This is a genomic window from Gordonia hankookensis (assembly GCF_014673215.1).
GTDB lineage: Bacteria > Actinomycetota > Actinomycetes > Mycobacteriales > Mycobacteriaceae > Gordonia > Gordonia hankookensis.
The window spans coordinates 229,885-287,362 of sequence record NZ_JACWMS010000001.1; the positions used below are offsets into that span (position 1 = coordinate 229,885).

A 57,478-nucleotide genomic window follows, 5' to 3' on the forward strand; every position below is an offset into this window, starting at 1 on the left:
GCCCGATGGCCTTCAGTCCGTGGAGCCTGCGGACCGGGCCTGCGGCCTTCTCCGCGATGAGCGACTCCCGGCCGAAGAACTCGGGCTTCTTCCAGCCGACCGCCCAGCCCGAGCGGGCCTGCACGGGCGTGATGTCGGTGCTCAGTTCGTGCCCGTGCAGCGCGTATCCCATCTCCGTCCGCAGGGTGTCGCGGGCGCCCAGCCCCGCGGGCTGACCACCGAGTTCGGTGACCGCAGCCAGCAACACGTCGAACACCGGCCCGGCGTCGTCCCAGCGCGGCAGGAGTTCGTACCCGCGCTCCCCGGTGTACCCGGTCCGGCACACGCGCACCGGCAGCGTCCCGCCCTCGGTGGCCAGCTCGGCGTCGGTGAACGCCATGTACTCCATCTCGGTGGGCAGGCCGACGCGCACCAGGGCCTCGGGGGCCTTCGGCCCCTGCACAGCGAACACCGCGTGATCACGATGGCGGTCCGTCACGGTGACGCCGTCTGGTGCCGCCGAGACCAGTCGCTCGACCACGCTCGCGGTGTTCGCCGCATTCGGGATCAGGAACACCTCGTCGTCGCTCACCAGATAGGTGATGAGGTCGTCGACGACACCGCCGGATTCGTTGCAGCACAGCGTGTATTGCGCCTTGCCCGGTGCGATCTTGGCGAGGTCGTTGGTCAAGGTGCGATTCACGAGGTCCGCAGCCCCCGGACCCGCGACGACGGCCTTCCCGAGATGGCTCACGTCGAAGATGCCGACGCTCTCGCGGACGGCGGTGTGCTCGGCGACGGTTCCGGCATAGGAGACGGGCATGTCCCAGCCACCGAAGGCGGCGAAGGTGGCGCCGAGAGCGCGATGGCGGTCAGCGATCGGGCCCGCAAGGAGTTCACTCATGGACACCTACGGTACTGGGCCGAAGCGTCATGACCGCGAAGCCGCATGCCCTGTCGCCCTCCGTCGCACCCGCATGCCTGTGGCAGAGTTGTGCCGTGAGCAAGAACGAGACGACTGACCGCGTACGCGGCCCGGAACTGGAGTTGGCGACCACCCTCGGCAAGGCCGACAAGGCCCTGGTGATCGGCCTGATCAAACCCGAGAACAGTGACAAGGAGGGCGGCGGCACCGATGCCGAGCCCACCCTGGTGATCGGCGACGGGATCTTCGACGACGCGCAAGCCGAGTTCGTCGGTGCGGCCGCACGCCACCTGGGCGCGAGCGGCTCGCACGGCGAGATCACCCGGCTACCGGCACCCGCGGGCCTCGATGTCGACATCATCGTCGCGGTCGGGCTCGGCACCACCGACAACCTCGACGACCCGGAACAGATCCGGCAGGCCGCCGGGATAGCGGCGCGTGAACTCGACGGCCATCCACAGGCGGCCACCACCTTGTCGGCGGTGAACCTGGGCGCCGCGGCCGAGGGATTCTTCCTGGGCGCGTACCGCTTCGACACATTCCGGTCGGAGAAGACGCGTCCCAAGAAGTCGCTCCCCACCACGATCACGCTGCTCGTCGACGACAAGAGCCGGACGGCCAAGGCCGAGTTGGCCCACGCGGCCGCGGTGGCCGATTCGGTGGCCATCGCCCGCGACTTCGTGAACACCCCGCCGAGTCACCTCTATCCCGAGGAGTTCGCCGAGCGCGCCCGTGTGCTCGGCAGCGCCGTCGGCCTCAAGGTCGAGGTGCTCGACGACACCGCGCTGGAGAAGGCCGGATACGGCGGCATCATCGGCGTCGGCAAGGGCTCGTCGCGTCTGCCGCGGCTGGTGCGTCTCGTCCACACCGGCAAGAAGGACGCCAAGAAGGTGGCGCTCGTCGGCAAGGGCATCACCTTCGACACCGGCGGCATCTCCATCAAGCCGGCGGCGAACATGGACCACATGACCTCGGACATGGGTGGCGCGGCCGCGGTCATCGCGGCCACCATCCTGGCCGCGCGACTCGACCTCGACGTCTCGGTGACCGCGACCGTGCCGATGGCCGAGAACATGCCCTCGGCAACCGCGCAGCGACCGGGCGACGTCCTCACCCAGTACGGGGGCACCACGGTCGAGGTGCTCAACACCGACGCCGAGGGCCGACTGATCCTGGCCGACGCGATCGTGCGGGCCTGCGAGGACGAACCCGACTACCTCATCGACACCGCCACGCTGACCGGTGCGCAGATGGTCGCCCTGGGGGCACGCACCCCGGGCGTGATGGGCACCGACGAGTTCCGTGATCGCGTCGCGGCGTTGTCACGCGAGGTCGGCGAGAACGGTTGGGCCATGCCCCTGCCCGCCGAATTGCGCGGTGACCTCAAGTCGCGGGTGGCCGACCTGGCGAACGTGACCAATCACCGCAACGGCGGCATGCTGTCGGCCGGACTGTTCCTCAAGGAGTTCGTCGCCGAATCCGTCGGATGGGCCCACATCGACATCGCGGGTCCGGCGTTCAACACGTCCGGCCCGTGGGGCTACACGACCAAGGGCGGCACCGGCGTGCCGGTCCGCACCATCGCCCGGGTACTCGAGGACATCGCCGACCACGGCTGAGCACACCGCGGCTGAGCACACCACGGTCACTCGAGTCGATCAGGGTTGCAGACCCTCGACCATGCGCTGGGTGCCGAGGACGATCGCGAGCGCAAGCCGCTCGGCGTCCTCGGTGCCGGGCTCCGCGGTGTAGATCATGATCCGGATGTCGTCGGCGGCGACGATCATGGTGTCGCAGTCGAGTGTGATCAAGCCGACGTCCGGGTGATCGATCGTCTTGCGCCTGCCCGGATCCGCGTGCCGCCCGACCTCGCCGGATCCCCAGAGGTCGACGAAACGGGGACTCTGTGCCGACAGTTCGGCGACGAGCTCGCGCAACCGGTGATCGGCCGGATAGCGGGCAGCGCTCAGACGTAGGTCGCCGACCAGACCGGCCTCGAACTCGGCCTGCTCGTCTGGCGAGTGGACCGCTCGGGTCCCCGGCCCGACGAGGTTACGCCAGACACTGTTGCGTTCGATGCCCCGCCAGCCCGTCGTGGCACCCATCAATGCGTCGTACGGCGCATTGGCGACGATGAGTGTCCAGGTCGCGTCGTAGACGGCGACGGGGGTGTTGGCCAGCCGGTCGAGCAGGCGTTGGACACTCGGGGTGATGCGCGCGGACACCACGTCACGACCCGGCGTGGCATGCCCGGCCAGGCGGAACAAGAGATCGCGTTCGGCATCGCCGAGTCGCAGTGAGCGGGCGAGACTCTCCACCACCTGCACCGACGGCGAGGTCGATCGACCTTGCTCGAGTCGCGTGAGGTAGTCGACGGAGATGCCGGCCAGCCAGGCGAGTTCCTCTCGCCGCAGACCGGACGCACGTCGGCGACCGGCGACCGGAACGCCAACGGTGGACGGCTCGAGCCGATCACGCCACTGACGCACCATCCGGCCGAACTCCCACGTTTCCACGCATTCGAGTGTGCACACCCCGACGGTCGTTGTCCTGGCCCTGGCAGTCCTACGAAAAGCCGACGACTGCCTGTCCCCTGCCGCGTGGACGAGTCTCGGTCCCGGGACTCACCCACGACGAACGGAGACGATGATGACCACCACCACAACACCGGGAACCGTGTTGATCACCGGCCCGACCGGCGGTCTCGGGAAAGCCACCACGATGGCCATCGCGAACCGCCCGGCCGACGGCCGCCCGGATCTGCTGCTGGTCGGGAGGCCTGGTCGGGCACTCGACGAGATCACCGATGCCGCCCGCGCGACCGGGACGACTGTCCATGCGATCGGCGCCGACCTCGCACGCCTGTCGCAGGTGCGGGATGCGGCGCGGGTGGCTCGGCAACTGATCGGCGGCGGCTCGGTACGCCCACTGCACGCGCTGGTGGCCAATGCCGGGATATCGGTGGCGGACACCCGCGGAGCCTCCGCCGACGGGTTCGAGAGGACCTTCGCGGTGAATCATCTCGCGCACGCACAACTGATCGGCGATCTCCTCGAGACCTTCACGCCGCCTGCCCGCATCGTGTTGCTGGGATCGAACACCTACCACCAGAACATCTTCCGCCGGATTCTGCACGTTCCGGCCGCAACATGGCGTGATCCGGTCGAGCTGGCCCGTGCCGCGGACCCCGCGGCGTCGGCGTCGCTCGAGGCGGCGGGCGTCGCGTACTCCGACTCCAAACTCGCGATCCTCTACTACGCACACGAACTGCAGCGGCGTGTGCGGCCCGGAATCTCGGTCGCGGTGTTCGAGCCCGGCTTCATGCCCGGTACCGGTTTGTCGCGGGAGCACGGTCCGCGCATGCAGCAGATCGGCCGCGTGATCGAACGGATTCCGGGGGTCTCGTCGCCCACGAAGTCCGGTCCCGCACTCGCGTCGATCGTCCTCGACGACCGCTGGGCACACCTCAAGGACGGCGCGTTCGTGGTCGTCGATGCCGAACGCGACGTGAAACCCTTCGCGAGCGATCGGGCCCGCGAGGCGAGGTTGTGGGAGGCCACAACAGAACTCCTGAACGCCGCCGAGCGGGCCGGCGCATGACGCGCCGCAAATCTCCGGGCACACCCGGTCCCTGTGACGCGTGCCGGGTAGGGTAGCTCAGGGACGGACGGCTCACCCGCCACAGCCCGTCTCCGTGCACCGACGGCGCACACACCGCGGCGCGCAGACCTAGTGACCACACGTCGAGTTCAGGAGTCAACAACGATGGCCTTCTCCGTCCAGATGCCCGCCCTGGGTGAAAGCGTCACCGAAGGGACAGTCACGCGGTGGCTGAAGGAGGAGGGCGACACCGTCGAGGCCGACGAGCCATTGCTCGAGGTGTCCACCGACAAAGTCGACACCGAGATCCCCGCCCCCACTTCGGGTGTGCTGACGAAGATCGTCGCCCAGGAAGACGACGTCGTCGAGGTCGGCGGCGAACTCGCGCTCATCGGTGAGGCCGGCGAGCAGTCCGGTGGCGACGGTGGCGCCGACTCGAGCGGTGGCGACGAGCCGACCGACGCGGGCGAGCCGGAGCAGGCCGACGAGGCGCCGTCGACGGACGCAGAAGCACCGGCAGCAAAGCCCTCGGGCGAATCGACGAAGGGCGGCGGCTCCGCCGAGGGCACCGATGTGGTGATGCCCGAACTCGGCGAGTCGGTGACCGAAGGAACCGTGACCAACTGGCTCAAGGCCGTCGGCGACGAGGTCGCCGCCGACGAGCCGCTGCTCGAGGTGTCGACGGACAAGGTCGACACCGAGATCCCGTCGCCGGTCGCCGGTACATTGCTCGAGATCGTCGCCGAGGAGGACGACGTCATCGAGGTCGGTGGCAAACTCGCCGTGATCGGGGACGCATCTGCTGCGCCGAGCCAGAAATCTGCCCCGGCACCAGAGGCCGAGAAGGCACCCGAGCCGGCGCCCGAACCCGAGCCGGAGCCGGAGCCGGAGCCGGCATCCGCGCCGGAGCCCGCACCCGCCGCGCAGTCCGAGAAGCCGGCCGCAGCCGAGCCGAAGACGGTCGAGTCGACCCCGTACGTGACACCGCTGGTCCGAAAGCTGGCTGCGGAGAACGACATCGACCTGAACAGCATCAAGGGCACCGGTGTCGGCGGCCGAATCCGCAAGCAGGACGTGCTGGCCGCGGCCGACGCCGCGAAGGCTCCCGCCGAGACGGCTGCGCCCGCCGCGTCGGCCCCGGCTGCCGCGCAGGCACCCGCAGGCTCGGCGGCGCCGGAGGTCAAGCCCGAGCTGGCCGCACTGCGCGGGACCACCCAGAAGATCAACCGGATCCGGCAGATCACCGCGAAGAAGACCCGGGAATCGCTGCAGACCAGCGCACAGCTCACCCAGGTCTTCGAGGTCGACATGACCAAGATCGTGTCCCTGCGCAAGCAGGCCAAGGAGTCCTTCAAGGCTTCCGAGGGTGTGAACCTGACCTTCCTGCCGTTCATCGCGAAGGCCGTCGTCGAGGCGCTCAAGGCGCACCCCAATGTGAACGCGTCGATCGACGAGGACAAGAAAGAGATCACCTACTACGACAAGGTGCATCTCGGCATCGCGGTCGACACCGAGCAGGGTCTGTTGTCGCCGGTGATCCACAACGCCGATGACCTGTCGATCGCCGGATTGGCCCGTGCGATCGCCGACATCGCGGCGCGCGCACGCAAGGGCGCCGGCGGCCTCAAGCCCGACGAGCTGGCAGGCGGCACGTTCACCATCACCAACATCGGTAGCCAGGGCGCCTTGTTCGACACCCCGATCCTGGTGCCGCCGCAGGCGGCGATGCTCGGTACGGGCGCCATCGTGAAGCGCCCGGTCGTCATCTCCGGTGACGACGGTTCGGAGTCGATCGCCGTGCGGTCGATGTCGTATCTGCCGCTCACCTACGATCACCGCCTGATCGACGGTGCGGATGCGGGCCGCTTCCTCACCACGGTCAAGAAGCGCCTCGAACAAGCCGCGTTCGCCGCAGATCTCGGCCTCTAGGACGCGATGCGAGTAGCCGTCGCCGGCTCGCAGGGGTTGATCGGCTCCGCGGTGGTCTCCGCGTTGCGCAACGCCGGCCACACCGTGGTCCGGCTGGTCCGTCGCGAGGCCCTGTCCGATGACGAGTTCTCCTGGGACCCCGAGACGTTCGGGGTCCCAGAGGAGAGCCTGCGGGATGTGGACGCGGTGATCGGCCTCGGCGGCGTCGGCGTCGGCGACCACCGCTGGACCGGGCGTTTCAAGCAGGAACTCCGGGATTCCCGCATCACCCCGACCGAGGTGCTCGCCGAAGCGGTCGCGCGGGCCGGCGTGCCGACCTTCATCAGCGCCTCGGCGAGCGGCTTCTACGGTGACACCGGAGATCGGGCGGCCGACGAATCCGCTTCCGCCGGAGAAGGATTCCTCGCCGGCCTGGTCACCGACTGGGAACAGGCGGCGACCGCGAACGCCGGTGACGATGCCCGCGTGGTGTTGTTGCGCACTGCGCCGGTGCTCTCCCGCAGGGGCGGATTGTTGTCCCGCCTGCAGCCGGTCTTCTGGCTCGGTCTGGGTGGGGCCATCGGTGACGGCACACAGTACTTCTCGTGGATCAGCCTGCCGGACGAGGTCCGCGCCATCGCGTTCCTGCTGGAGTCGACGATCAGCGGGCCGGTCAATCTGTCCGCGCCCGGGGCCGTGCCGTTCAGCGAGTTCGCATCGGCCCTCGGCCGTGCAATGCACCGGCCGGCCGTGCTCAAGGTGCCGGCGTTCGCGGCCAGACGGGTCGGCGGAGAGATGGCCGAGGAAATGATTCTGTTCAGTCAGCGCGTTGTACCCGGTGTGCTGACCGACAACGGCTTCTCGTTCACCCATCCACAGATCGACGACGCCCTGGAGTACACCCGTGCGTGACCGATCCATCCGCAGCTCCACGGCTCCGATCGAGGTGCGTCGTCTGGGCACGCTCGACTACCGGGCGGCCTACGATCTGCAGCACCGGCTCGCTGCCGACCGCGCCGACGGCACGCTCGACCACGACGTCCTGCTGCTGCTCGAACATCCGTCCACGTACACGGCGGGCAAACGCACCGAGGACTCCGACCGGCCCACCGACGGCTCGCCGGTGATCGACGTGGACCGCGGTGGCCGCATCACCTGGCACGGGCCGGGACAGCTGGTGGGGTACCCGATCGTCCGTCTCGCCGAACCACTGGACGTGGTCGAGTACGTCCGCCGACTCGAGGAGGCACTGATCACGGTGTGCGCCGACCTCGGCGTGACCACGGGACGGGTCGACGGCAGGTCCGGTGTGTGGGTGACCGATCAGAGCGGCGCCGGGAACGGGCCGAACCGAGGCGGCGGAGAGCGCAAACTCGGGCAGATCGGCATCCGGGTGGCGCGTGGCGTCGCACTGCACGGATTCGCGCTGAACATCGACCCGGATATGTCGGCGTTCGAGTCGATCGTGCCGTGCGGTATCGCCGATGCCGGCGTGACGTCGCTGAGCCGCGAACTCGAACGACCGATCACCGTCGGTGACACACTCGCACCGGTCGCCGCGGCCGTGCAGTCGGCACTCGACGACCAGAACCGCGCACTCGGTGCACCCACAACCGCAAGCGTAGGATCTGTGCAGTGACCGCGTCTCCCATCACTCCCTCAGACCCCGCCCCCAACGGCCGCAAGCTACTGCGCCTCGAGGTGCGGAACGCGCAGACCCCCATCGAGCGCAAGCCGAAGTGGATCAAGACGCGCGCGACGATGGGCCCCGAGTACACCGAACTCAAGGGCCTCGTGAAGCGTGAGGGTCTGCACACGGTGTGCGAGGAAGCGGGCTGCCCCAACATCTACGAATGCTGGGAGGATCGCGAGGCGACGTTCTTGATCGGTGGCGAACAGTGCACGCGCCGTTGCGATTTCTGCCAGATCGATACCGGCAAGCCTGCCGAACTCGACCGCGACGAGCCGCGCCGGGTCGCCGAGAGCGTGCAGGCGATGGGCTTGCGCTACTCGACCATCACGGGCGTCGCCCGCGACGACCTGCCGGACGAGGGCGCCTGGCTCTACGCCGAGACCGTGCGCGCCATCCACCGGCTCAACCCGGGCACCGGGGTGGAGAATCTCATCCCTGATTTCCACGCCAAGCCGGATCTGTTGGCCGAGGTGTTCGAGGCCCGGCCCGAAGTGCTGGCCCACAACCTGGAGACGGTGCCGCGGATTTTCAAGCGCATCCGCCCGGCGTTCCGCTACGAGCGATCACTCGACGTCATCACCCAGGCCCGCGACTTCGGCCTCGTGACAAAGTCGAACCTCATCCTCGGTATGGGTGAGACACCCGAAGAAGTGCAGAGCGCCATCGTCGATCTGCACGAGGCCGGCTGCGACATCCTGACCATCACGCAGTACCTGCGCCCCTCGCCGCGTCACCACCCGGTGGAACGGTGGGTGAAGCCCGAAGAGTTCGTCGACCACTCCGAGTTCGCGACGGAGGTCGGGTTCGCGGGCGTCATGGCGGGCCCGCTGGTGCGCTCCTCGTATCGTGCCGGACGTCTGTACGCCCAGGCCATGGCTCGTCACGGTCGAGAACTCGCCCCGGCGATGGCCCACCTGGCCGACGGCGGCTCGGCCAGCCAGGAGGCCACGAGCCTGCTGGAACGACTCGCGCGATAGAGATCGACCGCCGGGTCCGACGCGCGAAACCTGCGACGTAAACTGGTCAGCATGGCAAAGGCGCAAGACAAAGAGGCGAAGGCCGAAGCGAAGAAGGCCCGCAGGCAGGCGTCCCGGGAACGCTACAAGCAGCTGTGGCAGGCCTTCCAGATGCAGCGCAAGGAAGACAAACGGCTGATCCCGTACATGGCCGGGCTGTTCGTCCTGATCGTCGCGGTCTTCGTGGTCCTCGGCCTGATCTTCGGTTCGGTCTGGCTGCTGCTTCCGCTGGGCATCGTCCTCGGTCTGCTCGCCGCCTTCATCCTGTTCGGACGGCGCGTACAGCGCACCGTCTACACCAAGGCGGAGGGGCAGGCAGGTGCCGCCGGCTGGGCGCTGGGCAACATGCGCGGCCAATGGCGGGTCAAGCAGGCGGTGTCGGGCAACGCCCACCTCGACGCTGTCCACCGGGTGATCGGCAAACCTGGTGTGATCCTCGTCGGCGAAGGGTCACCGACCCGCGTCAAAACTCTGCTCGCGCAAGAGAAGAAGAAGGTCGCCCGAGTCGTCGGCGACACACCGATCTACGAGATCGTGGTGGGCAACGACGACGGGCTGGTCCCGCTGAGCAAGCTGGAAAAGCACATCAACAAGCTGCCGCGCAACATCGACAGCAAGCGGATCGATGCCCTGGAGGGTCGCCTCGCCGCGCTGGGCGGCCGCAATCAGCAGGGCCCGGGTATGCCGAAGGGACCGGTACCCGGCAACGCCAAGGTCCGCGGGATGCAGCGTACGGCTCGACGTCGCGGCTGAACCCACCGCGCGCAGTCAGTCCAGAAATCCGTGCAGCAGGGTCGCCGTGCCCTCGATGTGAGCACGCATCGCATCGGCTGCGCCGGCCGGATCGCCCGTCAGGATGGCGATCACGATCGCCTCGTGTTGCTCATCGGAATGCGTGATGTTCGGTTCGAGTTGCGGGATGCGGTCGAGTAGCCGATTGATCCGCATCCGGTTGTCGGCAACCAGGCCCACCAGCGACGGCGCCCCCGCGGCCTCCGCGATCGCGAGGTGCAGTCGTGAGTCGAGCCTGCGGTAGTCGTCGTCGGTGGCGTCCCGGATGTCGGTCAGGCGCGTCCACAGCGCCTCGCGTTCGGTGGCCGAGAACGTGCGTCCCGCGGCCATCCGGGCCGCGCCCGCCTCCAGGATCTCGCGGAGCCGGAGTACATCGTCGAGGTCGGCGCGGGTGACCGGCTCGTCGTCGTCCCCCGCAGGCCCGCCGGTGTGATCGACCGCACCGGGCGCCGGAAGTACGTCGGTGAGAAACGTGCCGCCGTACCGCCCCCTCTTGGAGACCAGGAATCCCGCGTCGGCCAGCGCCTTGATCGCCTCCCGGACGGTGTCCCGGCTGACCCCGAGACGCACGGCGAGTTCCCGCTCGGGCGGAATCGACTCCCCCGGCTCGAACACTCCGAGTCGGATCAGCTGTAGCAGGCGACCCACGGTCTCTTCGAACGCGTTCGCCGGCCGCACCGGCGCCAGCAGTGCGTCCGCGAGTTGTTCGGAACGGGCCCGGATGGTCATCGCATCCCTACAGGGGTGTCACGTACGCCGAGCTGATGCCGCCGTCGACCAGGAACGTCGACGCCGTGATGAACGACGCGTCGTCGCTGGCGAGGAACGCGACCGCGGCGGCGAGCTCCTCTGGTTCGGCGAACCGCCCGACCGGTACGTGGATCAATCGTCGCGCCGCGCGTTCGGGATCCTTCGCGAACAGTTCCTTGAGCAGCGGGGTGTTCACCGGCCCGGGACACAGTGCATTGACCCTGATGCCCTGCCTCGCGTACTGCACACCGAGCTCGCGTGACATCGCCAGCACACCACCCTTGGAGGCGGTGTAGGAGATCTGTGAGGTGGCCGATCCCATCACGGCGACGAACGATGCGGTGTTGATGATCGATCCCCGACCGGCCGGACCCATGTGACGCAACGCCGCGCGGCAGGAGAAGTAGACCGACGTCAGGTTCACCTGCTGGACCCGATCCCAGGCATCGAGTTCGGTCGTCTCGATGAGATCGTCGTCGGGTGGCGAGATACCCGCGTTGTTGAACGCGATGTCGACCGAGCCGTAACGCTGTGCCGCCGTGTCGAACAGCGCGTCCACCTGGCCCTGGTCTGCGACGTCGACGTCGACGAACAGACCGTCGACCTCGTCGGCCGCCCGCCGGCCGGCGTCGCGGTCCAGATCACCGATGACGATCGTCGCGCCCTCCGCCCGCATCCGGCGGGCCGAGGCCAGACCGATCCCGCCGGCACCGCCGGTGACCACGGCGACCTTGCCGGACAGACGCTGGGTCAGATCGACTGTGCTGCTCATGATGTCCCTTCTGCCTGCGGGTCGGGTCCGACCGCGATGAAGACGTTCTTGGTCTCGGTGAAGGCCGACGGCGCGTCTGGCCCGAGTTCTCGCCCGATACCCGACTGCTTGTAGCCGCCGAACGGTGTCGAATACCGCACCGCCGAATGCGAATTCACGGACAGATTCCCCGACGCCACCGCTCGCGAGACCCGCATCGCCCGCGACAGGTTCTCGGTCCAGATCGACCCGGACAGTCCGTACGCGGAATCGTTCGCCATCGCGACGGCCTGGGCCTCGTCGTCGAACGCCTGGACCGTGACCACCGGCCCGAAGATCTCCTCACGCACACTGCGATCATCCGGTTGCGGCGTCAGCACCGTCGGCGGAAACCAGAATCCGGGCCCGTCCGGAGCGCTGCCCCGGAAGGCGACCGGCGCCCCGTCCGGCACGTAGGACGCGACCTTCTCCCAATGCGGCCGCGACACGAGCGGACCCATCTCGGTGCCGTCGTCGCGTGGATCCCCCACCCGCACCCCGGCCACAGCCGGTTCGAGCCGTTCCATGAACTCGTCGTAGATACTGCGCTGCACCAGGATTCGACTTCTGGCACAGCAGTCCTGGCCGGCGTTGTCGAAGACGCCATACGGTGCGGTCGCGGCGGCACGCGCCACGTCGGAGTCGGCGAACACGATGTTCGCACTCTTGCCACCGAGCTCGAGGGTGACCTGTTTGACCGATTGCGCAGCCTGTTCCATCACGCGCCTGCCGGTGCGTGTGGACCCGGTGAAGACGACCTTGCCGATGCCCGGATGGCCGATGATCGCCTCTCCGACCACATCACCGCGGCCGGGCAACACCTGCAACAGGCCTTCCGGCAGACCGGATTCGACCGCGAGTTCGGCGAGACGGATCGACGTGAGCGGCGTCCATTCGGCCGGTTTCACGATCACCGCGTTCCCGGCCGCCAGCGCCGGCCCGAAGCCCCAGGAGGCGATCGTCATCGGAAAGTTCCAGGGCGTGATCACACCGACCACGCCGATGGGCTCGGCAAAGGTGATGTCGACCCCACCCGACACCGGTATCTGCCTGCCGGCCAATCGTTCTGGTGTGGCCGAGTAAAAGGTCAGAACGTCGCGCACATGGTCGGCCTCCCACATCGCCTGTCCGAGCGGGTGACCGGAGTTCGTGACCTCGAGGTCGGCGAGTTCCCGGCGGTGCGCCTCGACAGCAGCTGCGAACGCGCGCAGCGCCATCCCACGCGAAGCCGGGGTCGACCCGGCCCAGGACCGCTGCGCCCGCTGGGCATCTGTCACCGCCCGGTCGACCGCGGCCGCGTCGAGCATCTCGACGTCGGCGAAAACCTCGGCCGTCGCCGGGTTGACGAGTTCCATCACGGTCATGCATCGACCTCCGATCGTCGCGTCATCCACACACGCCCCGCATCGACGATCGCCGCGAACAGACGCAGATCGTCCAGGCGTTCCTCCGGATGCCACTGCACCGCGAGGACAAACGGTTCTCCCGGGCGTTCCACCGCCTCGATCACCCCCTCGTCGTCTCGCGCACACACCACGAGACCGTCGCCCACGCGGTCGATCGCCTGGTGGTGATAGCACTCCGCCGACGTCTGTTCGCCCATCAGCGAGGCGAGCCGGGTTCCCGGCGTCACCGAGATCCTGGTCGTGGTGAACACCGCGTTGCCCGCCTGGTGCCGAGAATGTCCGAGGACATCCGGCAGGTGTTGATGCAACGTCCCGCCGAAGGCCACGTTGATCACCTGAGCGCCGCGACAGATGCCGAGCATCGGCACACCGGCCCGCAGTGCGGCATCGAACAGGGCGAACTCCCACGCATCCCGGTCCACCCGGGGTTCGTCGGTCGCCGGATGCGGTTGCCGGCCATAGGAACCCGGATCGAGGTCCTTTCCCCCGGTCAGCACCAGCGCGTCCAGACCGTCCACGACCCGGTCGGCCACCGTCGCGTCCACGGGTTGCGGGGGCAACAACGTGGCGATACCGCCACACCGCGTCACACCGTCGAAGTAGACGCGGGGCAGAAAGCTCGCGTGCACGTCCCAGACCCCGGTCCGCGACGGTTCGAGGTACGTCGTCATCCCGACGATCGGCCCGGCCGCCGGACCTCCACGATCGGTGGTCTCACAGTCGCTCAAAGCCACGCACCCTCTCCCAATCGGTCACGGCCGCACCGTACGCCGCCAGCTCCACCCGGGCGTTGTTGAGGTAGTGCTCGACGACGTCCACGCCGAACGCACGCGCGGCCAGCGCGGAGCCCGCGAACAGTTCGGCGGCCTCCGACAACGATGTCGGAAGCCGCTGCGCCGACCCCAGATAGGCGTTACCCGTGGCGATCTCGGGCAACGTCAGCTCTCGGTCGATGCCATCGAGACCACCCGCGATGAGGGCGGATACCGCCAGATACTGATTGACGTCGCCGCCCGGCGCCCGGCATTCGACCCGCATACCCGGGCCCCGCCCGACCACCCGCAGGGCGCAGGTGCGATTGTCCAGTCCCCACGCGATCGCCGTCGGCGCGAAACTCCCGTCGACAAAACGCTTGTAGGAGTTGATGTTCGGCGCATAGAGCAGCGTCAGCTCCCGCAACGAGGCGATGACACCCGCGATGAAGTTGCCGAACATCGGCGACATCCCGTGCTCAGCGTCGTCGTCGGCGAAGACCGGGGTGCCGTCCGGCTCCCGCAGTGAGATGTGGATGTGACAGCTGTTGCCCTCACGCTCGTCGAACTTGGCCATGAACGTCAGGCTCTTGCCGTGCCGGTCCGCGATCTCCTTTGCTCCGTTGCGATAGATCGTGTGGTTGTCGCAGGTCACCAGCGCATGGTCGTAGCGGAACGCGATCTCCTGCTGGCCCAGATTGCATTCCCCCTTGACCCCCTCGCAATACATCCCCGCGCCACTCATCCCCCGCCGGATGTCACGCAGGAGCGGCTCCATCCGGGTCGATGCGAGCATGGCGTAGTCGACGTTGTAATCGGTCGCCGGCGTCAACTCGTGATATCGCCTGGCCCACGCCTCGCGATAGGTGTCGTCGAACACCATGAACTCCAGCTCGGTTCCGACGAAAGGAACCAACCCACGCTCGTCGAGCCGATCGAGCTGTCGGCGGAGGATGTTGCGCGGCGCCACCGTCACCGGCGAACCGGTCGTCGTGTTCAGATCCGCCAGGACCAGCGCGGTTCCCGGCAACCAGGGCACCCGACGCAGCGTCGAGACGTCCGGGGTCATCACCATGTCGCCGTACCCGGTGTCCCAACTCGACATGGCGTACCCATCGACGGTGTTCATCTCCACGTCCACGGCCAGCAGATAGTCACAGCATTCCGACCCGTGTGCGGCCACGTCGTCGAGAAACAGGCGCGCGGAGATCCGCTTGCCGGTGAGGCGCCCCTGCATGTCCGGGAACGCCACGATCACCGTGTCGATCTCGTCGGCCGCGACGAGCTCCTGCAGATCGGTCAGGTCCAGCATGCCGTCGGTCATCCCGTACTCCTCTGTGCGCGCTCGTGACCGAACTCTCCTGCGCCGGTCAGCCACAGTCAACCATTGGACGAACGCCCAACTCCTCGTCACCGCCCGATTTAACCCGATTGTTTCGTTTAAAGGTGGGTGAGCCGACCATTGAGGTCCTATTCTGCCTTATCAGTTGCTCGGGCGTCCCGCCCCGCGCACACGATCCGGTCTGAGTGAGAGCGAGCACCGCGATGGCAGATGTCCCGAACAACCCGGCGATGAGATCGGCGGGTGCCACCTACACCCATGCCGAGGAGGGCTATTTCGAGAAGCGTCAACTCAGACGCACCGCCGGCTTCTGGGGTATCTGGGGTATCGGGATCGCCGCAGTGATCTCGGGCGACTTCTCCGGCTGGAACTACGGGATCGGCCAGGCAGGCTGGGGCGGGCTCGGCATCGCCGCGCTGATCATCATCGTCATGTACTTCGGCATGCTGTTCTCGATCGGCGAGATGTCGGCGGCCATGCCCCACACCGGTGGCGCGTATTCGTTCGCGCGTGCGGCGATGGGCCCGTGGGGTGGATTCGTCACGGGCTTCGCCGAGACCATCGAGTACGTGTTCACCACCGGCGTCGTGGTCTATTTCTCCGCTTCCTACGCCGATGCCATCACCGACGACCTGTTCGGCCTCAGCATGCCTGCGTGGGTCTGGTGGATCATCCTCTACGCGATCTTCATCGCGCTGAACTCCTGGGGAGCCGAGGCGTCGTTCACGTTCGCGATCGTGGTCGCCATCGTGTCGATCGGCATCCTGGTGCTCTTCGCCATCCTCGCGTTCGCCAATGGCGCAGTCGACTTCGGCAAACTCCTCGACATCGATCCGGACGGCTCCAAGGCCGGTTCGAGTGACTTCCTGCCGTTCGGCGTGATGGGCATCCTCTACGCACTGCCGTTCGCCATGTGGTTCTTCCTGGGCATCGAAGAACTCCCGCTGGCCGCCGAGGAGGCCCACGAACCCACCCGCGACATCCCGCGTGCGGGCATCTGGGGGATGGTGACCCTCGTCGGGTGCGCGGCCATCGTCTTCTTCCTCAACCCGGCGGTGACCGGGTCCGCCGCGCTTGGCGACTCCGGGGAGCCACTGCTCGACGGATTCCGCGCCTTCCTGCCGTCGGGCTGGGCGTCGGTGTTGTCGGCGTTCGCACTGATCGGATTGCTGGCGAGCCTGCAGGGCATCATGTACGCCTACGGCCGCAACCTCTATTCGCTGAGTCGGGCCGGCTACTACCCGAAGGTGCTCTCGCTCACCGGAGCCCGTCAGACGCCGTACGTCGCCCTCATCGCCGGCGCCGTCGTCGGCTTCATTGCGTTGCTGGTCATCGAATACTGGATCTCCGGCGCCGGCGCGATCGTGCTGAACATCGCGGTGTGGGGCGCGGTGCTGGCGTACATGCTGCAGATGGTCTCGTTCGTCCTGCTGCGCCGGAAGTACCCGAAAGCCCGCCGCCCCTACAAGAGTCCGGTGGGCATCACCGGCGCGGTGGTCGCATTCGTCATCGCGGCCATCACCTTCATCGGCGTACTCATCAACCCGGATTACCGGGACGCGGTGATCGCGATCGTCGTGTTCTACGCGATCGGATTGCTCATCTTCGGGCTGTACGGACGCCATCGACTGGTGCTGTCACCCGAGGAGGAGTATGCGGTCACGGGCGGCCTGCACGGATTCGATCCCGAGCAGGAAGGTCTCGGCGGAACCATCGAGCACGAGATCCTCAAGGGCCACACCGACTGATCGGTGCACCCGGGCGACACAATCCGCACGACGCCCTGTCAGCGAGTCCGGACCAATGCCGTCCCGGTGGCCCGATCGTGCATGGCCCGTCCGTTGTAGTCATTGATCACCGCGGGGACGAGGAAGACGATGAGCACCTGCCTGCCGAGCGTCCGCAGGATCCCGACGGCCGCGAACGGGACCTCGCCGGTTGCTTCCGCTTCCGCGCGGTCGGGACCGAAGTCGACCCGGGCGACCCGGAGTCCGAGCGCGAACTGGCCCGGGGTGAAGCCGAAGAAGGTCACCGCGACCACCCCGAGGACGAACCAGACACCGAGCACCGTCGTCCCCAGCGTCGGGGAACCGAAGGACACGAACAGCAACGAGATCCCACCGGCCAGCAACCAGTCGACGAGCAGGGCGGCGGTGCGTTGCCACCCGCCGGCGAGTGCGCCAGGTCCGGACTCGGGGAGACCGAGGTCTTGGCCTCGATACTCGACGTCGGAACCGCTGGGCCCGACGGGCGGGCCCGACAGCCATGATCCGGTTGCCCTACCCATCACCGGACCCCCGGCTCGCCGCGCCGCGTGCTGTTCGTACTCGCCTGACCCATGACCGCCATGGTAGTCGCGGCAGTTCACCGGCCCACCATCGTCCACCCTGGGCCGATGTTTCCGGGGTATCGATGGTGCTCTGTCGGCGGACATGGCATCGTTGCGGTCCGGGACGATAGTGCGTCGCCCGAGCATCGACCGCGTGTAACACAGGAGAAACACGGCCTTGACGCGCGGGCAACTTCGCGTCCATACGGTTCTGGCTGAGATCCGCTGCTGCAACTCGGTGGCGGGCGAGGCGGGCCAGGTGATCTGGCCACCCGAACAAGTTAAGGAGTCACCGCACGGTGTACAGCAGCAAAGAAGAACTTCTCGAGGGCATCAAGAAAGAGGGCGTCGAGTACGTCGACATCCGTTTCTGCGACCTGCCCGGTGTGATGCAGCACTTCTCGATCCCGGCGTCGGCGTTCACCGAGGACGTGTTCGAGGACGGCCTGGCGTTCGACGGTTCGTCGGTCCGCGGCTTCCAGTCGATCGACGAGTCCGACATGATGCTGCTGCCCGACCCGGCCACCGCGCGGATCGATCCCTTCCGCCACGCCAAGACGATGAACATCAGCTTCTTCGTCCACGACCCGTTCACCCGCGAGGCCTACAGCCGCGACCCGCGTAACGTCGCGCGCAAGGCCGAGGACTACCTCGCCTCCACCGGCATCGCCGACACCTGCTTCTTCGGTGCCGAGGCCGAGTTCTACATCTTCGACGGCGTCTCCTTCGACTCGCAGATGAACGGCACCTTCTACGAGGTGGAGTCGGAGTCGGGATGGTGGAACACCGGCTCGCCCACCGACCCCGACGGCAGCCCGAACCTCGGCTACAAGGTCCGCCCGAAGGGCGGGTACTTCCCGGTCGCCCCGTACGACCACTACGTCGACCTGCGCGACGAGATGTCGACAAACCTGACCAACGCCGGCTTCGAACTCGAGCGTGGTCACCACGAGGTGGGCACCGGCGGCCAGGCCGAGATCAACTACAAGTTCAACACCCTGCTGCATGCCGCCGACGACGTGCTGCTGTTCAAATACATCATCAAGAACACCGCGTATGCGAACGGCAAGACCGTCACCTTCATGCCGAAGCCGCTCTTCGGCGACAACGGCTCGGGCATGCACGCCCACCAGTCGCTGTGGAAGGACGGCAAGCCGCTGTTCCACGACGAGGCCGGCTACGCGGGCCTGTCGGACCTGGCCCGCTACTACATCGGCGGCATCCTGCACCACGCGCCGTCGCTGCTGGCCTTCACCAACCCGACGGTGAACTCCTACAAGCGGCTGGTGCCCGGCTACGAGGCCCCGATCAACCTGGTCTACAGCCAGCGCAACCGCAGCGCGTGTGTCCGTATCCCCATCACCGGCAACAACCCGAAGGCCAAGCGCCTCGAGTTCCGCTGCCCGGACAGCTCCGGCAACCCGTACCTGGCGTTCGCCGCGATGATGATGGCCGGACTCGACGGCATCAAGAACAAGATCGAGCCGCACGAGCCCGTCGACAAGGACCTCTACGAGCTCCCGCCAGAGGAGGCCAAGGGCATCCCGCAGGCGCCGACCTCGCTGTCCGCCGTCATCGACAAGCTCGAAGAGGATCACGAATACCTCACCGCCGGTGGCGTGTTCACCGAGGATCTCATCGAGACCTGGATCGCGCTCAAGCGTGAGAACGAGATCGAGCCGGTGCAGATCCGTCCGCACCCGTACGAGTTCGCGCTCTACTACGACTGCTGAGCGGTTCTCCGACCGAACAGACGCCGAAGGGCGGCCGGGATGTCCCGGCCGCCCTTCGGCGTCTGTGGGTGGCAGTGTTCACATCGGTGATTGGTGTCACGTTCAGGCCTTTGTACCCTGCCGTTTCACATCATTTGGCCTTACTTTGAGACCATGACTCGCACCAGATTTGTCGAAGACCTCGCCCCCGGGGACCGGATCAGTGTCGACGGCCTGCGCGCCGTGGTCCGGACCACCACCCCGACAGGCAACGATCAGCACCTCGTGGAACTGGTGAACAGTTCGGACGACCGGGACGCCATCGTCCTCGGACTGGGCACCAAGGTCGAGATCCTCTAGAACCATCCCCGAGGCGTCCCGTCGCGGACTAGTCTGCGGACAGGAGGTCGCCATGGACATCGGAAGCCTGATCGCGGCGTTGCTGCTCGGATTCGTCTGCGGAGCCATCGCCCGGGCGCTCGTGCCGAACGACGCGTTCAAGAGCATGAGCGGATGGCAGTCGTGGCTCGCCTCGACGGTCCTCGGCCTGCTCGGCGCGCTCCTCGGCTATTGGATCTTCACCGGCCTGTTCGGTATCGGCGACGACGACAAGTTCGACTGGGGCGGCATCATCGGCGCCCTGATCGGCTCGATCATCGTCGTCGCGATCGGTTCGGCCATCATCAAGCGATCCCGCGCGCCGCGAGCCTGACCCGCCGCCCATCGCATCGGGCGTCCGCTCGTCGGAGCGCGCCCGCAGTCCCCATCCGGCCAGTACTGCCGAGCACACCAGGATGCCGGCACCCGTCCACGCGGCCACCACGAGCCCGTCGACAAAGGCATGCCGCGCAGCATCGAGCACCGTCGCGCCCTGTCCTGCGGGCAGGCGCCCCACCGCCGCCACCGCGCCCGCCAGGCTCCGCGACGCCTCTCCCCCGGCCAGGTCCGCCGGGAACCCCAGTCGGAACACCGCGTTGACGACGCTGCCGAGAACCGCGATACCCAGCGCTCCCCCGAGCTCACTCGAGGTCTCGAGCAGTCCCGACGTCGCACCCGCACGATCGACCGGCGCCACCCCCACCACGTAGTCGGCGATCATCGACGTGGCCGCGACGATCCCCGATGCCAGCAATGTGGCGCCGATCAGCACCATCGCCAGCGAGTGAATCCCGGTGAAAGCACCCAGGACAGCGAAACCCGCTGCACCCGTGCATAATCCGCCGACTATCACCGCGGGCCGACCGGTACGTCCGGCGATGACGGCGGTCAGGGGCGCCACGGCTCCGACCGCCACCGAGGGCGCGAGACTCCAGAGTGCCGCGCGCAGCGGCGAGTACCCCAGCACCGATTGCAGATACTGCGTCATCAGGATCGAGTTGCCCAGGAGCGCGAACATGCAGATCAAGTTGGTCCAGATCGAGGTCGCGAATCGGCGCTCCCCGAGAAGCCTGAGGTCGACCATCGGATCATCGATGCGGCGTTGCCTGACCACGAAGATCGCGCCCACCACCAGGCCCGCCGCGAGCATCGCAGCCCGCGAGACAGACCATCCGTCGGCCGCCAGATTCTTGATGGCCGCGACGACGGGCAGCATCGCCCCGAGCACCAGGAGACTGCTGAGGACATCGACCCGCCGGCTCGGCGACGCGGTGTCGCCGGGCAGTACCAGCGGCGCCGCCAGCATCAGCACCGCCATGATGGGCACGTTGATCAGGAAGACCGAGCCCCACCAGACATGCTCGAGCAGCAGACCGCTGACGATCGGACCGACCGCCACCCCGCCGGCGAGCACCGCGTTCCAGGTCGCCACCGCCTTGGCACGTTGGGCGTCGTCGTCGAAGATATGACGGATCATCGCGAGGGTCGACGGCATCAATGTCGCACCCGCCACGGCCAGCAGGGCCCGTGCACCGATCAGCATCTCCGCCGACGTCGCGAACGCCGCGGCCAACGACGCCGCGCTGAAGGCCGCGGCACCGATCATCAACAACCGGCGATGGCCGATCCGGTCGGCCAGTGAGCCCATCGACAGCAGCAGCCCGGCCAGCACGAAGCCGTAGATGTCGAAGATCCACAGCTGCTGTTGCGGAGTCGGCGACAGATCGGCCGCGATGTACGGGACAGCGAAGAACAAGACCGAGACATCCATCGACACGATGAGCATCGGTAGGCACAGGACGAGCAGGCCGAGCCACGGGGATCGCCGATTCATGACGACTCCACCACCTTTCTGCGTACAACATCGACTGTTTATATGGTACGCAGATGTTATGCCCACAACTGTGTACATGGCAAGCAGTTAGTACGATGTCGGAATGACCTCGACAGACGGCACCGCGCAACCCGCGATCCCGCGCTACCTGGCGCTGCTGTGGGGCCGCGCCGACCCCACCCCGCGGCGCGGTCCGCGCCCGACACTCAGCGTGCGCGACATCGGTGTCGCGGCCGTGGCGATCGCCGACGAACACGGTGTCGAGGCGGCGTCGATGAAGGCGATCGCGACCACACTCGGCCTCACCACCATGTCGCTGTACCGGTATGTCGACAGCAAGGACGACGTCGTCGAGGTGATGGTCGATACCGCCTACGGTCCCGCGGACCCCGGGTTGACGTCGACCGGCACGTGGCGTGAGCGGCTCACCGCGTGGGCACTCGCGGCCGCGGCAGGGCTCCGCAAACGGCCCTGGCTCGCCGCGATCCCGCTACGCAGGCCCCCGGTGGGTCCGAATGTGCTGTCCTGGACCGATTCCGGGGTTCAAGCATTCGCCGAGACCGGCCTCACGGGCCAACAGAAACTCAGCGCATTGCTGCTGGTCGACGGATTCGTCCGGCAACATGTGCGCCAGGCGAGTCAGATGGGGATGCTCGACAGCGCCGACACCGTGGGCACAAGCTATGAGGCGATGGTTGCCGAATTCGTCGACGACGACCGGTTGCCGAATCTGGCGGCAGCCATCGCAGACGAAAGACAGACCGACGACGACTACTTCACCTCCGAGTTGACCTTCGGTCTGGCGGTCATCCTCGACGGGCTCGACGTGCTCATCGCGTCAGCGTGACGGGTGCCGCCAACTGCCGCGACACGACTGAACCACACCCCTGATCGGCCGTCGTGAGCCTACGATTGATTCATGATCCGCATACTCATCCGTACGGTCGTCTACCTGATCTCCGCCGCCCTCGGGCTGCTGGTGGCGACGTGGATTCTCGATGACATGCACGTCCACGCAGGCGGATTCCTCCTCGCGGTCGTGATCTTCGCCGCCGCGCAACTCATCCTCAGCCCGTTCATCGTCAAGTTCGTCCGGCGTAACGCCGAGGCATTTCTCGGCGGAGTCGGGCTGGTGTCGACCTTCGTGGCCCTGCTGCTCGCAAATCTGCTCGGCAGTGACGGCATCGAGATCCACGGCATCCCGACCTGGATCGGGGCGACGGTGATCACCTGGCTGGTGACCGCGCTCGGCACGCTGTTCGTGCCGTTCCTCCTGGCGAAGGCCGGCATCGAGCACGCCCGCGAGAACCGGGCGGACTCCGCCCGCTAGAGCACAGGGGCAGACTCCGCCCTCGACAGCGCTGTCGGGTACCGGTGCCGGTCGACGCGGCCGGGATCAGCCGGCGAGTTCGGCGAACAGCCGTTCGTTGTGGCCGAACGCGGCGACTGCCTCGGCGACGAGGGACGCGACCTGCTGGTCGTCGAGCGGTAGGCCGTCGAGGGTCTCCCGATAGGAATCCCGGTAGCGCTTGAGTTTCCCGATCTCGTCGAAGGCATAGAAGCTCAGCGCCTCCTCGGACAGGCCGTAGTGCAGGGTCATGCGACTGCGGATGATCTGACCGCCGCTCAGATCCCCGAGGTAGCGCGTGTAGTGGTGAGCCACGAATCGAGGCGGGTCGTCGCGGGTGGCCTCGATCGCGTCCACATAGGCCGATACCCCGGGCAGCGGACTGACGGTCGCCGGATCGACGCCGAGGATCGCGAGGTCGGCGGTGAGCCGAGGGAGACGGCGTAGTCGCTCGTCGACGACGGGTCCCGCCACCGCATCGCCGGACAGGGTGTCCGCGACGGATTCCAGCGCCCGGTAGATGAAGTAGAGCTGGGAGGCCATTCGCCGATATCCCCCCGCGTCGAGGCGGCCCGACATCAGATCATCGACGAAGACGGCCCCTTCCGCACGGTCGTGTGCCTCCGCGGTGGCGGCACGGAGGTTCTCGGACAGCAACGGCCGCGGCCCGGCCTGCGCAGGGCGGCCGGTCTCGTCGAAAGGAATCGTCATGTTGGCACCAGTGTTACCACCACTCCGCGATGATCGGAACCCGGCAGGTCGAAGGTCCGCAACGAGGTCGCGACGAATCCGCGGCTGATGACGTGATCGATGGCGATCACCGGGCGACCGCCGAATCGGTCGGTCGGATATGTCGGCCGGAAGCCGGCACCCGCCTGATCCGTGGCGTCGACGACCCCGCCGCGGAGCAGAGTGCGGTAACCGGCGTGGTCCCAGGTCGCGTTGAAGTCCCCCGCCGCGATCATCCGGCCCGGCGGTAGTGCGCGCAGATACGCCCCGAGGAGGTCGAGGTCGCTGTGCCAGATGTTCGTTCGTCCCGGCAGCGGTGCGCCCGCGTGCACCGCGAGCACTCGGGTGCTCGCGGCACCGGGCAGGTCGGCCATGCCGGTGAGGTTGTTCAGTGCGGTGCCCTCGATCTCGTGCTGACCCGACAGCGGGGTGCGACTGAACATGGCGGTGCCGACCGCCGTCGGGCCCGGCAGCGCGAAGGTGAACGGCAGCCGACGACCGATCGGACTCGCCCGCAGCCGCGCCAGTGCGTCCGTCGTCACCTCCTGCACCGACACGAAGTCAGCGTCGACGGCGGCGACCTCCCGGGCCAGCGCGTCGACGTCGGCGCCACCGAACAGCATGTTCGCGGTGACAACGGTCACCGGATGGCCGTCAGGGGCATCCTGTGCCCGCGCCAACGGCACCTGTGTGTAGCAGAGCGCCGCCGACACAACGATCGCGAGCGTCAGCAGAACCCATCGCCGGGTGGCCGCGAAGATCACCAGCGCCGCCACCGCGGCGACGAGCGCGAATGGCACGGCACTCGTCAGGTACAGGGTGAGTTCCCCGTGTGACGGAGAATGGTGCAGCCAGACGGCGACCGCGGCAGCCGCGAGCAGAACCCATCCGGCAAGTATCAGGACGAACCGGATGAGTCGGCCGATCACGCCCCGAACACCTTGCGCACCACGGACTTCGCCCGACGGGTCACGCGTAGATAGTTCTCCAGGAACTCCGCTGCCTGGTCCTCGGGCCAGCCCGCGGCGTAGGCGACGGCCCGCAATTGTCTGCCCGGCGCAGGGAGCTGATCGACCGGCTTGCCGCGGACCAGCACCAGGGCGTTGCGCGCATTGGTCGCCGTCAGCCAGGCCTCCTTCAGGAGCGATACGTCGTTCTCCCCCAGCAACTCTGCGGCGCCGATCGCGTCGAGGGACTGCAGGGTGGACGTGTTGTGCAACGACCGGTAACTGTGGGCATACCGGAGCTGGATGAGCTGTACTGTCCATTCGATGTCCGCGAGCCCGCCACGACCCAGTTTGGTGTGGGTCGCCGGATCGGCACCCCGCGGCAGCCGCTCGGAATCGACGCGGGCCTTGATCCGCCGGATCTCCTTGACCGCCTCACCCGACACCCCGCCCTCGGGGTAGCGGATGCGATCGGCCATGTGGAGGAAGTCGATTCCGAGCTGATCGTCGCCTGCGACCTGATGTGCCCGAAGCAACGCCTGGATCTCCCACGGCTGCGCCCACTGGTCGTAGTAGGCCGCGTACGCGGCGAGCGTTCGCACCACCGGGCCGTTGCGCCCCTCCGGGCGCAGCCCGGTGTCCACCTCCAGCGGCGGATCCTCGCTGGGCGATCCCAGCATCGAGCGGACCTTCTCCGCGATCGTCTGCGACCAGCGGACCGCGGACGCCTCGTCGACATCGGGCTCCGGCTCGCAGACGAACAGCACGTCCGCGTCGGATCCGTATCCGAGTTCACCGCCGCCCAAACGGCCCATACCGATCACCGCGATGCGGGCGGGAGCCGGTGTCCCGCGGTCACGCTCCGACTCGGCGATCACGACGGTGAGGGCGGCGTTGAGGACCGATGCCCACACCGACGACAACGCCGCGCACACCGCAGGCACGTCCATCATGCCGAGGATGTCGGCAGAGGCCACCCGCGCGAGTTCGAAGCGCCGGTGCGACCGGGCGGCGGCCACCGCGCGTTTGAGATCTGGTTGGCGCACCGTCGACGCGATGAGTCCGCGGGCGACATCCTGGGGCTGCACCTCACACAGCTTGGGGCCGTTGGCACCATCCGAATACAGATGGATCACCTCGGGTGACCGCATCAGCAGGTTGGCGATGTACTCCGACGTCCCCAGCACGTGCATCAGCCGCTCGGCGACGACGCCGTCGTCGCGCAACAGCCGGATGAACCACTCTTCTTTGTCCATCACCTCGCACAGGCGGCGGTAGTTCAGCAGCCCTGCGTCGGGGTCCGGGGTGTTCCCGATCCACTCGAGCAACGACGGCAGGATAAGCAGCTGGATCTGCCCCCGACGACCGGCCGCGGACGCCAACGCGCGGATATGACTCAGTGCGCGTTCGGGTTTCGCATACCCGAGAGCAGACAATCGCCGTTCGGCCGATTTGTCGGAGAGCGTCAACTCGTCGGTGTTGAAGCGCGTGGCGGCGTCGAGCAGCGGGCGGTAGAAGAGCTTCTCGTGCAGCCTGCGGATACGTGACTTGTGACGTTTGAGCTCCTCCCGCAGCACACCGGTCGCATCCCGGTCGCCCTCCTGACGAATGTGCGCAGCCCGAGCGAGCCAGCGCATGTTCCCCTCGTCCTCGAAGGCCGGCAGGAGGTGGGTCCGCGACAGCCGCTGCAGCTGCAGCCGATGTTCGAGCGCACGCAGGAACTGGTACGAGGCAGTCAGATTCGCACCGTCGTCGCGACCGACATAGCCGCCGGCGGTCAGCGCACTCAGCGCATCGACGGTCGCCTTGACGCGGATCTCCTCATCGACGCGGCCGTGCACCATCTGCAGGAGCTGAACGGCGAACTCGACATCGCGCAGGCTCCCACTGCCGAGTTTGAGGTTGCGCTCACGCAGTTCCTCCGGGACAAGTGACTCGACGCGGCGGCGCATGGCCTGGGTCTCGGGCACGAAGTCCTCGCGCTCGGCCGCCGTCCACACCATCGGGCTGACCGCGGCCAGATAGTCGTCGGCGAGTCCCATGTCGCCGGTCATCGCGCGCGCCTTCAGCAAGGCCTGGAATTCCCACGTCTTGGCCCAGCGGCGGTAGTACGCGACATGCGACTCGAGGGTGCGCGTCAGCGCTCCCGCCTTCCCTTCCGGCCGCAGCGCGGCGTCGACCTCGAAGAAGGCCAGCGATCCGACCCGCATCACCTCACCGGCGATCCGCGCGGCCACCCCGTCCGCGGGTTCGCTGACGAACACGACGTCGACATCGCTGACGTAGTTCAGCTCACGCGCACCGCATTTGCCCATCGCGATGATCGCCAGCCGTACTGAGAGCGGTTCGTCGCCACACACCTCGGCGACGGCCACCGCCAGGGCCGCGGTGAGGGCCGCGTCCGCGAGATCCGAGAGGAACCCGCCGACCTCGGGCAGGTAGATCACCGGCTCGTCCTGAACGGTCGGTGCGACGTCGTGGGCCGCCAACTGCAGCAACAGATTCCGATAAGCGGTCCGCAACGCGACCACGGACTTCGGGCCGGTGACCGCCGCGCGGTAGACCTTGTTGCCCGCCTCGAGCGCGCCCGGTTCCGGGGTGGCCCCGACCGCCGCCAGCATGCGTTCGTTCATCTCGTCGACCGACGGCAGCGTCGAGCCGATCAGCAGGCGCCAGCTCGACGGTTCGGCCACCATGTGATCACCGAGTGCGTCCGAGGCCCCGAGCACAGCGAACAGCCGGCCACGGAATCCCGTGTCGGTGCGGATCCGATCGTCGGCCTCGGCCCAGTCGTCGGCACCGGCCGCACCCTTGAGACGGATAAGCGCACGCAGGGCCAGATCGGCGTCGGGTGCACGGGACAGGGCCCACAGCACATCGACCGAATCGTCGTTGTCCCACCCCAGTTCGGCGAGGTGACCCGGGGCGGTGGTCTCGAGCAGCCCGAGACGCCCGGCACTGGGTACGCGGCCGCGGCCGCGAAGCGATGTCACACTCCAAAAGGTAGCGGGCGCCACCGGTCAGGTGTGCACCAGGGCACAGCTACAGCGGGAGGTAGTTCTTCAGCTCGTACGGCGTGACCAGGCTGCGGTAGCTCGTCCACTCCGCCCACTTGTTGCGGAGGAAGTAATCGAAGACGTGCTCGCCGAGCGCTTCGGCCACCAACTCCGACTTCTCCATCTCCACGAGTGCATCGGCGAGGCTGCCGGGCAGCTCCCGGTAGCCCATCGCCCGCCGCTCGGCCGGTGTCAGTGCCCACACGTCGTCCTCGGCCTCGTCGGGCAGCTCGTAACCCTCCTCGATACCCTTCAGCCCGGCGGCGAGCAACACGGCAAAGGTCAGGTACGGATTGCACGCGGAGTCGGGGCTGCGGACCTCGATGCGCCGCGACGACGCCTTGTTCGGCGTGTACAGCGGCAGGCGGATCAGGGCGGATCGATTGGCACCACCCCAGGTAGCCGCGGTCGGCGCCTCGCCACCGTGGATCAGGCGCTTGTAGGAGTTCACCCACTGGTTGGTGACCGCGCTGATCTCACTGGCGTGGTGCAGGATCCCGGCGATGAAGCTCTTTCCGGTGCTCGACAGCTGCATCGGGTCGTCAGGGTTGTGGAAGGCGTTGGTATCGCCCTCGAAGAGGCTCATGTGGGTGTGCATCGCCGAGCCGGGGTGCTCACTGAACGGCTTGGGCATGAAGGTCGCCCAGGTGCCCTCGTCGATGGCGACCTCTTTGATGACGTAGCGGAAGGTCATCACGTTGTCGGCCATGGACAGTGCATCCGCGTAGCGCAGGTCGATCTCCTGCTGACCGGGCGCACCCTCGTGATGGGAGAACTCGACCGAGATCCCCATCGACTCCAGTGCCTCGATGGCGTGGCGGCGGAAGTTGGGTGCCGCGTCGTGTACGGCCTGGTCGAAGTAGCCACCCGAATCGGCAGGCGTCGGCACGCTGCCGTCGAGCGGCGCGTCCTTGAGGAGGAAGAACTCGATCTCCGGATGGACGTAACAGCTGAAGCCCTGATCGGCCGCCTTGTTGAGCTGGCGCCGTAGGACATGACGAGAGTCCGCCCAGCTCGGGGTGCCGTCCGGCATCGCGATGTCGCAGAACATCCGAGCCGAGTGATGACGACCGGTCGAGGTCGTCCACGGCAGGATCTGAAAGGTCGACGGATCGGGCTTGGCGACCGTGTCCGCCTCGGAGACGCGGGAGAATCCCTCGATGGCCGAGCCGTCGAAACCGATACCCTCGGCGAAGGCTCCCTCGAGTTCGGCGGGTGCGATCGCCACGGATTTGAGGTAGCCGAGAACGTCGGTGAACCACAGCCTCACGAATCGGATGTCGCGCTCTTCGAGGGTCCGCAGCACGAATTCCTTTTGGCGATCCATGCCCCGGACATTAGAAGTAGCCTGTTAAATCCGTGTTACATGTTCAAGTCGAACTCAGCATCCTGCGGTTTTGCCGAACAAATCTCAGCATCCGAGAGTCGTGTGCGGCACTGTGAGATCGGATAGATACCGGGTCACCGCGCCGTCGACGCACTCGTCACCGCGGAAAACAGAGGTGTGCCCCGGCCGGTCGACGCTGATGACCGCAGCGCCGATGCGTCGCGCGACCGCCATCGCCGTCGGATACGGGGTGGCGGGGTCAGCGGTGGACGCCACCACGAGGGCGCGCGGGGCTCCCGCGCCCGGCACGCCGTCGTCCGGCATGCCCCCACCGGCGTGGACCGCCGGCACCCAGAACTCACAGATCCCGAGCGGCCCACGTCCGCTGCCGCGCCCGTCGTCGCGAAACGGTGCCGCGCCGCGTGCGCGGCGGTCCAGCTCGTCGTACCGCGCGCGGTCGGGCACTCTCGGGTCGTCGGCACAGGTGATCGCGGTGAAGGCATCCTGCGTCGGGTCATAGCGGCCGTCGTCGTCGCGGCCCTCGAAGGAGTCGGCGAGCCGCATCATCTCGGTACCGTCACCTGCCGCGAGGGCGACCAGCGCCGCCCGCAGTCCGCCCCATCCGGATCGCTGATACAGCGATGCCACCGTCGCGGTCTCGGCGTCCCCGGCCGACAGGGTGCGCCCGCCCGCCGGCGCCGGATCGGCGAGCAGCGGGGCGAGGATCGCCCGATAACGCGCAACCGTCCCGTCGGCACGATCGCCCAGCGAACAGCCGGGTCGGCGCACACAATCCGCGGCGAAAGCGTCGAAAGCCTGCTGGAATCCCCTGTGCTGCTCGATCGATGCGTCGATCGGGTCCGCCACGGGATCGACCACGCCGTCGAGCACGAGCGCCCCGAGCCGCGAGGGATACCGCGCCGCGTACTCGAGACCGAGTCGGGTGCCGTAGGAGTATCCGAGAAAGTCGATCGCGTCCTCACCGAGCGCGGTGCGGATCCGATCCAGGTCACCGGCCACGAAGTCGGTACCGACTCGCGCCAGGACGTCCGGACCGACGCGCTCACGGCACTCCAGCGCCACCGTCGCCTGGTATCGCTCCACCCGCGCAATGCCGGCCGCCGATCGATCGCCCAGGTCCATCGCACGCTCGGTGTCGCGTTCGGCGTCGGTTCGACAACCGATGACGGGCCGCGAGGCGCCCACGCCGCGCGGATCGAAGGACACGATGTCGTGGGTGTCCGCGAGTGCCGACTCGGCCAGGCTCGCGGACGAGTCGACGAGATGACCCACGCCGGAGCCGCCGGGACCGCCGGGGTTGATCACCAGCGTCCCCGCCTTGGGGCCCGCAGCACCCAGGCGCGCGACCGCGAGGGAGACCGTGCCCAGGCCGGGATCGCGGGGGTCGAGCGGAACCGACAACCGCCCACACGACACCCGCCCGGCGACAGATCCGGGGATCGTGGCGCTCGCCACGCCGTCATCGGGACCGCAGGCATGCCAGTCGATCCCGGACCCCGACGACACGAGACGGCACCCGCCCAACGCGAGCATCGCCACCACGGCGACGATCACCACCGGTCGCACCACGGTCCGGCCGATGATCGCCATGCCGTGATCGTACGGTCCCGACCGTGCTCACCTGTGCCGGTCGTGTGAGGAAAACCACAGGTCATGGGCATTCAACCGTGCGCGCACCGGTGCCACAATGGATGGCGTCCAGCCCAACCCGGGTACCTGCTTGGCAGGACTCGAGGCAGAAAAGAGACAACGATGTCCGATTCTTCGGTGTATGGCGCATCCGATTCCTCCGCGTCTGATTCCTCCGCGTCCGATTCCTCCGCGTCCGCTCCCCGTCGCCGCGCCACACGCGTGCACCATCTGGCCCAGATGAAGACCGACGGCGAGAAGTGGTCCATGCTGACCTGCTACGACTACTCCACCGCCCGCATTTTCGACGCGGCCGAGATCCCGGTGCTGCTCGTGGGCGACTCGGCGGCGAATGTCGTGCTCGGCTACGACACCACCATCCCGGTGACCGTCGATGAACTCATCCCCCTGATCCGGGCGGTGGTGCGTGGTGCCCCGCACGCGCTCGTCGTGGCCGACCTGCCGTTCGGCAGCTATGAGGCAAGCCCCCAGCAGGCCCTCGAATCAGCCGTGAAGGTGTTCAAGGAGACCGGCGCCCACGCCATCAAGATCGAGGGCGGAGAGCGAGTCGCCGATCAGATCGCCGCGCTGACCGCAGCCGGAATCCCGGTGATGGCACACATCGGCTTCACCCCGCAGAGCGTGAACGGACTCGGCGGCTACCGGGTCCAGGGCCGCGGCGACGCGGGCGACCAACTCGTCGAGGATGCGATCGCGGTTCAGGAGGCCGGCGCGTTCGCCGTGGTGATGGAGATGGTGCCCGCCGATCTGGCAGGCCAGATCACCCGCAAGCTCACCATTCCGACCGTGGGTATCGGCGCAGGCAACGAGACCGACGCCCAGGTCCTCGTCTGGCAGGACATGGCTGGACTCACGCACGGCAAGACTGCCAAGTTCGTCAAGCGCTTCGGTGATGTCGGAACCGAACTGCGTTCCGCGGCGGAGCAATACGCCGACGAAGTCCGGCGCGGAACCTTCCCCGCACCCGAACACAGCTACTGATTGGGACCGTCGCGCATAGGGTTGTGCCCATGCGCGACTTCTACCCGAGCATCGAACCGTACGACCAAGGCCATCTCGACGTCGGCGACGGCCAGCAGATCTATTGGGAGACTTCCGGCACCGCCGACGGCAAGCCCGTCGTGTTCGTGCACGGCGGCCCCGGTGGTGGCACCGCCCCGGATCAGCGACGGTTCTTCGACCCGGCGCGCTACCGGATCGTGCTCTTCGACCAACGCGGATGCGGAAAGTCGCGCCCCCACATCGCCGACGGCGCCGACCTGTCGACGAACACCACCGGGCATCTGATCGCGGACATGGAGTTGCTGCGCACCCACCTCGGTATCGACCGATGGCAGGTGTTCGGCGGCTCGTGGGGGTCGACACTCGGCCTCGCCTACGCGCAGGCGCACCCCGAGCGGGTCACCGAATTGGTCCTGCGCGGCATCTTTCTGTTGCGACGCAGCGAGATCGACTGGTACTACAACGGCGGCGCGGCCAACATCTACCCCGACCTCTGGGAGTCCTATCTGGCACCCATTCCCGACGCAGAGCGCGACGGTGACCTGGTCGCTGCCTACCACCGCCTGCTCACCTCCCCCGATCGAGCCGTCGCCCAGGCGGCCGCGAGCGCGTGGACCGGCTGGGAGCAGACGACCAGCCACCTGCTGCCCCGCCCACCCGGCGACGACCAGGACGACGCCGACAAACCACGTTTCGACCTCGCATTCGCGACCATCGAGAACCACTATTTCGTCAACCACGGGTTTCTCGAGGACGGCCAATTGCTGGCCGACATCGACCGGCTCGCCGACATCCCGGGCGTGATCGTCCAGGGGCGATACGACGTCGTCTGCCCCGCGCGAAGCGCCTGGGATCTCCACCGCGCGTGGCCGAGTGCGCAGTTGCACATCGTCGACGACGCGGGCCATGCATCGTTCGAACCGGGCATCAAGCATCACCTGATCACCGCGACCGACGGTTTCGCGAATCGGGCATTCTGAGCCCGGCCTAGACTGCACAGACACAGCACTCGTCGGGCGCGCGCATCGACCGCGCCCAGGGACAGGAGGACCGGGTGGCGGCATCCGAGCAGCTCGAAGTGGAACTGAAGTTCGATGTCGATGCGGGACACTCCGCACCCGATCTCCGCGTCCTGCCCGGTGTGATCGGTGCGACGGAACCCGAGACCTTCAACCTCGATGCGACCTACTTCGACACCGAGAACCTCGACCTGGCCGGCAACCGGATCACCTTGCGTCGCCGCACCGGTGGCCACGACGCCGGATGGCACCTCAAACGCCCTGCCGGTGCACCTGGCACGCGCCGCGAGCTCCAGCTCGGCTTCGACGAGGCGCCGGCCGACGGCGAGGTTCCGACGGATCTAATCTCCCCGGTGGTTGCCCTGACCCGGACCCGGAGGTTGATCCCGGTCGCAGCCGTGTCCACCACACGGACCGTGACGACGCTGCTCGGAGCCGACGGGCAGGCCGTCGCCGAGTTCGCCGAGGATCTGGTCACCGCCCAATCGTTGCTGCCCGGTGGACATTTCCAGGAGTGGGCCGAGTGGGAGTTCGAACTCCTCGGCAACGATCCGCACCCGCGGCTGCTCAAGACCGCGGAGAAGACCTTGCGTGCCGCGGGCGGTCGTGAACCGTCGTCGACGTCCAAACTCGCGCGTGCGATCGGCTCGACTCCGACAGTGGTCGAACCGCACCTCGGCAAGCGACCGAGTGCGCTGGAACTCGTGGTCACCGACATCGCCATCCATCGCAACTCGCTCGTCACCCAGGACCCGCTCGTGCGTACCGACGCCGATGACGCGGTGCATCAGATGCGGGTGGCCTGCCGACGGCTCCGCAGCGTGTTCTCCGGATTCCCGACCGTTCTCGACGCCGAGCGCACCGACCACCTCGGTGGTGAGTTGAAGCTGCTCGCGCGGATCCTCGGCGATGCCCGAGATTCGGAGGTACAACTCGCACTCGACGAGAACCTCCTGAGGGCCGAGAACGCCTCGGAGTCGCTGATCGCCGAACTCGCCGGCACGGAGACCGCCATCCACGACCGGGCGATCAAGGCCGCGCACGCCGCCATGGATTCCGACCGGTACTTCGCCCTGCTCGACGCGATCGACGAGCTCATCGCGTCACCACCGCCGGGGCCCGACGCCGACCTCGACGCGACGATCGCCGTGGACCGCGCCATTGCCAAGAGCCGCAAGAAGATCCGCACGGAGCAGAGCGTGCTGTCGAGCCTGACGGAAGGCTCCGAGGAGTGGGCGGAACAACTGCACACCATTCGCAAACGCGCCAAGCGGCTGCGCTACAGCACCGATGCTGCCGCGCCTCTCGACAAGAAGCGGTATCGCAAGGTGGCCACGATCGCCAAGCGCGTCCAGTCCGCACTCGGCGACTACAACGACAGCCGGATCAACCGTGCCCGGGTTGCCGAGATCGCCGGCTCCGGAAAACTCTCCGGCCCCGACATGTTCGTGCTCGGTCGCATCGATGCCCGACAGCAGGCCGACGGTCAGCGGGCCATCGACGCGTACCGCAAGGCCGCCAAGGATCTCTGACCGTGCGTCGATCGGCGCAACGTCGCCTCGCGCCGTCCTCTGCGCACGATCGACGGGCGGTGGCGACGCAACAGACCACCACGGGTTTCCGCATTCACCCGCCCGCGGGGACGAACAGCACCTTCCGGGCCGACGGGTCGGCCACCGTGAGGACCACCGAGATCCTGCGACCCTTCATCGGGTCGCCGTCGCAGGGGGCGATCACCGCGGGATCGGTGAGGAAGACCTGTGCGGCCCGATGTTCGGTCGCCGCGTGCAGGACGACGGCGGCGAATGTCTCCCCCTCCCGGCCCGCGAGGACGACCGCCTCGGTCAAGTCGATGCTCGCGCGCTCGGCCGACGAGGCGAGGGAATCCGCCGCGCGCAGGATCCGAGGGAGAGTCGGCAACGCCCGGGACACCCAGTCCGGCACCGGGTCACCGGCGGCGACAGCAAGGCATGCCTCGGTCGCGAACCGATCGCCGAGCCGCCGCAATGGTGCCGTCACGTGGGCGTAGAGGCCGGCAATCGCGGCGTGGCGTAGCCGGTCGGGAGAGGGAGCCTCGCGCACATCGCCGTCGCCAGTGCTCCCCAGTGCCAGATAGTCGGCGCCCCGCATCAGTGTCGCGCCGACCGACATCAGCGCGAGGGTCGCCGGTTCGTCCCTGGGCAGGCCCGCCAGGAACTGACCGGGCGACGCGTCCGCCGGCCAGTCGACGTCCAGTGATGTCGCCGCCGCGCGCAGCGCTGCCACCGCACGAGGATCTGCGGGCGGCAGGGTGCGCAGCAGGCCGATCCCCGCACCGGCCATCATCTGCCCGGCGCACATTCCGGTGAGCAACGACAGCTGCGAGTTCCACAGGTCCGCCGGGGTGTGTGGGGCGAGCCGTAGCGTCCACCCGGCGCCGGGAGCGGAGCGAGCGGGCCGAATCGAACCGGCGCCGGGAGCGGAGCGAGCGGGCCGACCGGCATCTCCGCCGGCCCGGACCACTTCTTGATCGGGCAGATCGAGCTCGACCGCACCGCGATCAAGGGCGACTCGATGACGCAGTTCGCCGAAGGCGGGCAACGCCTCGATCGACGGATGCAACCGCCCGGCCGCCGCATCGGCGGACACCCCGGCATAGTCGAGCTTCGCGACCGAACGCATCGTGGCACGGCCAACCGACACATCGCCGGGCTCACCGTCGGCGCCGACCCGGATGGTCCACAGCACGCACGGGCGGGTCTGGTCGGGAAGCAGCGACCCAGCGCCCTCCGACAACGACCGCGGATGAAGGGGGACCGAGCAGTCCGGGAAATAGACGGTGGTGCCGCGGCGCCGACTCTCCGCGTCCAGGGCTCCCTCCGGTTCGATCAGAGCCGCGACGTCGGCGATCGCATAGTTCACCACGAATCCGTCGTCATCGGCGACGATGTGCACCGCCTGGTCGAGATCGCGCGAGGTGGGCGGATCGATCGTGACGAACGGGAGATCGGTCCGGTCCTCGCGATCGGCGACGAACCGGTCGACGGGATGATCGGCCTCGGCCTGCGCGCTCGCGCCATAGTCCTCGCTGATGCCGAGTTCGTTCCGCACCGCGTCGAAGTCGAGGTCGGGGGCGGACAGTTTGCGCTGCACGTCACCGACTGTAGGGGCGAACGAGCCGGCGTGTAAGCCGGATCCTGTGCCCGGTCTCGCGGTTCTCACCACGAGGCGGGCGGCGACCATCCATCTGGGCACTCCGTCGCCGGGTACCTCGAGCGGCCCACCCGCGGGCTCGGGCGAGCAGCCCTCGAACACCCGCGCACCCGCACTCCCGGTTACCCGGGGTGCGAGCTTCGGCCTTGCTCCGGGTGGGGTTTACCTAGCCGACGCGGTCACCCGTGTCGCTGGTGCGCTCTTACCGCACCGTTTCACCCTTACCGTCCCGACGGATCGGGGCGGCGGTCTGTTCTCTGTGGCACTGTCCCGCGGGTCACCCCGGGTTGCCGTTGACAACCACCCTGCTCTGTGGAGTCCGGACTTTCCTCGGCGGGCGGCGCACCCAGAGATCTGGGCCGTTCCGACCGCCGCGGCCGCCCGGCCGACTCGTTCGCCCACACAGGATAGCGGGCCATGGTCACGAGTCAGTCGAGGTGGCCGGTGTCGTTCACCAGTCGCACGACGGACCCGCCGTCGGGATAGAACTCCGCGATGGACAGCGATGCCAGATCCAGATGCAGCCGGAACAAGAGTTCGGGTCCGGCGGCGAGTGCGTCCCGCAGCATCGTCTTGATCGGGGTGACATGCGAGACGACAAGCACAGAGCTTCCCGGATAACGCTGCAGCACAGCATCTCTGGTGGCGGCTATCCGTTCGGACACCTGGGCGAAACTCTCACCGCCCGGCGGTGCAACCGTCGTGTCGCCGAGCCATCGGGCGTGCAGCTCGGGATCGCGCTCGGCCGCCTCGGTGAAGGTCAGGCCCTCCCACCCACCGAAGTCCGTCTCGATGAAGCCGTCATCGATGTCGACGGCGACCCCCAGCTGCTCGGCGACCGCCTCCGCGGTCGACCGTGCACGCTGCAGCGGCGACGAGATCACCGCGGCGATCTCGGCACGCTCGCCGAGTCGTTGCGCCGCAGCTGCCGCCTGCCGACGGCCGAGGTCGGTCAACGCAGGGTTCCCGCGACCTGAGTAGCGTCGCTCCACCGACAGCTCTGTCTGCCCGTGTCGCAGCAGCAGGATTCGGGTCGGCTGGGCCCGCTGGCCCTGCCATGTCGGTGCGCGGCCTGCGGATCGTGCAGCCGTCGCCATCAGATACCCGATTCGGCCGTCCGGACGAGGACGGCACCGCACTCCTCACAGCGGACCACCTCATCGGCGGGTTTCGCCCCGATCGAGGCGATGGTGCCCCGGTCCAGCTCCATCCGGCAGGCACCGCACCGCCGGGCCCTCAGCAGGCCTGCGCCGATCCGACCCGTCGCGCGTTGCTTCTCGTACACCGCAAGGAGTTCCGGTGTGATCTCGGCTGCGATCGATTCCCGCCGCGCCACGACGGCATCGTGATCGGCCGCGATCGCCGACAATGCGGTGTTCCGGCGCTCTCGGGTGGACCCGACCTCGCCGGCCAGGTGTTCGATGGTCGCGGCGGCGCGCTGCTGTTCGGCCGTGAGCGCCTCCTGCTGCTCCATGACGCCGAGCAGGTCGTCCTCGAGCGACGCGCGACGACGGGCCAGGCCGGACAGCTCGTGCTGTAGTTCGGAGAGCGCCTTGGGGGCGAGCCCGCCCGCGGTCAGCTGGGCGGAATCCTTGGCCTCCCGCGATGCCATCCCGGTCACCTCACTGTCGATCCGCCGGTACTCGCGGGTCAGGTCCTCGGCGGAGATCTCGGCGCGGACCAGATCGTCGCGCGCGGATTCCATCCGCTGGTCCAACTCGGCGATCTCGGTGTCCTCGGGCAGGTGGGTCCGACGATGATCCAGCCGAGCGATTTCGGCGTCGGCGTCGGCCAGGTCGAGGAGTTGTCGCTGGATTCCCGCGTCGACCTTCACTGTGCAAACCTCCGCGATACGCGCACACGATGTGCTCTCGTCACCAATGCCTCATCCCTCTGCTGTTCTCGAGCCCGATCGCCGCCGACGGCGGCAGATGGGTGCCCCACACGGTACGCGCACGGTCGCGGCCGGGACCACCGCCTACGACCGGCCGACGACAGCGAACGGGTCGGTCGGTTCGCGGTACACCGCGACATCGACACCGAGCGACTCCGACACCAGGGTCGCGGCCTGCGCACACCACGGGAATTCGGTCGCCCAGTGCCCGGCGTCGACGAGGGCAGGCCCGCCACGGCGGCGACTCTCGTCGGCCGGGTGATGCCTGAGATCCCCGGTCAGGTACACGTCGGCTCCGACCGCGGTCACCGTGTCGAGCAGCGAATCACCCGCACCTCCGCACACCGCCACCAACTCGACACGCGCATCGGGATCACCTGCGACCCGCACCCCGGACGGACTGCCCAGACACTCCGCCACACGTTCGGCGAACCCGCGCACCGTTGTCGGGGTGGCGAGTCGCCCGAAGCGTCCGAGACCCATGGCACCTGGGGTCTCGGCGAGTTCGAGAATGTCGAAAGCCGGTTCCTCGTACGGATGTGCTCCCCGCAACGCGGCGAGAACAGCCGCCCGCAGACCACGCGCCGCGACCATCTCGATCCGGTCCTCATCGACACGAGTGCGCTCCCCGATGATCCCGATGGCCGGATTGGCCGCGTCCTGGGCCTCGAACTGGCCGGTGCCGACCACCGACCACGAACAGTCGCGGTACTCACCGATCGAACCGGCGCCGACCGCGAACATCGCCTCACTCACCTGCTCGGCGTTGCCCTCAGGCACCATCACAACCCACTTGTCCAAGGGGGCAGTCGGTTTCGGCTCTATCGGAACGGTGTCGACGAGACCCAGGAGTTCGGCGAGCGCATCGGACACCCCGGGCCGCGCGCTGTCGGCGTTGGTGTGCGCGGTGAACAGCGCGATCCCAGAACGGATCAACCGATGGATCAGCCGCCCCTTGACGGTATCCGCCGCAACAGAATCCACTCCACGCAGTAGCAGCGGATGGTGGGCGACCACCATCTGTGCACCCGATTCGACGGCCATGTCCACCACGCCTTCGGTGACGTCGACGCACACCAGGACCGACCCGACGGGCTCGGTCGGATCCCCGCAGACAGGGCCCACCGAGTCCCAGGACTCGGCGAGCCGTCGGGGGTATGCGCGATCGAGCACCTCGATCACGTCCGCACCCGTCACGTTCGTTGCGCCTGGGATGGTCATGAGCCGAACTCCTCTCGTACTTCGTCGATGGCCGCGATCAACGACCGGGTGGTCTCCGCGTCGCGGACCGCGAGCCGCAGGTACCGATCGTCGAGCCCCACGAAATTGGCTGCGCTCCGGACGGCAAATCCCTTGTCGCGCAGTCGGCTCTTGATCTCGAGCGCGTCGGGCATCGCGGTCAGCACAAACGATGCGCTCGGCGCCGCGCAGACCTCGATCCCCCCAGCGGTCAACTGCGCCACCATCTCCGCCCGGTCTGCCGCGATCATCTCCGCCTGCTCACGCGCGTACCGCTGCCCTTCGGGGCCGACGCATTCGGCCAGCGCAGTGAGCGCAAGGGTCCCGAGCGGCCACGGACGACGGCCGACGGTGAGCCGCGCGATCACGTCAGGCGCGGCGAGCAGATAGCCGGCACGTAGACCGGCCAGGCCGAATGTCTTTGTCACGCTTCGGATGACGGCCATGTCGTCGGCGCGGCGGTCGGCGATCGAGGCGGGCTCACCCTGTCGGGTCCCCGGATCGAGGGTGATGTCGGCGAATGCCTCGTCGACCACCACCAGCCGTCCCGGCCTCCGCAGGCGCTCGATGGCGGACACCGGATGCAACACCGACGTCGGGTTGGTGGGATTGCCCAGCACCACCAGATCGGCGTCGTCGGGCACCGCGTCGGGCACCAATTGCCATGGCGGCGGCAGGACCACGTCGGTGATCGACACGCCCGCGGACCGCAGGGCGAGTTCGGGTTCGGTGAACGACGGCTGGATCAGGGCGGCATGCCTCGGCGCCAGGCGCGGCAGCAACTCGAATCCCTCGGCGGCGCCGGACAGCAGGAGCACCTCGTCGTGCGCCCTGCCGTGCGCCGACGCGATGGCGGTGATCGCCTTCTCCTGATCGGAGGTCGATGGATACTGCGCAAGGTCGCCGATCCGGCGTGCGAGTGCATCACAGATGAACTCCGGCGGGCCACTTCGCACGTTGACCGCGAAGTCGACCAGGCCGGGTTCGGCGTCGGCATCGCCATGACGATGCCGTGCGAACAGCCCCGATGTCATAAATCACCAGCCTACGTGCACGATGGAACGGTGACCGACATGCCTGAGTCCGCCGACGTCCTGCCCACCCGACCGGATCCCGCAGACCCGGCCACCGTCCTGCTCGTCGATCTCGACGGCACGATCACCGACAGCTTCGCCGGTATCGCCAACAGCTTCCGGCATGCACTTGCCGAGGTCGGCGCCCCCGAACCCGGTCCCGAGGTGGTCGCAGGCATCGCCGGTCCACCGATGATCGACACCCTCACGGCGATCGGCCTCGACCAGGCGACCGCCGACGCCGCCATGCGCGCCTATCGCCTGCGGTACACCGATGTCGGCTGGCTGGAGAACTCCGTTTTCGACGGTATGCCCGCCCTGCTCGAAGATCTGGCCTCGAGCGGACGCACGCTCGCCGTGGCGACCTCGAAGAACGAGGGCACCGCCCGAGCCATCCTCGATCACTTCGGGCTCGCCCATCATTTCCGGTTCATCGCGGGCGCCAGCGATGACGGCACCCGTCGCGCCAAGTCTGATGTAATCGCGCATGCCCTGGCCCAATTGGGGATCCCGGCGGACGCCGACGCACATGTGACCGATGCCCCGGTGGTGATGCTCGGTGACCGAGCCCACGACGTCGAAGGCGCAGCGTTGTTCGGTATACCGGCGATCCTCGTGCGTTGGGGCTACGCTCTGGATGGGGAGGACGGCTCGGCGGCGTGGACGGTCGGGTCGATCGCACATCTGCGCGAGGTACTTGGTGTTTGAGCAACTACACGTGTGTTTCGTGTGCACCGGCAACATCTGCCGGTCGCCCATGGCACAGAACATCTTCCGCTCGGCGCTCGACGACGCCGGGCTATCGGATCGCGTCCGGGTGACCAGCTGCGGCACGAGCGGGTGGCACACCGGCGAACCCGCAGACAATCGTGCGCGCACAGAGCTGCTGGCCCACGGCTATTCCGATGCGCATGTGGCCGCCCAGCTCTCCCCCATCCATTTCGACGCCGACCTCCTGGTGGCGATGGACGCGGGACACGTCCGCGAACTCGAGCGCAAGCGTCTCGGTGACCGCGTACGACTGTTGCGCAGCTTCGACCCCGGCGCCGGACCCGACGACCTCGACCTCAACGATCCCTTCTACGGGACCGGTGAGGACTTCGCGATCACCCGCGAACAGATCGAGAGCGCGGTTCCGGGACTGTTGGCATGGGTGCACGCCACGCTCGAGGAGTCCGCGTAGGCCCTGGTGAACCCACGCCGGCTCAGGCGGGCAGGACGAGATTGTGGACGAACCGGATCTTCTCGAGGACCCGTTCCGGCAAGACGAACGGGTAGAGATCGGGATGCCCCATCGAGCGGTTGATCTGGTTCAGCGCCCAGGTGAGCGGTAGCCACCACTCCACCAGCTGATCGAAGCCGACGTCACCGGGCAGCACACTGTCGAGCGTGGAACCGGAGGGTGCCATCGCGAACGCCGCCGCGGTGTCCAAGGTGTCGCGAATGTGCAGATAGTGCGCGAAGGTCTCGGCGAAGTCCTCGGCGGGGTGCATGGTCGCATACGACGACACGAAGTTCTGCTGCCATCCCGTCGGCGCGCCCTCGGAGTAATGACGGTCCAACGCCGCCTGGTAGTCCTCGTCGGGATCGCCGAACAGGCCCTCGAACGCCTCACGAACGGTGTCGTCGTCGACCAGGACGGTCTGGTAATAGTGACCGATCTCGTGCCGAAAGTGCCCCAGCACGGTGCGATACGGCTCGTCGAGTTCGACGCGCATCTGCTCGCGGTGCACATCGTCGCCCTCCGCGAGGTCGAGCGTGATCACACCGCCGGCGTGTCCCGTGATCACCGACTGCGCGGCGCTCGACAGCAGGTCGAACGCGAGCCCTGTCTCCGGCTCCTCGTCGCGCCCACAAATCGGCAGACCCAACTCGTCGAGTTCGAGCACCACCCGACGCTTGGCCGTCTCCGCTCTGCCGAACTCCGCCAGCGCGTCGGTGTCGTCGTCGCCCGGGCGCGTCCGGGTGAGTCGGCACGATGTGCACAGGGTCGGCACCCCGGACCACGGCACCAGCCAGTTACACTGTGCCACTTTGTTGTTCGTGCACCGCTCGAGAAGCTGTCCGTCGACTTCGACGCGGCCGTCGTCGTCGAGCACGTAGATGGTGCGTGTCGGGAGCCAGAATCCCAGTGCACTCTTGCAGTGCAGACACAAGCTGTTCTCGAAGGAAAGACGCTGGCCGCACTTTCGGCAGAGGAAATCTCGCATTTCGTCCACGCTACCCTGAGCCGACCTGTTTGCGGTGGTGGCCGCGGTTGGGCGACAACGGCGGCTCGGTACCGTTGGGGGTGTGCGCGTGGTTCGGATGTTCCTACGCCCCGGGTGGATCGCCCTGGGCTTGGTCGTCATCGCGTTCGCGGTCCTCTGCTTCACGCTTCTCGCCCCGTGGCAGCTGGGTAAGAACACCGCCACCGAGGAGCGCAATGGCCTGATCAAGTCCGCGATGTCCACGCCATCGGTGGCGTTGGGATCACTCGCACCGCCGGGGGCGGCGTTCAAGCCCACCACGGAATGGCGCGAGGTGACCGTGACGGGTCATTACCTCGCTGACCGCGAGGTGCTGGTCCGATTGCGTTCGGTTGACGAGCGACCCGCCGTCGAGGTCCTCACCCCGTTCGCCGCGGCCGACGGCTCCCGAGTGGTGCTCGTCGACCGAGGATTCGTCCGACCGGACCAGGGTGCGGTGCCCGACGTTCCCACCGCGCCGAGCGGCGAGACCACCATCACCGCACGCGTCCGTGCGGGCGAGGGCACCAGTCCGGGCCGCGGCGCCCACGAGGAGGGTGGCACGCGCGCCGTCTACACGATCGATCCGGCCGAGGTGGGCCGGGCCGTCGACACCACGCTCGACCCGTTCTATCTCCAGCTCTCCCCCGACCAGCCCGGCTCACTGGGAGAGATCCCGTTGCCACAGCTCGAATCCGGCCCCTACCTGTCCTACGGGCTGCAGTGGCTGGCCTTCGGCATCATGGCCCCCCTCGGGGCCGGGTACTTCATCTACTCCGAGATCCGCCAGCGCCGGCGCAGCGCCGCGGTCACCGCGTCCAGTGTCGAGGACTCCGACGGCGCATCGCCCGTCGCTCCGGTGGTCGAGGACACCGAGCCCGCGGCGCCGCGGAACCGCCGGGCGCGTGTCCGCGCCGACCTGCGTGAGGCGGGCGCCGCGTCGGGGGCCCGACAACGTGGTCAGATCGGCTCCGGTCCCGATGCCGAAGAGGCGTCGGCCGACGTGCGCGCCAAACTCAGCGACCGCTACGGCGGCTGACCAGGAACGCGGCTGTCGCCGCCCCGATGGCCGCTGCGGTCTGGACACGGCGTGACAGGACGACCGCGGCGCGCAGGTCAGACGTCGCGGGCGCGGGTCCGTCGCCCAGCAAGGGCCGTAGCTCCACACCGTAGGGATATTCGGTGCGCCCGCCCAGCGTGACCCCGAGCGCGCCCGCGAACGTGGCCTCCACCACACCGGCGTTGGGACTCGGATGTGCAGCCGCGTCGCGACGCCAGGCCCGCAGGGCTCCTGCGGGGGCGCCGCCCAACACGACGGCCAGTGCTCCGGTGAGCCGCGCAGGCGCCAGATTCGCGAGGTCGTCGAGACGCGCCGCGGCCCACCCGAACCGCCGATACCGGTCGTCACGGTGACCGACCATCGCGTCGAGCGTGTTGACGACGCGATAGACGATCAGCCCGGGTAGTCCCGCACACGCCGCCCAGACCAGTGGCGCAACCGCGGCGTCGGACGTGTTCTCGGCAATCGATTCGAGAGCGGCACGGGCGATACCCGCCTCGTCGAGGGCCTCGGGATCTCGTCCGCAGAGGCTCGGGACCAGCTGTCGCGCGCTCTCGATGTCGTCGGCGTCGAGGGCATCGGCCATCGCGTCACCCACCCGGACGAGCGTGGTGCCACCGAGCACCGACCAGGTGGCGAGTGTGGTGACGGCGACCCTGGCCCGGGTCGCGGGCACCCTGCCGACCAGCTCTCCGACTGCCCAACCGGCGCCGACGCAGATGGCTGCGAAGACCACCCCGGCCGGGCGATTGTCTCGGTAGAGCACCCGCTCGGCGGCCCCTGCCGCGTGACCGATCCCCGCCACCGGGTGCCATCGCCGCGGATCGCCGAGCACGCGGTCGGCGGCGAAGCCCGCCAGGAGACCGAGCGCGACCCCGGCATCACGGTGACGGGTCGGCGACGGACCACGACGACGGGTACTGATTCGGCCGGACACGGAGGCGATCGTATCCGCGGGCGAGCCGACGTCGCGTACGGCCCGCATAGACTCACCTGCGATGGCCAGAACCCGCCCAGAACCTGTCGCCGGGGCCCACCCGATCGACACCGGAGTCGCCGAGCTGTCCCGCGATCCCATCGCGGGCGGTTGGCTGCTCACGATCAACGGTGCGCAGAGTTCACACATACACCCCGACCCGGCGGTTCTCGACTTCGAGTACATGCGCCAGATGGCCGCCGTGATCGCCGACCGATACGGCGCCGATGCCTCGTTACGCGTCCTGCACCTCGGTGCCGCCGCGTGCGCCCTGCCGCGGTATCTCGCGGATCGTCAGCACGCCACGCGCCAGGTCGCCGTCGAGATCGATGCCGAACTCGCCCGTCTCGCCCGCGAGTGGTTCGACCTCCCACGAGCGCCGCGGCTGCGAATCCGCGTCGGTGACGGCCGCGAGGTCCTGGCCGGCCTCACCGAGCAGACACGCGATGTGATCATCCGGGATGCGTTCGCCGCCGCGCGCACACCGCGACACCTGACAACGCTGGAGTTCACCGAACAGGTCCGTCGTGTCCTCGCGCCCGACGGGCTCTACCTCGCCAACTGCGGCGACAGCCGCGACCTGACTCTGGCACGCGCCGAGGTCGCCACCGCCGCCTCCGTCTTCCCGCATCTCGCACTGGTGGCCGATGCCGCGATGCTCAAGGGGCGCCGCACCGGAAACGTCGTGCTGATCGCCGCGGACAGCCCCATCGAGGACACCCCGGAACTCGTCCGAACGCTGCTCAGCGATCCCCAACCGGCGAAGATCTTGACCGGTCGACGGGCTCGCGAGTTCGCCTCCGGCGCCGTGATCCGGGACGAGACCTGAACGACCGCGCCGACCCGACGTCGTCGCATCGCGGGAGCGCCCTGGTCATTTGTCCCGATCGTCATCTGGCCGGATGACAAGGGATTTTCTCCCGTGAAGTGCCACGTCCGGACAGCGGATGCGATTCGAACATGTGTTCGTCGCAGTCGATTTCGACGCCTGGTGACGCCGTACACAACCCGTGGCCGGGCCGAGCGGCTCAGATGACGTAGTCGAGGTTGTCGAGGATCGCCGTACCGAGCGTCCGGTCACCGTCGACGGTCACCCGTCCTGGGTCTGCGGTGCGCCGCCCGCCGGCGAGACGGGCAAGCTCGCGCGCGTCGAGTGTGAGCACGACGTCGGCGGACTCGTCACCACCGGCGAACTCCTCGACCGCCACCGCGCGATCGCCCACCTCGATGCGTATCGCGCGTGAGACCACGCCGCCGATCCGTATGAGCACCGAGGTGCCCTTCGGCGTGGCGGCCCGCTTACCCACCACGAACGGCAGGGACGCGGCGATCTCATCGAGCGCGAGCTCCGCGGGAACCGCATCGGTCGGGGCCGACCCGTCGGTGCTGTCACGGATGTCGATCTCGTGCATCCAGCAGTCGAATACCCGGATCCGCATGAATCTCCCGTAGCTTTCCGGACCGGCGGGGGTGACCGAGTCGGCGTCGAACTCCTCCTGGGTCATCTGCGTCAGCGCGTCGGTCCGGACCGCGACGATCTCGCGATAGGCGGCCATCACCTCACCTCGCGACGAGCCACGGAAGTGGTCGAGCCATTTCTCGTTGAGTTCGCCGATCGGGTTGTGGACATGGTCGAGGGCGCCGACGTCACGACGCGGTTCCACCTGTCGGCCGGCGAGCATGCTCTCGGTGCCGATCACATGGGCGATGACGTCGGCCATCGACCAGCCCGGCAGCACCGACGGCGCCGACCACTGGTCGTCGGAGAGCCCGGTCGCAAGCGCGTCGAGCGTCGCCCATTGCGCGGTCAGCGCAGTGACGACGGGTGCGATGGGCAATGAGGTCTTGGCGGCCACGGCCATCCTCCTGGGGACTCGGTCGATCGGACAGCGGGTGGGCTGTCGCCGTTCGCGGATCAGTGCACGGGTTCGACGCAACTGGCCGGTGCGGCGACGAGGGAACAGTACTCGGCCGGACGTGTCGGACGGTAGCCCGTCGGCACGCCGTTGTCGGCAGTGATGCGTCGATAGGCCGACACCGCGTCGGTCGGCCGGCGGGTCAATGTCGGGTCCGACGTGACGTTCACCGTATAGAGACCGAATCGCGGTGTGTAGCTTCCCCATTCAAAGTTGTCGGTCAGACTCCAGTAGTTGTACCCGATCACGTTCACACCGTCACCGCGGGCCCGCTGCAGCCAGTAGACGACATCACGCAGGTGATCGCCGCGGCGATAGCCGTCCGCTCGGGCGGCGCCGTCGCGGGTGGGCATGCCGGACTCGACCACGTAGAGAGGCTTGCCGGGATATCTGCGGCTGTAGTGCCGCAGTGCGTAGTACAGACCGTCGGCCGACACAGGCGCCAGCCAACTCTCATCGGTCAGAGCGTGCCAGGCACCCGTGTTCGCGGGTGAGATGGAGTAGTAGTAATCGATCCCGATGAAGTCGAGGGTGTCGGCGACGCGATCGACGAACTGCGTGTCGAGCACGGGTTCGACCGTCGGGACGTAGGCGACGTTCGACGACACCATCGCGGAGGCATCACGGCGATGGATGTAGCGGTAGATCTCACGATGCACGTGGACGAGGCGATCGAGCATGGCCGGCACCTCGGGCGCCGCGATCGCGCCGGTCTTGAGTTCGTTCGTCACATAGACGGTCGGCTCGTTGATGGTGATCCAGATCGGATGAAAGTGGCTGTAGCGGTCGACCACGCGGCGGGCGTTGCGCAGCCACAGTGCCGGGGTCTCGGGGTTCGCCCAGCCGCCACGATCGGCCACCCAGCCCGGATACACCCAGTGATCGAGGGTGATCATCGGTCGCATCCCGGCGGCGACGATCGCAGCGATCATCGCGTCGTAATAGGCGATCTCGGTACGGTCGAGCACACCCGGCCGGGGCTCGATGCGCGCCCATTCGATGCCGACGCGATACACCTTGACGCCGAGTGCCTTCGCCAGTGCGATGTCGCCGCGATAGCGGTGCCGGAAATCCACCGAGGTGCCGACCCGATCATGCGTCGCACCCGAGGCGACGTAGCGCCGCCAGTTGCTGTCCGGCGAGAAACCCTCGCTCTGGAACCCCGATGACGAGACACCCCAGTCGAAGTCACGGGGCAACGTTGCCGGTGCAGACGATCCGGCGACCGGTGGCGCGGCAAGCGCGGCAGGGATCCCGGGTGCGGTGATCGCGACGATCGTGGCGATCACCGCAGCGATCAGCACGACCGGGCGGGGACGGTGACCGATCGGGGTGTCGGCGGTGAGCACGCGCTCAGGATGTCAGATCGCATGCGCCGAGGTATGGATTTTGCGCGCCCGGACCACTTCCCGCCACCTGTCGGATGTCCGACCACTACAGTGATGCGGTGCACGACAACCCCTGCACTCGTCGACGGCGCGGCAGAGTCGTCTGGATCGTTCTCATGGCCGTCGTGACGATGGTCGGCGCCTGCGCCGCATGGTTTCCGGGAGTCACGGGTGAGGCCGCCGCGTCTCCCACCGATCCGCGACCGGCTGCCGGGTGCCCATCACTGCGGGCAGGCGACACCATCACCCGGTCGGTCACCGTAGGCGGGGTGCACCGGACGTATCGGATTCACGTTCCGGCCGACCACACCGGCGGGCAGCGGCTGCCGTTGGTCCTCGCCTTCCACGGCCGCGCCGAACGCGGTGTGACTTTCGAGCGCTATACCGGTCTGTCCTCGTTGCCCGCGATCATCGTGTACCCGGACGGGCTGCGCGGCACCGACGACCGCACGGCCTGGCAGGGCGCGCCCTACTCGTCGCCGCGCGCCGACGACATCGCGTTCACGCGCGCCATCCTCGGCGCAATGCGGACGAGCGCCTGCGTCGACCGGAATCGCACCTATGCGGTCGGACGATCCAATGGCGGCGGCCTGGTGGCGATGCTGGCCTGCCGGATGCCGCGGGAGTTCACCGGTTTCGCCACGATCAGCGCAGCGATCTACACCCGCACCGTGCAGGGATGTTCGCACGGTCCGCCGATCTCGCTGGTCGACTTCCACGGCACCGCCGACGGCGTCATCCACTACGGCGGCGGGACCAGATTCCACGCACGCTATCTCTCGACGCCTGCCTGGTTGCGGACCTGGTCCACCCGCGCCGGGTGTCCCGACACCACGATGACGATCCCGCTGAACTCCGTCGTCGATCGTGTTTCGTGGCCGTTCTGCGCGCTATCGGGTCACGCGATCGTGCACTACCGTATCCGCGGCGGAACCCACCGATGGCCGGGTTCGATGGGGAATGGAGTGCTCGGAAGCGCCGCCGACACCGTGTCGGCAACACAATTGTTGTGGCAGTTCTTCATGACTCACCCCCTCTACGGTTCGTCGTGATCGGATGCTTCCGGCCTAGCCTGGAGGCATGAGTACAGATCTCCCGACCATCGAGCTCACAACCGGCGCCCTGATTCCCCAGCTCGGTCTCGGCGTGTGGCAGGCCGACGACCGGGACACCGAGCACGCTGTCGGGTATGCGATCGGCACCGCGGGCTACCGCCACATCGACACGGCGGCGGCCTACGACAACGAGGCGGCCGTCGGGCGCGGTATCGCGAAGTCGGGAGTCGACCGATCCGAGATCTTCGTGACCACGAAATTGTGGAATGCCGACCACGGCGCCGATCGGGCGCACGCCGCGATCGACGCCAGCCTCGACAGACTGGGCCTCGACCACGTCAACCTCTACCTGATCCACTGGCCGCTCCAGGATGCCGCGCGGATGATCGAGACGTGGCGGGCGCTGATCGAGATCCGGGACTCCGGGAAGGCCACGTCGATCGGGGTCTCCAATTTCGAGCCGCACCATCTGACCGCGATCATCGACGCGACCGGGCAGGCACCGGCGGTCAATCAGGTGGAACTGCATCCCCGTCTGGCGCAACGAGAACTCCGCGCGTTCTGCGCCGACCGTGGGATCGCCGTGGAGGCCTGGAGTCCACTCGGCGGCAGCGGCGCCGGCTGGGGCGCGGATTCCATCCCGAACACCCTGCTCACCGACCCAACGGTGACCCGGGTCGCCGAACGCCACGGCCGCTCGACCGCCCAGGTGATGATCCGGTGGCACCTGCAGTCGGGCGTCATCGTGATCCCGAAGTCGGTGCACGACGAGCGCATCTCCGCGAACATCGACGTCCTCGACTTCGAGCTCGACGACGACGACATGGCCGAGATCGCGACACTCGACACCGGTGAGCGGGTCGGCGCACACCCCGACGAGCTGAACCTGGGCGCTCCCGACTAGGACGACGTCGGCGATGCTTCGGCATTGAGGTCACCATCTGTCCGCAAAACCCGGCAGGATGAATCCATGTTGGAAACGTCGGCCCGATTGCTGGCTCTGCTGACCTTGTTGCAGACGCGGCGCGACTGGTCGGGCGCGGACCTCGCCCGGCGCCTCGAGATCACCACCCGCACGGTCCGGCGGGACATCGACAAACTCCGTGAGCTCGGTTACCCGGTCGACGCGACCGTCGGCGTCGGCGGTGGGTACCGACTCGGCGCCGGTGCGGAGATGCCGCCACTGCTGCTCGACGACCAGGAAGTCCTCGCCGTCGCCCTCGGGCTCAACGAGATCACCACCGGCTCGGTGGCCGACATGGCGGATGCGTCCGCCGGAGCTCTCACCAAACTGCGTCAGGTGATGCCGTCGCGTCTGCGCCACCGACTCGATGCCCTGACCATGGAGGCGGTCCCGCGTGAATCGAGGACCTCGGTGTCGGGGGATGTACTCACCGAGATCGCGACGGCATGCCATCGCAGTGAACGCCTGCGATTCGACTACCGACGCGGCGACGGCGCGGAGAGTCGACGCGAGATCGAACCATATCGATTGGTCCGGAGCGGTTTGCGCTGGTACCTGGTCGGCTGGGACCTCGGCCGCGAGGATTGGCGATCCTTCCGCGTCGATCGGATGGAACCCAAGACTCCCACCGGGCCGCGTTTTTCTCCCCGGGAGCTGCCCGAGGGCGGGGCCACCGGCTATCTGACGCGCAGCCTCGGTGCGGTGTACCGGAAGGCCTCGGCGCGCGTGCGGATCCACGCACCGATGGATGTGGTCGAACCCATGGTCGACGCGGCGTGGGGCACCATCGAGGCCGGCGACGATCAGGGCTGCGAACTGGTGCTGTTCAGTACGTCGTTGGTGAGCATCGCCCGCTGGCTGCGGGCGTTCGAGGCCGACTTCACCGTGCTGGGCCCGCCAGAGTTGGTAGACGAATGCCGGGAGGCGGCGCAGTATCACGACGACCTCGCCGCCCGCTATCGACGAGCGGTGGACGGGGCGGCTTCGCGGTGAACGAGGTGTCCGCAGAAACGTTGTCCTGCACCGTGTCCCGACTGCGGGATGCCGGCTGTGTGTTCGCCGAGGAGGAAGCAGACCTGCTCATCGGAGATGCCGGCGACGCCGGCGAACTGGAAGCACTCCTCATGCGGCGGCTCGCGGGCGAACCGCTCGAGGTGGTACTCGGATGGATGACGTTCCGTGGTCTTCGGATCGAGGTCGATCCCGGCGTCTTCGTCCCCCGGCAACGGACCGCCTTCCTCGTCCGGCAGGCGCTGGCAATCACGCAGCCGGGTTCGATCGTCGTGGACCTCTGCTGCGGCACCGGTGCCATCGGCCTCGCGATCACGACCGAGCGGCCCGGCATCGAACTCCATGCCGGCGACATCGACCCGGTCGCCGTCCGGTGCGCGGCCCGCAACCTCTCGCCCGTCGGCGGTGCGACGTGGTGCGGGGACCTCTTCGATGCCCTGCCCGATCGACTCCACGGCACAGTCGACGTCGTCGTGGTCAACGCGCCCTATGTGCCGACCGCCGAGATCGCACTGATGCCGCCCGAGGCCCGCGACCACGAACCCCGACACACGCTCGACGGCGGTGGCGACGGTGTCGACGTCCATCGCCGGGTGGCGCGCTCCGTCGGACAGTGGTTGCGGCCCGGCGGGCACGTACTGATCGAGACCGGAACTGCCCAATCCGGCATGACCGCCGAGGCGCTGGCGGAGGCCGGACTCTGTACCACGGTCGCATCGTCGGAGCAGATGTGGGCGACGGTGGTGATCGGAGAACGACGATCGACATGAGCCGACCGACTGTGCTCCGTTCGGATGAACGGCACTCATGGCTGGGACGGGGCGGCGGCCCGTCAACGGTCATTGACAGTGGTGCGCGCAAAGGGATTTGAACCCCTGACCGCTGGTGTGTAAGACCAGAGCTCTACCGCTGAGCTATACGCGCCTGAGTGAACTCCGATGTCGAGACCGGTGAACACCAAGACATGAATGTAATGGCTCACCGGCCCCAACCCAAAACCAGAACCCAAACCCAGGGCCCAGAGCTCCGGCCCAACCTAGGGCCGAGGTCATCGAGCACCCATCTTCAGATGGCCGGGCCACATCGGCAGCTCTCGATCGGTCTGGTCCGAGATGGGCGCGGCTAGCGCGCGGCGAGCAGCGCCCTGTCCCACAACGCCTGCTCGCGCGCTTCGCCCGGGCCGACGACGTCGGCGAAGGCGACCGTTCCGTCACGCTCGATCAGAAACGTCCCGCGGTTCGGGTAACCGTTGTGTTCGTTGAAGACGCCGTACGCCTCGGCGACCGCACCATGGGGCCAGAAATCCGACAGGATCGGGAACAGGAACCCCTGCGCCGACGACCACACCTTGTGCGTCGGCGGTGGCCCGACCGACACGGCGACGGTACGCAGTCCGTCGTGGTCGAACTGCGGTTGATGATCCCTGATGTAGCCGAGTTCACCCTGACACGTCCCGGTGAACGCCAGCGGGAAGAACACCACCAGCACCTTGCCGTCGGCCCGCAGGGCAGACAGTGAGACGCGCTGGTTGTTCTGGTCCCGGAGTTCGAAGTCGGGAGCGGCGTCTCCCACGCGCAGCGGCGACGTCGGGAGAACCGTCCCCTCGCCGGTCATGTGCGCTTGCGGGTCTTCGGCTGTACCAGCCGTGACCCCGACCATCCCCCGAGACTCATCACATTGGTCTGTGTCAGACCGGCCGTCGGTGCGGACTCGGCGATCTCGCTGGGATCGACATGTCCGTCGGTGCCGGTCTTCGGCGAGAAGACCCAGACGTATCCATCGTCGGCCAGGGGTGAGATGGCGTCCATCAGTGCATCGACCAGGTCACCGTCGCCATCACGCCACCACAGCACGACGACGTCGACGACGTCATCTGCGTCCTCATCGACCATCTCACCGCCGATGACGTCTTCGATGTCGGCCCGCAGGGCGTCGTCGGTGTCTTCATCCCAACCCAGTTCCTGCACCACCATGCCGGACGTGAATCCCAGCTTGTGGGCGTTGTTGCCCCCAGCGCTGCTGGACTCTGTGGCGGCTACCACCGCGTGCGACCTCCCTGCCATGCGAATTCGACTGTCAGCTTAGGGAACAGCCTAAATGCTCAGAGTGCAACCCGAACAGGGGGCAGCCCGAATGTGTCTCACGGGGTGGGCGGCGGAGTGGGCGCCGACGACGGGCCTGCGTCGGAAGCACCGGACGTGGGCACCGGCGACGCTGCGACGGTCGGCGGCAGCGGGAGGTAGACCGAGCATGCGTTCAACGTTGCCTGCTTGTCCCGAGTCCATTGGGCGGCAACGGGATTGAGCCCGTCGAGTTGGCGCTGCCCGATGGCGGCACCGAGTCGTCCGGTGGAGTCGAGGAACCGGTTGGCCGGGTCCGCCACGTCGGCGGGGGTCGCCTCGGTCACCTGTTGCCGGATCAGGTCGGCCCCCGCGATCAGGCTTGCACGCGCCTTGTCGTCGAGGTCTCCCACGTCGCTGTAGGTGTGGACTTCGGTGAGTCGACGGACGAACGCGTTGTACCCGCGGACCATCACAACCATCGACGACATGGCCTCGCGGCAGAGTTTGCTCGCGTCGTCGCGTCCGGCTGACTCGCGCGACGCGGCGACATCGGAGCTGTAGGCGGCCACCTCACCGGGGGCCGCGGACCCGCTTCCGTCCACCGATGACGAGCATCCCGCCGCCGATGCCGCGAGGAGCATCGCGGCGCAGATCATCGTCGCAGCACGTACCGCCGACCGTCGTCGACCGGCCCTGTGTGCGGTGCTGCTCCTGCCGGTGTCCCGCATTGCGCTCCTGACCCACGAGTAACCAACACCAGAACGCTACCGCAGGTCGCGGCGGGTGGCAGCAAGGTTGACCACCCGATGCCAACCGCAGTGACATGGGGCACGATGAGAGGGGGACGCCGCGGTCCCGACATCATGGGAGCGGCCCCGTGTCATCGCACGCCGGACACCACCGTGAATCCGGCCGACCGAGGGAGTAGGCATAACAGTGACCGACCAGGCAGACCGCACGACGACCGCCACCCAGGGCAACGGCTCCAAGCCGGCAAAAACCCCCGCCGGCGGTGATCGCAACCGCGTTCGCGTCATCCGCGAGGGAGTCGCGTCGTACCTGCCGGACATCGACCCCGACGAAACCGGGGAATGGCTCGAGTCCTTCGACGACCTGCTCGATCACGCGGGTCCCGCCCGCGCCCGCTACCTGATGCTCCGACTCCTCGAACGCGCAGGCGAGAAGCGTGTCGCGATCCCATCGCTGACATCGACCGACTACGTCAACACCATTCCCACCGAGAACGAGCCATGGTTCCCGGGCGACGAGGAGGTCGAGCGCCGTTTTCGCGCGTTCATCCGCTGGAATGCCGCCATCATGGTCCACCGCGCCCAGCGTCCCGGTGTGGGCGTGGGCGGGCACATCTCCACCTACGCGTCGTCGGCCGCGCTCTACGAGGTCGGCTTCAACCACTTCTTCCGCGGTACCGACCACCCCGGCGGCGGTGACCAGGTCTTCATCCAGGGTCACGCGTCCCCGGGCATCTATGCCCGCGCCTTCCTGGAAGGGCGCATCGACGAGGCCCGGATGGACGGCTTCCGTCAGGAACACAGCCATGCCGGCGAGGGCGGCGGTCTGCCCTCGTACCCGCACCCGCGCCTCATGCCGGAGTTCTGGCAGTTCCCGACGGTGTCGATGGGACTCGGCCCGATGAACGCGATCTACCAGGCACGTTTCAACCACTACCTGCACGACCGCGGTATCACCGACACCTCCGACCAGCATGTGTGGGCCTACCTCGGCGACGGCGAGATGGACGAGCCGGAGTCGCGGGGTCTGGCCAGCTTCGCCGCCACGGAGGGCCTCGACAACCTCACCTTCGTCATCAACTGCAATCTGCAGCGCCTCGACGGCCCGGTCCGCGGAAACGGCAAGATCATCCAGGAGCTCGAGTCGTTCTTCCGCGGCGCCGGCTGGAACGTCATCAAGGTGATCTGGGGTCGCGAGTGGGACACCCTGCTGCACGCCGATCGTGACGGTGCGCTGGTGAACCTCATGAACACCACCCCCGACGGCGACTTCCAGACCTACAAGGCCAACGACGGCGCGTTCGTGCGCGAACACTTCTTCAACCGCGACCCGCGCACCAAGGAACTCGTCAAGGACCTCTCGGACGCCGAGATCTGGAATCTGAAGCGCGGTGGCCACGACTACCGGAAGATCCATGCCGCCTACGCGGCGGCGATGGCCCACAAGGGCCAGCCGACGGTGATCCTCGCGCACACCATCAAGGGCTACACGCTCGGCAAGCACTTCGAGGGCCGCAACGCGACCCACCAGATGAAGAAGCTGACTCTCGATGATCTGAAGGCCTTCCGCGACAGCACCCGCATCCCGATCACCGACGCGCAACTCGAGGAGAACCCCTACCTGCCGCCCTACTACCACCCGGGGCCGGAATCGCCGGAGATCCAGTACATGCTGGACCGGCGCAAGACCCTCGGCGGTTTCCTGCCTGCCCGGCGCACCACGTCCAAGGCACTGAAGCCCGACGTCAGCCGGGCGCTCAAGACCGCGGGCAAGGGTTCGGGCAAACAGCAGGTCGCCACCACCATGGCGCTGGTGCGCATCTTCAAGGATCTGTTGCGCGACAAGGAGATCGGCAATCGGATTGTGCCGATCATCCCGGACGAGGCACGGACTTTCGGGATGGATTCGTGGTTCCCGACCCTGAAGATCTACAACCGCAACGGACAGCTCTACACCTCTGTCGACGCCGAGCTCATGCTCGCGTACAAGGAGAGCGCCGAGGGCCAGATCCTGCACGAGGGGATCAACGAGGCGGGGTCGGCGGCGTCGTTCACCGCCGTCGGCACGTCGTACTCGACCCACGACGAACCGATGATCCCGCTCTACATCTTCTATTCGATGTTCGGTTTCCAGCGCACCGGCGACAGCCTGTGGGCGGCAGGTGACCAGATGGCCCGCGGGTTCGTCATCGGCGCCACCGCGGGGCGGACCACTCTGACCGGTGAGGGACTCCAGCACGCGGACGGCCATTCGCCGCTGCTGGCGGCCACCAACCCCGCGGTGGTGTCCTACGATCCCGCCTTCGCATTCGAGCTGGGTCACATCATCGCCGACGGCCTCGAACGGATGTACGGGGACGAGCCAGAGAACGTCTATTACTACCTGACCGTGTACAACGAGCCGATCAGTCAGCCGGCGCAGCCGGAGAATCTCGATGTCGCCGGCGTCCTCAAGGGCATCCATCGATTCACCGACGCCCCCCAGGGCAAGGAGTACCCCGCCAGCATCCTGGTGTCGGGCGTGACGATGCCCGATGCGCTGCGCGCCTCGGAGATCCTCGCCGAGGAGTGGAACGTCGGAGCCAACGTCTATTCCGTCACCTCGTGGAGTGAACTCGCCCGCGACGGCATCCGGGTCGATCGTGCGGCGGTGCGCGAACCCGCGGTCGATCACCCGCGGCCCTACCTGACGGAGCTCCTCGCGGACGTCGCCGGTCCGGTGGTCGCGGTGAGCGACTACATGCGCGGGGTGCCGGAGCAGATCCGCGCCTACGTACCCGGCACCTACCTCACCCTGGGCACCGACGGCTTCGGCTTCTCCGACACCCGGCCCGCTGCACGGCGGTTCTTCAACGTCGACGCGGAGTCCATCGTCGTGGCGGTGCTCGTGGCGCTGGCCCGGGACGGACACATCCCGTTCACCGTCGCGGCCGAAGCGGCGGAGAAGTATCAGATCACCGACGTCGCCGCGGCCCCGGAACAGACCAGCGATCCGGGCGTGGCCTGAGGGCACCGGCACGTTCACTCTGCGCCGGCCGACGATCTACGGATCGTCGGCCGGCGCATGGGCATAGATTGAGACGGTGAGCGATGCAGGCGTGAACCAGGAGCCACCGTCGGCCGACGTGTTCGGCGCGCGGGGTGCGCACGTCCCCGCACCGGCGACCGTGCACGACGCCCTGCCGGACACACTGCTGCGGCGGGTCAAGCAGTACAGCGGACGACTGGCCACCGAGGCCGTCCACTCGATGCAGGACCAGCTCCCCTACTTCGCCGACCTCGACGCGGCGCAACGCGCGAGCGTTCAGTTGGTCGTCCAGACCGCCGTCGTCAACTTCGTCGAGTGGATTCAGGACCCCGAGGGCAACGTCAAGTTCACCGTCCAGGCGTTCCAGGTGGTCCCGCAGGACCTGGCCCGGCGTATCACGCTGTTGCAGACCGTCGAGATGGTGCGCGTGGCGATGGAGTTCTTCGAGAAGTGGCTCCCACTGCTCGCCCGCAACGACGCCCAGCTCCGGGCGCTCACCGAATCGGTCCTGCGGTACGGCCGCGAGATCGGCTTCGCCGCCGCGTCCATCTACGCCTCGGCCGCCGAGTCGCGCGGCGCCTGGGACTCCCGCCTCGAGGCCCTCGTCGTCGACGCCGTCGTACGCGGTGACACCGGACCGCAGCTCCTGTCCCGGGCGGCCGCCCTCAACTGGGACTCGGACGCACCTGCCACCATCATCGTCGGAGCTCCGCCACCCGAGCAGAATGTCTCGGTGCCGCTGGCCATCCACAACACGGCGAAACAGTTCGACCGGTCCGCGCTGTCGGTCGTCCAGGGCACCTTCCTGGTCGCGATCATCAGCGGACCCGTCAAACCCGGCGAGCGGTTCGTCACCGAGTTGCTGACCCATTTCGCCGACGGCCCGGTGGTGATCGGACCGACGATGCCGAACCTCGGCAGCGCACACGCGAGTGCCAGCGAGGCGATGTCCGGTATCGCAGCAGTGGTCGGGTGGCCGAACGCACCGCGCCCGGTCCACAGTCTCGAATTGCTGCCCGAACGCGCGCTCAACGGCGACACCGCGGCGATGGCCACATTGAACGAGTCGTTGGTCCGCCCCCTGGCGAAGGGTGGCAGCACCCTCAACGCGACGCTCGAGGCCTATCTCGACTCTGGGGGCTCGGTCGAGAGTTGCGCCCGTGTTCTGTATATCCATCCAAATACGGTTCGTTACCGACTGAAGAAAATTTCGGAAATCACAGGACGTGATCCAACTAACCCTCGCGACGGGTATGTCCTGAGGGTCGCGGCGACTGTTGGTCGATTGACACACTTCCAAAACGAAACGCACTCACAAGCCACATGAGCCACACCAG

At 67.8% G+C, this 57,478-nt stretch carries 51 protein-coding genes, 1 tRNA gene, 1 other RNA gene and 1 pseudogene (1 of these 54 cut by a window edge); 26 read left to right on the forward strand and 28 right to left on the reverse strand.

Annotated elements, in window-relative coordinates; all coding sequences use genetic code 11:
- Positions 1 to 883, reverse strand: the 5' portion of a protein-coding gene (gene gcvT / locus IDF66_RS01040) for a glycine cleavage system aminomethyltransferase GcvT (RefSeq protein ID WP_190265448.1). It extends 227 nt beyond the left edge of the window; the window shows 883 of its 1,110 coding nt (coding positions 1-883); its start codon is at positions 881 to 883; its stop codon lies off the left edge, out of view.
- A 95-nt stretch (positions 884 to 978) separates the two neighbouring features.
- On the opposite strand from gcvT, the gene IDF66_RS01045 reads away from it, so the two are divergent.
- Positions 979 to 2,523 carry a leucyl aminopeptidase gene (locus IDF66_RS01045; RefSeq protein ID WP_190265449.1) on the forward strand — a complete coding sequence of 515 codons (1,545 nt, stop codon included), beginning with the start codon at positions 979 to 981 and terminating at the stop codon, positions 2,521 to 2,523.
- 39 nt (positions 2,524 to 2,562) lie between these two features.
- On the opposite strand, the gene IDF66_RS01050 is transcribed toward IDF66_RS01045, so the two are convergent.
- A complete protein-coding gene (locus tag IDF66_RS01050; RefSeq protein WP_190265450.1) occupies positions 2,563 to 3,420 on the reverse strand; it encodes a helix-turn-helix transcriptional regulator in 858 nt (285 codons plus the stop codon).
- Positions 3,421 to 3,553: 133 nt separating this feature from the next.
- Here IDF66_RS01050 and IDF66_RS01055 point away from each other — a divergent pair, with 133 nt between their 5' ends.
- The 6 genes from IDF66_RS01055 (at position 3,554) to IDF66_RS01080 (ending at position 9,874) form a co-directional block, all read left to right on the forward strand.
- The gene (locus IDF66_RS01055) at positions 3,554 to 4,504 is read left to right on the forward strand and encodes an SDR family NAD(P)-dependent oxidoreductase (protein ID WP_190265451.1); all 951 of its coding nucleotides are present in this window, start codon (positions 3,554 to 3,556) and stop codon (positions 4,502 to 4,504) included.
- 165 nt (positions 4,505 to 4,669) lie between these two features.
- Positions 4,670 to 6,433, forward strand: a complete 1,764-nt coding sequence (gene sucB, locus IDF66_RS01060; protein WP_190265452.1) for a 2-oxoglutarate dehydrogenase, E2 component, dihydrolipoamide succinyltransferase — start codon at positions 4,670 to 4,672, stop codon at positions 6,431 to 6,433.
- A 6-nt stretch (positions 6,434 to 6,439) separates the two neighbouring features.
- Positions 6,440 to 7,324 carry a TIGR01777 family oxidoreductase gene (locus IDF66_RS01065; protein WP_190265453.1) on the forward strand — a complete coding sequence of 295 codons (885 nt, stop codon included), beginning with the start codon at positions 6,440 to 6,442 and terminating at the stop codon, positions 7,322 to 7,324.
- The gene (gene lipB / locus IDF66_RS01070) at positions 7,317 to 8,051 is read left to right on the forward strand and encodes a lipoyl(octanoyl) transferase LipB (RefSeq protein WP_190265454.1); all 735 of its coding nucleotides are present in this window, start codon (positions 7,317 to 7,319) and stop codon (positions 8,049 to 8,051) included. The genes IDF66_RS01065 and lipB overlap by 8 nt, the downstream gene beginning before the upstream one ends.
- A complete protein-coding gene (gene lipA, locus IDF66_RS01075) occupies positions 8,048 to 9,082 on the forward strand; it encodes a lipoyl synthase (RefSeq protein ID WP_190265455.1) in 1,035 nt (344 codons plus the stop codon). Before lipB ends, lipA begins: the two co-directional genes overlap by 4 nt.
- A 51-nt stretch (positions 9,083 to 9,133) precedes the next feature.
- The gene (locus IDF66_RS01080) at positions 9,134 to 9,874 is read left to right on the forward strand and encodes a DUF4191 domain-containing protein (protein WP_164309232.1); all 741 of its coding nucleotides are present in this window, start codon (positions 9,134 to 9,136) and stop codon (positions 9,872 to 9,874) included.
- 15 nt (positions 9,875 to 9,889) lie between these two features.
- Here the strand turns inward: IDF66_RS01080 and IDF66_RS01085 are convergent, their stop codons facing one another.
- From IDF66_RS01085 to IDF66_RS01105, 5 genes are read right to left on the reverse strand one after another with little or no spacing between them, the layout of a single operon-like run.
- Positions 9,890 to 10,642, reverse strand: a complete 753-nt coding sequence (locus tag IDF66_RS01085) for a FadR/GntR family transcriptional regulator (RefSeq protein ID WP_190265456.1) — start codon at positions 10,640 to 10,642, stop codon at positions 9,890 to 9,892.
- 7 nt (positions 10,643 to 10,649) lie between these two features.
- Positions 10,650 to 11,435, reverse strand: coding sequence for a 3-oxoacyl-ACP reductase (locus tag IDF66_RS01090; protein WP_190265457.1), 786 nt, complete (start codon positions 11,433 to 11,435; stop codon positions 10,650 to 10,652).
- Positions 11,432 to 12,817 carry an aldehyde dehydrogenase family protein gene (locus IDF66_RS01095; protein WP_190265458.1) on the reverse strand — a complete coding sequence of 462 codons (1,386 nt, stop codon included), beginning with the start codon at positions 12,815 to 12,817 and terminating at the stop codon, positions 11,432 to 11,434. Before IDF66_RS01095 ends, IDF66_RS01090 begins: the two co-directional genes overlap by 4 nt.
- Complete coding sequence (locus tag IDF66_RS01100; RefSeq protein WP_190266240.1) at positions 12,814 to 13,530, reverse strand: gamma-glutamyl-gamma-aminobutyrate hydrolase family protein; 717 nt, start codon at positions 13,528 to 13,530, stop codon at positions 12,814 to 12,816. The genes IDF66_RS01095 and IDF66_RS01100 overlap by 4 nt, the downstream gene beginning before the upstream one ends.
- 43 nt (positions 13,531 to 13,573) lie before the next feature.
- Positions 13,574 to 14,935 (reverse strand): glutamine synthetase family protein, encoded by a 1,362-nt coding sequence (locus tag IDF66_RS01105; RefSeq protein WP_190265459.1) that lies wholly within the window; start codon positions 14,933 to 14,935, stop codon positions 13,574 to 13,576.
- Positions 14,936 to 15,156: 221 nt separating this feature from the next.
- Here IDF66_RS01105 and IDF66_RS01110 point away from each other — a divergent pair, with 221 nt between their 5' ends.
- Positions 15,157 to 16,701: an amino acid permease gene (locus IDF66_RS01110; RefSeq protein WP_223309079.1), complete on the forward strand. Its 1,545-nt coding sequence runs from the start codon at positions 15,157 to 15,159 to the stop codon at positions 16,699 to 16,701.
- Between the two features lie 38 nt (positions 16,702 to 16,739).
- Here the strand turns inward: IDF66_RS01110 and IDF66_RS01115 are convergent, their stop codons facing one another.
- Positions 16,740 to 17,240, reverse strand: coding sequence for an RDD family protein (locus tag IDF66_RS01115; RefSeq protein WP_190265460.1), 501 nt, complete (start codon positions 17,238 to 17,240; stop codon positions 16,740 to 16,742).
- Positions 17,241 to 17,581: 341 nt separating this feature from the next.
- Here IDF66_RS01115 and glnA (IDF66_RS01120) point away from each other — a divergent pair, with 341 nt between their 5' ends.
- From glnA (IDF66_RS01120) to IDF66_RS24095, 3 genes are all read left to right on the forward strand, one after another.
- Positions 17,582 to 19,015 carry a type I glutamate--ammonia ligase gene (gene glnA / locus IDF66_RS01120; RefSeq protein WP_164309226.1) on the forward strand — a complete coding sequence of 478 codons (1,434 nt, stop codon included), beginning with the start codon at positions 17,582 to 17,584 and terminating at the stop codon, positions 19,013 to 19,015.
- 153 nt (positions 19,016 to 19,168) lie between these two features.
- On the forward strand, positions 19,169 to 19,354 hold the full coding sequence (locus IDF66_RS01125) for a hypothetical protein (RefSeq protein WP_164309225.1): 186 nt from the start codon (positions 19,169 to 19,171) through the stop codon (positions 19,352 to 19,354).
- Positions 19,355 to 19,499: 145 nt separating this feature from the next.
- Positions 19,500 to 19,706: a GlsB/YeaQ/YmgE family stress response membrane protein gene (locus IDF66_RS24095; RefSeq protein WP_223309181.1), complete on the forward strand. Its 207-nt coding sequence runs from the start codon at positions 19,500 to 19,502 to the stop codon at positions 19,704 to 19,706.
- Here the strand turns inward: IDF66_RS24095 and IDF66_RS01130 are convergent.
- A pseudogene (locus IDF66_RS01130) lies at positions 19,623 to 21,206 on the reverse strand (MFS transporter); the annotation flags it as partial. The gene IDF66_RS24095 and the pseudogene IDF66_RS01130 sit on opposite strands and share 84 nt — an antisense overlap.
- Before the next feature lie 103 nt (positions 21,207 to 21,309).
- On the opposite strand from IDF66_RS01130, the gene IDF66_RS01135 reads away from it, so the two are divergent.
- Both IDF66_RS01135 and IDF66_RS01140 read left to right on the forward strand, forming a co-directional pair.
- Positions 21,310 to 22,053 (forward strand): TetR/AcrR family transcriptional regulator, encoded by a 744-nt coding sequence (locus tag IDF66_RS01135; RefSeq protein WP_190265462.1) that lies wholly within the window; start codon positions 21,310 to 21,312, stop codon positions 22,051 to 22,053.
- Between the two features lie 72 nt (positions 22,054 to 22,125).
- The gene (locus tag IDF66_RS01140) at positions 22,126 to 22,536 is read left to right on the forward strand and encodes a phage holin family protein (RefSeq protein ID WP_190265463.1); all 411 of its coding nucleotides are present in this window, start codon (positions 22,126 to 22,128) and stop codon (positions 22,534 to 22,536) included.
- A 66-nt stretch (positions 22,537 to 22,602) separates the two neighbouring features.
- On the opposite strand, the gene IDF66_RS01145 is transcribed toward IDF66_RS01140, so the two are convergent.
- From IDF66_RS01145 to IDF66_RS01165, 5 genes are all read right to left on the reverse strand, one after another.
- Complete coding sequence (locus IDF66_RS01145) at positions 22,603 to 23,265, reverse strand: biliverdin-producing heme oxygenase (RefSeq protein WP_190265464.1); 663 nt, start codon at positions 23,263 to 23,265, stop codon at positions 22,603 to 22,605.
- Positions 23,262 to 24,209 (reverse strand): endonuclease/exonuclease/phosphatase family protein, encoded by a 948-nt coding sequence (locus tag IDF66_RS01150; RefSeq protein WP_388000981.1) that lies wholly within the window; start codon positions 24,207 to 24,209, stop codon positions 23,262 to 23,264. Before IDF66_RS01150 ends, IDF66_RS01145 begins: the two co-directional genes overlap by 4 nt.
- The gene (locus IDF66_RS01155; protein WP_190265466.1) at positions 24,209 to 27,223 is read right to left on the reverse strand and encodes a bifunctional [glutamine synthetase] adenylyltransferase/[glutamine synthetase]-adenylyl-L-tyrosine phosphorylase; all 3,015 of its coding nucleotides are present in this window, start codon (positions 27,221 to 27,223) and stop codon (positions 24,209 to 24,211) included. Before IDF66_RS01155 ends, IDF66_RS01150 begins: the two co-directional genes overlap by 1 nt.
- Positions 27,224 to 27,272: 49 nt before the next feature.
- Entirely contained in the window at positions 27,273 to 28,613 is a 1,341-nt protein-coding gene (gene glnA, locus IDF66_RS01160) for a type I glutamate--ammonia ligase (RefSeq protein ID WP_190265467.1), read from the reverse strand.
- 84 nt (positions 28,614 to 28,697) lie between these two features.
- A complete protein-coding gene (locus tag IDF66_RS01165) occupies positions 28,698 to 30,224 on the reverse strand; it encodes an alpha/beta hydrolase (protein ID WP_190265468.1) in 1,527 nt (508 codons plus the stop codon).
- A 162-nt stretch (positions 30,225 to 30,386) separates the two neighbouring features.
- Here IDF66_RS01165 and panB point away from each other — a divergent pair, with 162 nt between their 5' ends.
- The 3 genes from panB to IDF66_RS01180 all read left to right on the forward strand — a co-directional run bounded on the left by panB (position 30,387) and on the right by IDF66_RS01180 (position 33,837).
- Entirely contained in the window at positions 30,387 to 31,265 is an 879-nt protein-coding gene (gene panB / locus IDF66_RS01170; protein ID WP_190265469.1) for a 3-methyl-2-oxobutanoate hydroxymethyltransferase, read from the forward strand.
- A 29-nt stretch (positions 31,266 to 31,294) separates the two neighbouring features.
- Positions 31,295 to 32,266 carry a prolyl aminopeptidase gene (gene pip / locus IDF66_RS01175; protein WP_190265470.1) on the forward strand — a complete coding sequence of 324 codons (972 nt, stop codon included), beginning with the start codon at positions 31,295 to 31,297 and terminating at the stop codon, positions 32,264 to 32,266.
- Between the two features lie 74 nt (positions 32,267 to 32,340).
- Positions 32,341 to 33,837, forward strand: coding sequence for a CYTH and CHAD domain-containing protein (locus IDF66_RS01180; RefSeq protein ID WP_190265471.1), 1,497 nt, complete (start codon positions 32,341 to 32,343; stop codon positions 33,835 to 33,837).
- Positions 33,838 to 33,931: 94 nt separating this feature from the next.
- Here IDF66_RS01180 and IDF66_RS01185 read toward each other — a convergent pair whose 3' ends face one another.
- From IDF66_RS01185 to cobC, 6 genes are all read right to left on the reverse strand, one after another.
- Positions 33,932 to 35,437 carry an RNB domain-containing ribonuclease gene (locus IDF66_RS01185; protein WP_190265472.1) on the reverse strand — a complete coding sequence of 502 codons (1,506 nt, stop codon included), beginning with the start codon at positions 35,435 to 35,437 and terminating at the stop codon, positions 33,932 to 33,934.
- Between the two features lie 17 nt (positions 35,438 to 35,454).
- Positions 35,455 to 35,890: RNase P RNA component class A (rnpB, locus tag IDF66_RS01190), an RNA gene on the reverse strand.
- 35 nt (positions 35,891 to 35,925) lie between these two features.
- The gene (locus IDF66_RS01195; RefSeq protein WP_190265473.1) at positions 35,926 to 36,594 is read right to left on the reverse strand and encodes a bifunctional RNase H/acid phosphatase; all 669 of its coding nucleotides are present in this window, start codon (positions 36,592 to 36,594) and stop codon (positions 35,926 to 35,928) included.
- The gene (locus IDF66_RS01200) at positions 36,594 to 37,331 is read right to left on the reverse strand and encodes a zinc ribbon domain-containing protein (protein WP_164309212.1); all 738 of its coding nucleotides are present in this window, start codon (positions 37,329 to 37,331) and stop codon (positions 36,594 to 36,596) included. Before IDF66_RS01200 ends, IDF66_RS01195 begins: the two co-directional genes overlap by 1 nt.
- A 144-nt stretch (positions 37,332 to 37,475) precedes the next feature.
- On the reverse strand, positions 37,476 to 38,612 hold the full coding sequence (locus IDF66_RS01205) for a Nif3-like dinuclear metal center hexameric protein (protein ID WP_190265474.1): 1,137 nt from the start codon (positions 38,610 to 38,612) through the stop codon (positions 37,476 to 37,478).
- Positions 38,609 to 39,664 (reverse strand): Rv2231c family pyridoxal phosphate-dependent protein CobC, encoded by a 1,056-nt coding sequence (cobC, locus tag IDF66_RS01210; protein WP_190265475.1) that lies wholly within the window; start codon positions 39,662 to 39,664, stop codon positions 38,609 to 38,611. The genes IDF66_RS01205 and cobC overlap by 4 nt, the downstream gene beginning before the upstream one ends.
- Positions 39,665 to 39,703: 39 nt before the next feature.
- Here cobC and IDF66_RS01215 point away from each other — a divergent pair, with 39 nt between their 5' ends.
- Entirely contained in the window at positions 39,704 to 40,411 is a 708-nt protein-coding gene (locus IDF66_RS01215; RefSeq protein ID WP_164309396.1) for an HAD hydrolase-like protein, read from the forward strand.
- Positions 40,404 to 40,886 (forward strand): low molecular weight protein-tyrosine-phosphatase, encoded by a 483-nt coding sequence (locus IDF66_RS01220; RefSeq protein ID WP_164309209.1) that lies wholly within the window; start codon positions 40,404 to 40,406, stop codon positions 40,884 to 40,886. Before IDF66_RS01215 ends, IDF66_RS01220 begins: the two co-directional genes overlap by 8 nt.
- Positions 40,887 to 40,908: 22 nt before the next feature.
- On the opposite strand, the gene IDF66_RS01225 is transcribed toward IDF66_RS01220, so the two are convergent.
- A complete protein-coding gene (locus IDF66_RS01225) occupies positions 40,909 to 41,913 on the reverse strand; it encodes a zinc-binding metallopeptidase family protein (RefSeq protein WP_190265476.1) in 1,005 nt (334 codons plus the stop codon).
- A gap of 82 nt (positions 41,914 to 41,995) precedes the next feature.
- Here IDF66_RS01225 and IDF66_RS01230 point away from each other — a divergent pair, with 82 nt between their 5' ends.
- Entirely contained in the window at positions 41,996 to 42,970 is a 975-nt protein-coding gene (locus IDF66_RS01230; RefSeq protein WP_164309207.1) for an SURF1 family cytochrome oxidase biogenesis protein, read from the forward strand.
- Here the strand turns inward: IDF66_RS01230 and IDF66_RS01235 are convergent.
- Positions 42,948 to 43,928, reverse strand: coding sequence for a cobalamin biosynthesis protein (locus tag IDF66_RS01235; protein WP_388000560.1), 981 nt, complete (start codon positions 43,926 to 43,928; stop codon positions 42,948 to 42,950). The two genes, IDF66_RS01230 and IDF66_RS01235, sit on opposite strands and share 23 nt — an antisense overlap.
- A gap of 61 nt (positions 43,929 to 43,989) precedes the next feature.
- On the opposite strand from IDF66_RS01235, the gene IDF66_RS01240 reads away from it, so the two are divergent.
- The gene (locus IDF66_RS01240) at positions 43,990 to 44,796 is read left to right on the forward strand and encodes a spermidine synthase (protein WP_190265478.1); all 807 of its coding nucleotides are present in this window, start codon (positions 43,990 to 43,992) and stop codon (positions 44,794 to 44,796) included.
- Between the two features lie 199 nt (positions 44,797 to 44,995).
- Here IDF66_RS01240 and IDF66_RS01245 read toward each other — a convergent pair whose 3' ends face one another.
- Positions 44,996 to 45,823, reverse strand: coding sequence for a maleylpyruvate isomerase family mycothiol-dependent enzyme (locus tag IDF66_RS01245; RefSeq protein ID WP_203588949.1), 828 nt, complete (start codon positions 45,821 to 45,823; stop codon positions 44,996 to 44,998).
- A gap of 59 nt (positions 45,824 to 45,882) precedes the next feature.
- Positions 45,883 to 47,232 carry a family 1 glycosylhydrolase gene (locus IDF66_RS01250; protein WP_317628542.1) on the reverse strand — a complete coding sequence of 450 codons (1,350 nt, stop codon included), beginning with the start codon at positions 47,230 to 47,232 and terminating at the stop codon, positions 45,883 to 45,885.
- 155 nt (positions 47,233 to 47,387) lie between these two features.
- Here IDF66_RS01250 and IDF66_RS01255 point away from each other — a divergent pair, with 155 nt between their 5' ends.
- The 4 genes from IDF66_RS01255 (at position 47,388) to IDF66_RS01270 (ending at position 51,071) form a co-directional block, all read left to right on the forward strand.
- Positions 47,388 to 48,323 carry an alpha/beta hydrolase family esterase gene (locus IDF66_RS01255; protein ID WP_223309081.1) on the forward strand — a complete coding sequence of 312 codons (936 nt, stop codon included), beginning with the start codon at positions 47,388 to 47,390 and terminating at the stop codon, positions 48,321 to 48,323.
- Positions 48,324 to 48,351: 28 nt separating this feature from the next.
- Positions 48,352 to 49,230, forward strand: a complete 879-nt coding sequence (locus tag IDF66_RS01260) for an aldo/keto reductase (protein ID WP_190265479.1) — start codon at positions 48,352 to 48,354, stop codon at positions 49,228 to 49,230.
- 66 nt (positions 49,231 to 49,296) lie between these two features.
- On the forward strand, positions 49,297 to 50,283 hold the full coding sequence (locus tag IDF66_RS01265; protein WP_190265480.1) for a helix-turn-helix transcriptional regulator: 987 nt from the start codon (positions 49,297 to 49,299) through the stop codon (positions 50,281 to 50,283).
- Positions 50,284 to 50,288: 5 nt separating this feature from the next.
- The gene (locus IDF66_RS01270; RefSeq protein WP_317628543.1) at positions 50,289 to 51,071 is read left to right on the forward strand and encodes a putative protein N(5)-glutamine methyltransferase; all 783 of its coding nucleotides are present in this window, start codon (positions 50,289 to 50,291) and stop codon (positions 51,069 to 51,071) included.
- Positions 51,072 to 51,150: 79 nt separating this feature from the next.
- On the opposite strand, the gene IDF66_RS01275 is transcribed toward IDF66_RS01270, so the two are convergent.
- The 4 genes from IDF66_RS01275 to IDF66_RS01290 form a co-directional block, all read right to left on the reverse strand.
- A tRNA-Val gene (locus IDF66_RS01275) sits at positions 51,151 to 51,225 on the reverse strand.
- A gap of 198 nt (positions 51,226 to 51,423) precedes the next feature.
- Complete coding sequence (locus tag IDF66_RS01280; protein WP_164309199.1) at positions 51,424 to 51,915, reverse strand: peroxiredoxin; 492 nt, start codon at positions 51,913 to 51,915, stop codon at positions 51,424 to 51,426.
- Positions 51,912 to 52,343, reverse strand: coding sequence for a DUF3052 domain-containing protein (locus IDF66_RS01285; protein WP_164309198.1), 432 nt, complete (start codon positions 52,341 to 52,343; stop codon positions 51,912 to 51,914). Before IDF66_RS01285 ends, IDF66_RS01280 begins: the two co-directional genes overlap by 4 nt.
- A gap of 98 nt (positions 52,344 to 52,441) precedes the next feature.
- Complete coding sequence (locus IDF66_RS01290; RefSeq protein ID WP_190265482.1) at positions 52,442 to 53,092, reverse strand: hypothetical protein; 651 nt, start codon at positions 53,090 to 53,092, stop codon at positions 52,442 to 52,444.
- A gap of 208 nt (positions 53,093 to 53,300) precedes the next feature.
- Here IDF66_RS01290 and aceE point away from each other — a divergent pair, with 208 nt between their 5' ends.
- Both aceE and IDF66_RS01300 read left to right on the forward strand, forming a co-directional pair.
- Positions 53,301 to 56,120, forward strand: coding sequence for a pyruvate dehydrogenase (acetyl-transferring), homodimeric type (aceE, locus tag IDF66_RS01295; protein ID WP_190265483.1), 2,820 nt, complete (start codon positions 53,301 to 53,303; stop codon positions 56,118 to 56,120).
- 76 nt (positions 56,121 to 56,196) lie between these two features.
- On the forward strand, positions 56,197 to 57,468 hold the full coding sequence (locus IDF66_RS01300; protein WP_164309196.1) for a PucR family transcriptional regulator: 1,272 nt from the start codon (positions 56,197 to 56,199) through the stop codon (positions 57,466 to 57,468).
- Positions 57,469 to 57,478 lie beyond the last annotated feature (10 nt).

What these genes read in the sequence shown, in the direction of transcription:
- IDF66_RS01055 (WP_190265451.1), top strand. Translation starts at nt 3,554, where the DNA reads ATGACCACCACCACAACACCGGGAACCGTGTTGATCACCGGCCCGACC.
- sucB (WP_190265452.1), top strand. Translation starts at nt 4,670, where the DNA reads ATGGCCTTCTCCGTCCAGATGCCCGCCCTGGGTGAAAGCGTCACCGAA.
- IDF66_RS01065 (WP_190265453.1), top strand. Translation starts at nt 6,440, where the DNA reads ATGCGAGTAGCCGTCGCCGGCTCGCAGGGGTTGATCGGCTCCGCGGTG.
- IDF66_RS01080 (WP_164309232.1), top strand. Translation starts at nt 9,134, where the DNA reads ATGGCAAAGGCGCAAGACAAAGAGGCGAAGGCCGAAGCGAAGAAGGCC.
- IDF66_RS01085 (WP_190265456.1), bottom strand. Translation starts at nt 10,642, where the DNA reads ATGACCATCCGGGCCCGTTCCGAACAACTCGCGGACGCACTGCTGGCG.
- IDF66_RS01090 (WP_190265457.1), bottom strand. Translation starts at nt 11,435, where the DNA reads ATGAGCAGCACAGTCGATCTGACCCAGCGTCTGTCCGGCAAGGTCGCC.
- IDF66_RS01095 (WP_190265458.1), bottom strand. Translation starts at nt 12,817, where the DNA reads ATGACCGTGATGGAACTCGTCAACCCGGCGACGGCCGAGGTTTTCGCC.
- IDF66_RS01100 (WP_190266240.1), bottom strand. Translation starts at nt 13,530, where the DNA reads ATGACGACGTACCTCGAACCGTCGCGGACCGGGGTCTGGGACGTGCAC.
- IDF66_RS01105 (WP_190265459.1), bottom strand. Translation starts at nt 14,935, where the DNA reads ATGACCGACGGCATGCTGGACCTGACCGATCTGCAGGAGCTCGTCGCG.
- IDF66_RS01110 (WP_223309079.1), top strand. Translation starts at nt 15,157, where the DNA reads ATGGCAGATGTCCCGAACAACCCGGCGATGAGATCGGCGGGTGCCACC.
- IDF66_RS01115 (WP_190265460.1), bottom strand. Translation starts at nt 17,240, where the DNA reads ATGGGTAGGGCAACCGGATCATGGCTGTCGGGCCCGCCCGTCGGGCCC.
- IDF66_RS01125 (WP_164309225.1), top strand. Translation starts at nt 19,169, where the DNA reads ATGACTCGCACCAGATTTGTCGAAGACCTCGCCCCCGGGGACCGGATC.
- IDF66_RS24095 (WP_223309181.1), top strand. Translation starts at nt 19,500, where the DNA reads ATGAGCGGATGGCAGTCGTGGCTCGCCTCGACGGTCCTCGGCCTGCTC.
- IDF66_RS01135 (WP_190265462.1), top strand. Translation starts at nt 21,310, where the DNA reads ATGACCTCGACAGACGGCACCGCGCAACCCGCGATCCCGCGCTACCTG.
- IDF66_RS01140 (WP_190265463.1), top strand. Translation starts at nt 22,126, where the DNA reads ATGATCCGCATACTCATCCGTACGGTCGTCTACCTGATCTCCGCCGCC.
- IDF66_RS01145 (WP_190265464.1), bottom strand. Translation starts at nt 23,265, where the DNA reads ATGACGATTCCTTTCGACGAGACCGGCCGCCCTGCGCAGGCCGGGCCG.
- glnA (WP_190265467.1), bottom strand. Translation starts at nt 28,613, where the DNA reads ATGGATCGCCAAAAGGAATTCGTGCTGCGGACCCTCGAAGAGCGCGAC.
- IDF66_RS01165 (WP_190265468.1), bottom strand. Translation starts at nt 30,224, where the DNA reads ATGGCGATCATCGGCCGGACCGTGGTGCGACCGGTGGTGATCGTCGCC.
- panB (WP_190265469.1), top strand. Translation starts at nt 30,387, where the DNA reads ATGTCCGATTCTTCGGTGTATGGCGCATCCGATTCCTCCGCGTCTGAT.
- pip (WP_190265470.1), top strand. Translation starts at nt 31,295, where the DNA reads ATGCGCGACTTCTACCCGAGCATCGAACCGTACGACCAAGGCCATCTC.
- IDF66_RS01195 (WP_190265473.1), bottom strand. Translation starts at nt 36,594, where the DNA reads ATGGCGACGGCTGCACGATCCGCAGGCCGCGCACCGACATGGCAGGGC.
- IDF66_RS01205 (WP_190265474.1), bottom strand. Translation starts at nt 38,612, where the DNA reads ATGACCATCCCAGGCGCAACGAACGTGACGGGTGCGGACGTGATCGAG.
- cobC (WP_190265475.1), bottom strand. Translation starts at nt 39,664, where the DNA reads ATGACATCGGGGCTGTTCGCACGGCATCGTCATGGCGATGCCGACGCC.
- IDF66_RS01215 (WP_164309396.1), top strand. Translation starts at nt 39,704, where the DNA reads ATGCCTGAGTCCGCCGACGTCCTGCCCACCCGACCGGATCCCGCAGAC.
- IDF66_RS01225 (WP_190265476.1), bottom strand. Translation starts at nt 41,913, where the DNA reads ATGCGAGATTTCCTCTGCCGAAAGTGCGGCCAGCGTCTTTCCTTCGAG.
- IDF66_RS01240 (WP_190265478.1), top strand. Translation starts at nt 43,990, where the DNA reads ATGGCCAGAACCCGCCCAGAACCTGTCGCCGGGGCCCACCCGATCGAC.
- IDF66_RS01255 (WP_223309081.1), top strand. Translation starts at nt 47,388, where the DNA reads ATGGCCGTCGTGACGATGGTCGGCGCCTGCGCCGCATGGTTTCCGGGA.
- IDF66_RS01260 (WP_190265479.1), top strand. Translation starts at nt 48,352, where the DNA reads ATGAGTACAGATCTCCCGACCATCGAGCTCACAACCGGCGCCCTGATT.
- IDF66_RS01265 (WP_190265480.1), top strand. Translation starts at nt 49,297, where the DNA reads ATGTTGGAAACGTCGGCCCGATTGCTGGCTCTGCTGACCTTGTTGCAG.
- IDF66_RS01280 (WP_164309199.1), bottom strand. Translation starts at nt 51,915, where the DNA reads ATGACCGGCGAGGGGACGGTTCTCCCGACGTCGCCGCTGCGCGTGGGA.
- IDF66_RS01290 (WP_190265482.1), bottom strand. Translation starts at nt 53,092, where the DNA reads ATGCGGGACACCGGCAGGAGCAGCACCGCACACAGGGCCGGTCGACGA.